Origin of the sequence: Streptomyces sp. NPDC002793 (assembly GCF_040295485.1) — a bacterium.
Lineage (GTDB): Bacteria > Actinomycetota > Actinomycetes > Streptomycetales > Streptomycetaceae > Streptomyces.
In genome coordinates, this window is the sequence record NZ_JBEOVL010000042.1 from 1 (window position 1) to 57,671 (window position 57,671).

At 68.2% G+C, this 57,671-nt stretch carries 42 protein-coding genes and 7 pseudogenes (1 of these 49 running past the window's edge); 29 read left to right on the forward strand and 20 right to left on the reverse strand.

Going from position 1 to position 57,671, the window contains the following annotated elements; translation table 11 throughout:
- On the forward strand, positions 1 to 214 hold a 214-nt coding region (locus ABT001_RS29405; RefSeq protein ID WP_502967544.1), incomplete at its 5' end, for a hypothetical protein.
- Positions 215 to 419: 205 nt separating this feature from the next.
- Here ABT001_RS29405 and ABT001_RS29410 read toward each other — a convergent pair.
- Positions 420 to 959 (reverse strand): TetR/AcrR family transcriptional regulator, encoded by a 540-nt coding sequence (locus tag ABT001_RS29410; protein ID WP_351283650.1) that lies wholly within the window; start codon positions 957 to 959, stop codon positions 420 to 422.
- An 87-nt stretch (positions 960 to 1,046) separates the two neighbouring features.
- Between ABT001_RS29410 and ABT001_RS29415 the strand changes: the two genes are divergently transcribed.
- Both ABT001_RS29415 and ABT001_RS36145 read left to right on the forward strand, forming a co-directional pair.
- Positions 1,047 to 2,312, forward strand: a complete 1,266-nt coding sequence (locus ABT001_RS29415) for an MFS transporter (protein ID WP_351283652.1) — start codon at positions 1,047 to 1,049, stop codon at positions 2,310 to 2,312.
- A 45-nt stretch (positions 2,313 to 2,357) separates the two neighbouring features.
- A pseudogene (locus ABT001_RS36145) lies at positions 2,358 to 2,600 on the forward strand (asparagine synthase (glutamine-hydrolyzing)); the annotation flags it as partial.
- Positions 2,601 to 2,880: 280 nt separating this feature from the next.
- Here the strand turns inward: ABT001_RS36145 and ABT001_RS29425 are convergent.
- Positions 2,881 to 3,054, reverse strand: a pseudogene (locus tag ABT001_RS29425) (3-hydroxyacyl-CoA dehydrogenase NAD-binding domain-containing protein); the annotation flags it as partial.
- A 413-nt stretch (positions 3,055 to 3,467) separates the two neighbouring features.
- Here ABT001_RS29425 and ABT001_RS29430 point away from each other — a divergent pair.
- On the forward strand, positions 3,468 to 3,938 hold the full coding sequence (locus tag ABT001_RS29430; RefSeq protein WP_351283655.1) for a hypothetical protein: 471 nt from the start codon (positions 3,468 to 3,470) through the stop codon (positions 3,936 to 3,938).
- A gap of 219 nt (positions 3,939 to 4,157) precedes the next feature.
- Here ABT001_RS29430 and ABT001_RS29435 read toward each other — a convergent pair.
- Positions 4,158 to 4,451, reverse strand: a pseudogene (locus ABT001_RS29435) (winged helix-turn-helix domain-containing protein); the annotation flags it as partial.
- Positions 4,452 to 4,767: 316 nt separating this feature from the next.
- On the opposite strand from ABT001_RS29435, the gene ABT001_RS29440 reads away from it, so the two are divergent.
- Both ABT001_RS29440 and ABT001_RS29445 read left to right on the forward strand, forming a co-directional pair.
- Entirely contained in the window at positions 4,768 to 10,989 is a 6,222-nt protein-coding gene (locus tag ABT001_RS29440; protein WP_351283658.1) for a DNRLRE domain-containing protein, read from the forward strand.
- A gap of 111 nt (positions 10,990 to 11,100) precedes the next feature.
- Positions 11,101 to 11,565 carry a hypothetical protein gene (locus ABT001_RS29445; protein ID WP_351283661.1) on the forward strand — a complete coding sequence of 155 codons (465 nt, stop codon included), beginning with the start codon at positions 11,101 to 11,103 and terminating at the stop codon, positions 11,563 to 11,565.
- A gap of 67 nt (positions 11,566 to 11,632) precedes the next feature.
- On the opposite strand, the gene ABT001_RS29450 is transcribed toward ABT001_RS29445, so the two are convergent.
- The 9 genes and pseudogenes from ABT001_RS29450 to ABT001_RS29490 all read right to left on the reverse strand — a co-directional run bounded on the left by ABT001_RS29450 (position 11,633) and on the right by ABT001_RS29490 (position 25,883).
- Entirely contained in the window at positions 11,633 to 11,845 is a 213-nt protein-coding gene (locus tag ABT001_RS29450) for a 3-hydroxyacyl-CoA dehydrogenase family protein (RefSeq protein WP_351283664.1), read from the reverse strand.
- On the reverse strand, positions 11,845 to 13,116 hold the full coding sequence (locus ABT001_RS29455) for a tyrosine-type recombinase/integrase (RefSeq protein WP_351283667.1): 1,272 nt from the start codon (positions 13,114 to 13,116) through the stop codon (positions 11,845 to 11,847). The genes ABT001_RS29450 and ABT001_RS29455 overlap by 1 nt, the downstream gene beginning before the upstream one ends.
- A 139-nt stretch (positions 13,117 to 13,255) precedes the next feature.
- A complete protein-coding gene (locus tag ABT001_RS29460; protein ID WP_351283670.1) occupies positions 13,256 to 13,516 on the reverse strand; it encodes a helix-turn-helix transcriptional regulator in 261 nt (86 codons plus the stop codon).
- Between the two features lie 283 nt (positions 13,517 to 13,799).
- Positions 13,800 to 14,027, reverse strand: a pseudogene (locus ABT001_RS29465) (haloacid dehalogenase); the annotation flags it as partial.
- Positions 14,028 to 14,176: 149 nt separating this feature from the next.
- Positions 14,177 to 17,443 (reverse strand): hypothetical protein, encoded by a 3,267-nt coding sequence (locus ABT001_RS29470; RefSeq protein ID WP_351283673.1) that lies wholly within the window; start codon positions 17,441 to 17,443, stop codon positions 14,177 to 14,179.
- A gap of 143 nt (positions 17,444 to 17,586) precedes the next feature.
- Positions 17,587 to 20,859 carry a type I restriction endonuclease subunit R gene (locus ABT001_RS29475; RefSeq protein WP_351283676.1) on the reverse strand — a complete coding sequence of 1,091 codons (3,273 nt, stop codon included), beginning with the start codon at positions 20,857 to 20,859 and terminating at the stop codon, positions 17,587 to 17,589.
- Entirely contained in the window at positions 20,856 to 22,091 is a 1,236-nt protein-coding gene (locus tag ABT001_RS29480; RefSeq protein WP_351283680.1) for a restriction endonuclease subunit S, read from the reverse strand. Before ABT001_RS29480 ends, ABT001_RS29475 begins: the two co-directional genes overlap by 4 nt.
- Complete coding sequence (locus ABT001_RS29485; RefSeq protein ID WP_351283683.1) at positions 22,084 to 23,709, reverse strand: class I SAM-dependent DNA methyltransferase; 1,626 nt, start codon at positions 23,707 to 23,709, stop codon at positions 22,084 to 22,086. Before ABT001_RS29485 ends, ABT001_RS29480 begins: the two co-directional genes overlap by 8 nt.
- Before the next feature lie 26 nt (positions 23,710 to 23,735).
- Complete coding sequence (locus tag ABT001_RS29490; RefSeq protein WP_351283685.1) at positions 23,736 to 25,883, reverse strand: DNA methyltransferase family protein; 2,148 nt, start codon at positions 25,881 to 25,883, stop codon at positions 23,736 to 23,738.
- Positions 25,884 to 26,129: 246 nt separating this feature from the next.
- On the opposite strand from ABT001_RS29490, the gene ABT001_RS29495 reads away from it, so the two are divergent.
- The 5 genes from ABT001_RS29495 (at position 26,130) to ABT001_RS29515 (ending at position 33,641) form a co-directional block, all read left to right on the forward strand.
- Positions 26,130 to 26,693, forward strand: a complete 564-nt coding sequence (locus tag ABT001_RS29495; protein ID WP_351283687.1) for an Rv1352/Rv1906c domain-containing protein — start codon at positions 26,130 to 26,132, stop codon at positions 26,691 to 26,693.
- A 245-nt stretch (positions 26,694 to 26,938) separates the two neighbouring features.
- Entirely contained in the window at positions 26,939 to 28,576 is a 1,638-nt protein-coding gene (locus tag ABT001_RS29500; RefSeq protein WP_351283690.1) for an RNase H family protein, read from the forward strand.
- Between the two features lie 102 nt (positions 28,577 to 28,678).
- The gene (locus ABT001_RS29505) at positions 28,679 to 30,370 is read left to right on the forward strand and encodes a TIGR04141 family sporadically distributed protein (RefSeq protein WP_351283693.1); all 1,692 of its coding nucleotides are present in this window, start codon (positions 28,679 to 28,681) and stop codon (positions 30,368 to 30,370) included.
- Positions 30,371 to 30,614: 244 nt separating this feature from the next.
- Positions 30,615 to 30,839 (forward strand): hypothetical protein, encoded by a 225-nt coding sequence (locus ABT001_RS29510; protein WP_351283695.1) that lies wholly within the window; start codon positions 30,615 to 30,617, stop codon positions 30,837 to 30,839.
- A gap of 222 nt (positions 30,840 to 31,061) precedes the next feature.
- Positions 31,062 to 33,641, forward strand: a complete 2,580-nt coding sequence (locus tag ABT001_RS29515) for a GmrSD restriction endonuclease domain-containing protein (protein ID WP_351283697.1) — start codon at positions 31,062 to 31,064, stop codon at positions 33,639 to 33,641.
- Positions 33,642 to 33,828: 187 nt separating this feature from the next.
- Here ABT001_RS29515 and ABT001_RS29520 read toward each other — a convergent pair.
- The 4 genes and pseudogenes from ABT001_RS29520 to ABT001_RS29535 all read right to left on the reverse strand — a co-directional run.
- Positions 33,829 to 34,041, reverse strand: a pseudogene (locus ABT001_RS29520) (helix-turn-helix domain-containing protein); the annotation flags it as partial.
- Positions 34,042 to 34,100: 59 nt separating this feature from the next.
- Positions 34,101 to 35,287 (reverse strand): annotated as a pseudogene (locus ABT001_RS29525) (dihydrofolate reductase family protein).
- Positions 35,288 to 35,316: 29 nt separating this feature from the next.
- Positions 35,317 to 36,390 (reverse strand): NsdA family TPR-like regulatory protein, encoded by a 1,074-nt coding sequence (locus ABT001_RS29530; protein WP_351283751.1) that lies wholly within the window; start codon positions 36,388 to 36,390, stop codon positions 35,317 to 35,319.
- Between the two features lie 135 nt (positions 36,391 to 36,525).
- Positions 36,526 to 36,744: pseudogene (locus tag ABT001_RS29535) on the reverse strand (helix-turn-helix domain-containing protein); the annotation flags it as partial.
- Between the two features lie 290 nt (positions 36,745 to 37,034).
- Here ABT001_RS29535 and ABT001_RS29540 point away from each other — a divergent pair.
- From ABT001_RS29540 to ABT001_RS29585, 10 genes are all read left to right on the forward strand, one after another.
- Complete coding sequence (locus ABT001_RS29540) at positions 37,035 to 37,643, forward strand: hypothetical protein (RefSeq protein WP_351283699.1); 609 nt, start codon at positions 37,035 to 37,037, stop codon at positions 37,641 to 37,643.
- A gap of 301 nt (positions 37,644 to 37,944) precedes the next feature.
- The gene (locus ABT001_RS29545) at positions 37,945 to 38,106 is read left to right on the forward strand and encodes a DUF6302 family protein (RefSeq protein WP_351283702.1); all 162 of its coding nucleotides are present in this window, start codon (positions 37,945 to 37,947) and stop codon (positions 38,104 to 38,106) included.
- A 44-nt stretch (positions 38,107 to 38,150) separates the two neighbouring features.
- Positions 38,151 to 38,354 (forward strand): DUF5999 family protein, encoded by a 204-nt coding sequence (locus ABT001_RS29550; protein WP_037830893.1) that lies wholly within the window; start codon positions 38,151 to 38,153, stop codon positions 38,352 to 38,354.
- Positions 38,351 to 39,004: a hypothetical protein gene (locus tag ABT001_RS29555; protein ID WP_351283704.1), complete on the forward strand. Its 654-nt coding sequence runs from the start codon at positions 38,351 to 38,353 to the stop codon at positions 39,002 to 39,004. The genes ABT001_RS29550 and ABT001_RS29555 overlap by 4 nt, the downstream gene beginning before the upstream one ends.
- A 188-nt stretch (positions 39,005 to 39,192) precedes the next feature.
- Positions 39,193 to 39,372: an FxLD family lanthipeptide gene (locus ABT001_RS29560; RefSeq protein ID WP_028444064.1), complete on the forward strand. Its 180-nt coding sequence runs from the start codon at positions 39,193 to 39,195 to the stop codon at positions 39,370 to 39,372.
- A gap of 110 nt (positions 39,373 to 39,482) precedes the next feature.
- Positions 39,483 to 42,578 (forward strand): lantibiotic dehydratase, encoded by a 3,096-nt coding sequence (locus ABT001_RS29565; RefSeq protein ID WP_351283707.1) that lies wholly within the window; start codon positions 39,483 to 39,485, stop codon positions 42,576 to 42,578.
- Positions 42,575 to 43,840: a lanthionine synthetase C family protein gene (locus ABT001_RS29570; protein WP_351283709.1), complete on the forward strand. Its 1,266-nt coding sequence runs from the start codon at positions 42,575 to 42,577 to the stop codon at positions 43,838 to 43,840. The genes ABT001_RS29565 and ABT001_RS29570 overlap by 4 nt, the downstream gene beginning before the upstream one ends.
- A gap of 22 nt (positions 43,841 to 43,862) precedes the next feature.
- Entirely contained in the window at positions 43,863 to 45,932 is a 2,070-nt protein-coding gene (gene fxlM, locus ABT001_RS29575; RefSeq protein WP_351283712.1) for a methyltransferase, FxLD system, read from the forward strand.
- 90 nt (positions 45,933 to 46,022) lie between these two features.
- Complete coding sequence (locus ABT001_RS29580) at positions 46,023 to 47,153, forward strand: hypothetical protein (protein ID WP_351283714.1); 1,131 nt, start codon at positions 46,023 to 46,025, stop codon at positions 47,151 to 47,153.
- 195 nt (positions 47,154 to 47,348) lie between these two features.
- Positions 47,349 to 47,858: a P-loop NTPase family protein gene (locus ABT001_RS29585; protein WP_351283717.1), complete on the forward strand. Its 510-nt coding sequence runs from the start codon at positions 47,349 to 47,351 to the stop codon at positions 47,856 to 47,858.
- 184 nt (positions 47,859 to 48,042) lie between these two features.
- Here ABT001_RS29585 and ABT001_RS29590 read toward each other — a convergent pair whose 3' ends face one another.
- From ABT001_RS29590 to ABT001_RS29600, 3 genes are read right to left on the reverse strand one after another with little or no spacing between them, the layout of a single operon-like run.
- A complete protein-coding gene (locus tag ABT001_RS29590) occupies positions 48,043 to 49,221 on the reverse strand; it encodes a cytochrome P450 family protein (protein ID WP_351283719.1) in 1,179 nt (392 codons plus the stop codon).
- A gap of 4 nt (positions 49,222 to 49,225) precedes the next feature.
- Complete coding sequence (locus ABT001_RS29595; RefSeq protein WP_351283722.1) at positions 49,226 to 50,410, reverse strand: MAB_1171c family putative transporter; 1,185 nt, start codon at positions 50,408 to 50,410, stop codon at positions 49,226 to 49,228.
- On the reverse strand, positions 50,407 to 50,856 hold the full coding sequence (locus ABT001_RS29600) for a regulator component (RefSeq protein WP_238441908.1): 450 nt from the start codon (positions 50,854 to 50,856) through the stop codon (positions 50,407 to 50,409). The genes ABT001_RS29595 and ABT001_RS29600 overlap by 4 nt, the downstream gene beginning before the upstream one ends.
- 440 nt (positions 50,857 to 51,296) lie before the next feature.
- Here ABT001_RS29600 and ABT001_RS29605 point away from each other — a divergent pair, with 440 nt between their 5' ends.
- Positions 51,297 to 52,142, forward strand: coding sequence for a helix-turn-helix domain-containing protein (locus ABT001_RS29605; RefSeq protein WP_351283725.1), 846 nt, complete (start codon positions 51,297 to 51,299; stop codon positions 52,140 to 52,142).
- 42 nt (positions 52,143 to 52,184) lie between these two features.
- On the opposite strand, the gene ABT001_RS29610 is transcribed toward ABT001_RS29605, so the two are convergent.
- Positions 52,185 to 52,631 (reverse strand): Secondary metabolite protein, encoded by a 447-nt coding sequence (locus ABT001_RS29610; protein WP_190874915.1) that lies wholly within the window; start codon positions 52,629 to 52,631, stop codon positions 52,185 to 52,187.
- Between the two features lie 426 nt (positions 52,632 to 53,057).
- Between ABT001_RS29610 and ABT001_RS29615 the strand changes: the two genes are divergently transcribed.
- From ABT001_RS29615 to ABT001_RS29645, 7 genes are all read left to right on the forward strand, one after another.
- Positions 53,058 to 53,384, forward strand: coding sequence for a transcriptional regulator (locus tag ABT001_RS29615; protein WP_351283728.1), 327 nt, complete (start codon positions 53,058 to 53,060; stop codon positions 53,382 to 53,384).
- Position 53,385: 1 nt separating this feature from the next.
- Complete coding sequence (locus ABT001_RS29620; RefSeq protein WP_351283730.1) at positions 53,386 to 54,405, forward strand: hypothetical protein; 1,020 nt, start codon at positions 53,386 to 53,388, stop codon at positions 54,403 to 54,405.
- Positions 54,405 to 55,112, forward strand: coding sequence for an ATP-binding protein (locus ABT001_RS29625; protein ID WP_351283733.1), 708 nt, complete (start codon positions 54,405 to 54,407; stop codon positions 55,110 to 55,112). The genes ABT001_RS29620 and ABT001_RS29625 overlap by 1 nt, the downstream gene beginning before the upstream one ends.
- A gap of 117 nt (positions 55,113 to 55,229) precedes the next feature.
- Positions 55,230 to 55,796 (forward strand): WhiB family transcriptional regulator, encoded by a 567-nt coding sequence (locus ABT001_RS29630; RefSeq protein ID WP_351283735.1) that lies wholly within the window; start codon positions 55,230 to 55,232, stop codon positions 55,794 to 55,796.
- Positions 55,793 to 56,860 (forward strand): DUF2637 domain-containing protein, encoded by a 1,068-nt coding sequence (locus tag ABT001_RS29635; RefSeq protein WP_351283738.1) that lies wholly within the window; start codon positions 55,793 to 55,795, stop codon positions 56,858 to 56,860. Before ABT001_RS29630 ends, ABT001_RS29635 begins: the two co-directional genes overlap by 4 nt.
- A gap of 102 nt (positions 56,861 to 56,962) precedes the next feature.
- Positions 56,963 to 57,187 carry a hypothetical protein gene (locus ABT001_RS29640; protein WP_003972986.1) on the forward strand — a complete coding sequence of 75 codons (225 nt, stop codon included), beginning with the start codon at positions 56,963 to 56,965 and terminating at the stop codon, positions 57,185 to 57,187.
- Between the two features lie 14 nt (positions 57,188 to 57,201).
- Positions 57,202 to 57,671: the 5' portion of a plasmid mobilization protein gene (locus ABT001_RS29645; RefSeq protein WP_502967545.1), read on the forward strand. Its footprint extends 178 nt past the window's final position; only the first 470 of its 648 coding nucleotides appear in the window; its start codon is at positions 57,202 to 57,204; its stop codon lies off the right edge, out of view.

Genomic DNA, 57,671 nt, shown 5'->3' on the forward strand with positions numbered 1-57,671 from the left:
CTCGCCCCAACACGCACCTCACACTTCGCAGCACTCCGCCCCACCGGATAAATCCGATGGGGCGGAACGAAGGGGCATTCGCCAACAGCATCCGGCCACCGGGTACGCCCCTTCTGCCGAGCCGGAGGAGGCGCTCCAGCCCATCCGCGCACGCCTCGCCGAACTGGAGGAGCAGAACGCGACCCTGCCGGCCGAGGCCGCTGCGCGCCGCTGAGGAGAACAGGGAACCCCCTCCGGCCGGCTCCCGCCGTGCGGGGGAGCGGTGCGGGCGAGGTGTTGCCGTGCGGTGCGTGGTCCCTCTGGCCGCCAACGGTCAGGCCGGTTCCGGGCGTTGCGCCCCTGCGTCGTCTTCCTCAGTGTCTGGGTGGGCCAGGGAGGCCGCTACCGCTCGGGTGGCGGCATACCGGGTCGACCACTCGTCAGGCGAGCAGTAGTTCAGCGATCTTCCGGGCACGCCGGGCCGGATCGCCGGTCTGTTCACGCATCGCTGTGACAATCGCACCGTCCACGAGAAGCGCGAACTGTTCGGCGAGTTCCTGGTGTCGGGGGTGGCCCGCCTCTTCGATCAGATGGTTGAGGAAGCCGACGACTCTGCTCTTGTGCTCCGTGGCGAGCCGGTAAACGTCGCTGTGGGGGGAAGCCGTCTCGGCCATGGCGTTGATGAAGGCGCAGCCGCGGAACCCGGGATCGTCCGCACCCTCGGCCAGGGCGTCGAACACAGCCAGTGGTCCGCCCCCGTGGGCGGTCACGGCGCCCTCCAGCCATGCCCGCCAGTGTTCGTCCCGGCGCCGGAGCACCGCGCTCACCAGGGAATCCTTGCCGGCGAAGTGCCGGTAGAACGAGGCACGCCCCACACCGGAGGTGGCCAGGAGGCGTTCCACGCCGACGGCTTGTATCCCTTCGGCGTAGAAGAGGTCCTCGGCGGCTTGTAGCAACCGGTCACGTGCACAGGTCGGCATTTCTCCAGAGTAACTGATCTTGACGCCAAACGGTACCGATCGGTACCATGAAAAACGGAACCGATCGGTACCAACATGGGGGAGTTCATGTCTCGTCCGTCCGCACCCGGCAAGAGGGCGTTATCAGCCGACGCGCCCGACCGGGCCGCCTCGACTGACGCGGTGTCGCCCAAGGCGGCCTGGCGAGGCGTCGTCATACTCGGATTCGGCACGTTCGCGATCGGCACGGACGAGTTCGTGCTGGCCGGCGTGCTGCCCGAGTTCAGTCAGTCGCTCGACGTCCCTGTCACCACGGCCGGTCAGGTGGTTACGGTGTTCGCGCTGACGTGCGCGCTGATGTCACCCACCTTGAGCACCCTGACCGCCGCTCGGCCCCGCCACGGGGTGATCAAGCTCGCCTTCGCGCTCTATCTGCTGGGCATCGTCTGTACGGGCCTGGCCCCGACGTTCGCTGTCGTCCTCGTGGCACAGGCGGTCGCTGCGGCAGGCGCGGCGCTGTACATTCCGGCGGCCACGGTCACGGCCGCCGCCCTCGTCGGCCCCGAACGCAGAGGCCGGGCCATCGCCACCGTGACCACAGGACTGACCGCGGCCACCGCGCTGGGGGCTCCGATCGGGACCGTGGTCGGCAGCGCCCTGGGCTGGCGGTCGACCATGTGGTTCATCGCGGTACTGACCGGCCTCGGCCTCGTGGGCGTCCTGGCCCTGGTGCCCCGCGTCACGGTCTCGGCGCCCGGCGGGATTCGCCAGCGCCTCGCGCCACTCGGAGACCGCCGGGTGGCAGCAGTTCTCGCGACGACCCTGGTCGCCTTCACCGCCGCCTACATCGTCTATACGTACATGGCCGAGGTGTTCCACGACGCCACCGACGGGAGCGGCACGCGCCTGGCCGTTCTCATGTTCGCCTTCGGCCTGACCGGGACCGTGGGCAACTTCTGCGCCGGAGCGCTGGCCGACCGGGTCGGTGCCCGGCTGGTGGTGGGCGGCGCCATCGCGCTGCTCGCGGTCAGCCTCGTGGTGCTCCCCCTGGCCACCGACTCATTCGCCACGGCGATCGTGATCATGGTCGTCTACGGCATCGCGGCGTGGGCCGTCACCGCGCCCCAGCAGTCCCGCCTGATCGGCCTGAAGCCGGAGTCGGCTCCCTTGCTGATCTCGCTCAACGCGGCCTTCCTCTACCTGGCCATCGCCTTCTCCGGAGTCATCGGCGCGGTGGGTATCGGTGCCATCGGGGCCGACAAGATCAGTCTCATCGGTGCGGGTCTGGCCGTACTGGCCCTCGCACTCTCCGAGTTGGGGCACCGGCTGACCAAGAGGCAGTCGGAGGCTCCGGCGGAGACCAGTACCGACTGAGCCACGAACCGCAATGCCATGCATCCTTCGATGAAAAGCATGTCCATGTGTGGGATCGCTGGATGGGTGGACTTCGGCCGTGATCTGACGGGAGAAGGTGCCGCCGCGCAGGCCATGACTGCCACCATGGCCTGCCGAGGGCCGGACGGCGATCCCCTCGTGGTCCTCAGCTACAGCGGCGAGGTCTGCAACTTCAAGGGGATCCGAGAGGAACTGGTCCCGCTGGGTCACCGGTTCCGGACCAGAAGTGACACCGAGGTGGTGCTGCGCTCCTACCTGGAGTGGGGCACCGGAGGCCGCCCGAGAGCAGCGCTGACCGGCCTCCTCGACGGCATGCGGCGCCACGACACCCAGTGGTGCCGCATGCCCGGCGTTCTGGCCAGGGCGATGGCCGCGCGGCGAGCGGCGAGCCAGGATCGCGGGCGGCCCCGACGCGCAAGGGCTCGCCCTGGTTCGAGCTTGCCGCAAGGCGTGTGCCGGAGGTCGTAGCCCGGCGGTGTGAGCGCCGGGCCCGCGGATGGCCGGTCAGTCGTCCGGGTAGAGGCCTGAACGGTCCTGGGCGTGGATGCCGTGTCACCACCTGGTCGAGGACCTGGAAGATCGCGGTCTTGACCTGCTCGTTCTCCACGACGGCCTCGATCACGAGATCGCGGTCGGCGAACTCTCCGAGGTCGGTGGTGAAGCTGAGGCGGGCGAGGGTCTCGTCGCGCTCCTCCACGGTGATCCTGCCGCCCGCGCTCGCCGGACGGCCCCGGGAACCCAGCTCGGCCGGATGTCGAAGCAGGGCGAGCGCGGCGTTGCCGAGGAGCGGGTTCCGCGCGCTCGTCCCTTTCTACGGTGCATCAGCGAGCGGGCCGGGAGAACCCGTGCGAGAGAGACGAAGGCCGTCCGACTTCATCAGCTGGATGTGTGAAGGGGGCTCCGAGGCGACGTACCATGTGCTCAACTGGTGGGTGACGCAATGTTTTTGACGTATCCGACCTATCTGGTGCCGGTGTGACTGACCGCGTATATCGGCTTTTGAACGATGTAACCGACTGCTCTCAACGGCCGACCTCGGGAGTTGACTTGACGCCTCGCAAGGGAGTCGGACGGCATGTCATTGCCCTGGTGTTGAGCCTATGGGCAACGGGAGCACTCACCGGATGCCAGTCCTTGGCCGACGCCGCTTCCGCCTCGGGCTGTGAGAGTACTGAGAGCCGGGTCGACGAGCTCAAGACTCATGGCATCCTCGACTCCCGGCCCAAGGGGGCCCTTGAACCCACAGGCTTCAAGGGCCTGGATGCCGGCTGCTGGGAAGACAGCGGTGATGTGCAACTGTTCGCCGAACGCACCTACGTCTTCCCTGGCGCCAGGGAAGACGTGGCGCGACACTATCGAGCCGCAGCGGAGCAAGGCGGCTGGACGCCTTCTCCCGCCACCCGGCGATCATCGGAGGGGCAAGCCGCGAACCTGTGCTTCACCCGTGGTGAAACGGGCAACGCCGCAATGCTGGAAGTCTACTTTCTGACCAAAGAGATCCTTGACGCGGAAGAAAGCGAGGTCGGACCCGAGTTCAGCACCGGAGTCGGGTACCGAGTGTCCGTCACTTCCTCGGCCGACGGATCTGCGACCGACTGCTCCTGACCTTGCATACGTGATGTCGTCATGATGGTTCGGGCAGCCCGGTGCCCGGTGCCCGGTGAGCCGGTCCCGTTCGGCGATGTAGCGGCGCATTCCGGCGGTGAGGTGGGTGTTCGGGTCGTCCCGGACCAGTACGATCGGGCCACCGAGCTGCCGGTGCGCTGTCTGGATTGGGTCGCGGTGGCCCTTCCAGGAGAACCTCTTGCGTCCGTCGGGCTGGGCGTCCTGGCAGGTCCAGCCGTGCCGCTCGAACAGGCGGCTCCCCCTTGCACGGTGTAGCTCTTGTGGAACCCGACGCCCGATCAGCGTCCTGATCCGCGAGAGGGTCCAGGTCTGGTCCGGCCGGCCATGTGCCACGGGTCCCTTGGCCGGTTCTCGTTCCAGCGCGGTGGACAGTTCGTCGCTGAGCAGCGGCAGGGATGCCGGCCCCTTCGAGGGCAGCTCCCGCCCCGTCCTGCAACCAGGCACTTCGCCAACGGCGTCAGCCCCAGCACGTGTCCGTCTGCACTGCATCATCACCTTCGGTGGGGGCGTCGGGAGCGGCCAGGTTTCGTGGTCGCCTGGCCGCACCGCGGACCCGGCGTCCGAGCCTCGCGCGCTCCGCAACCATGCTTACGGATATCCGCCAATCTTTGACCGGTAAATGATCACTTCTGCTCGCAACAGCTGCCAGTTGTAGGCATCGTGTGAAGATCAATGCTGCTCGCGGGAGGAACCCGCACAGTTGCAAGGAGTGAGCTTGATAGCCACGTTCCTTAGACCGGGGCGCCGACCGGACAGTCCGTCCGTGCAGCCCTTCCTTCCCACACCTCAGCGAAGACGTCTGCGCTCGGTGGCGACAGTGATAGCCCTGGCGATGGCGTTCGAGACCGTCGCGATCGCTGGAGAAGCCACCATGGCGGCGGCTGTGGGCCGTGAAGCCCCGGCTGCCGACCAAGTGGAACAGGCGAAGGATCTCGGAGCGGCGACAGCGGACTCGGTTGCCGCCGCCCGGCTGAAGGCGAAGATACAGAACCGCCGCATCGAGGCTCTGGACGCCCGGACCGAGACATCGACGGTCTATGTGAACCCGGACGGCTCGGTGACCGAGCAGGCGTACGCCGGTCCGATCCGCTTCAAGGATGACCAGGGCCGCTGGCAGGACGTCGACGTCTCGCTGCGGAACCTGTCGGACGGCTCGGTCGGTGCCCGGCAACACCCGCAAGGACTGCGCCTGGCGGGCAAGTCCAAGGCTCCCAAGGGCCTGAAGGAGGTCGGCGAGACAACCGGCTCTGCCGGTGTCCCCCTGGTGACGCTGAAGGGCCGGACAGGGCAGCAGATGCAGCTGGGCTGGTACGGAACCCTCCCCGCCCCGCAGATCGAGGGCGAGGAGAACAACGTCGCCCGCTACCGTGAAGCGCTGCCCTCGGCAGACCTCCTGATCGAGTCGACCCGCACCGGCTACGAGCAGTTCCTCGAACTGAAGGACCGCGGCGCCGTCGACGCCGGCGGGGCGATCGCGTACAGCCTGACGGCCAAGAACCTGAAGGCCAAGGCGAACAAGGACGGTTCGGTCTCCTTCGGCGATGCCAAGGGCAAGTCCGTGGGGTTCCTGCCCGCGCCGGTCATGTGGGACGCACATGTGGACGCCAGGTCCGGTGAGCACGAGCGCACCGCCGAGGTGGATGTGAAGGTTGCCCAGGACGGCGACACCGTCACCCTCACTCTGACGCCCGACGCGAAGTTCCTGGCCGACGACTCGACGAAGTTCCCGGTGACGATCGACCCGGCAGTCAACGTCGGAACCAGTTTCGACACCTTCGTCCAGGAGGGGTACACCACCGACCAGTCGGCCTCGACGGACCTCAAGCTCGGCAACAACGGCTCCTCACAGATCGCACGCTCGTTTCTGTCCTTCCCGATGAAGAACATCACGGGCAAGCAGGTCACGGCGGCCAAGCTGAACCTGTTCGCCTACCACTCCTGGTCCTGCACCGCGAAGAGCTGGGAAGTCTGGTCCTCCGGCGCTGCGAGCACTTCCTCACGCTGGACGGACCAGCCGACCTCGGGGACACGGTACGCCACCAGTACCCAGACCAAGGGATACTCGAGCGCTTGCACCGACGGCTGGGTCAGTGCCGACGTGACCGGTCTGGCCAAGTCGTGGGCGACCAACGGCAACGGCACCAATCACCTGGGCCTGCGCGCTACGGACGAGTCCGACCCCTACGGCTGGAAGCGCTTCTACTCGGGCAACGCGTCCAGCAACACTCCCTACCTGTCAGTCACGTACAACTCGGTGCCCGGCGTACCCACGCTCATCTCCCCGCTCAGCGCCGCGGCCACCAACGACACCACCCCGACGTTGTCGGCCAAAGCCCTGGACGGCGACGGCTCGCAAGTCACTCTCAACTACGAGGTGTGGGCCCCCACCGGCACGTCCGCGTTGCGCTCCGGCAGCAGCGCCGCGGTCGCCTCCGGAGCCCAGGCCAACTGGACGCCCACAGCCCTCGCGGCCGGCTCCTACAAATGGCGGGTACGGGCCGGTGACGGTTCCACCACCAGTGCCTGGTCGGCATTCCGTACCCTGACAGTGGACACCACCGCCCCTGCGGTGACCACGGTTTCCTCCGACGACTACCCGGCGGGCCAGTGGTCCGGCAGCCCGGACGGCAGCGGCGACTTCAGCGGCGGCTTCACCCTCACCCCGCCCTCGACCGACGTCAAGGAAGTCCAGTGGCAACTGGACGGCGGGGCGTGGCAGTCGATCGCCGCCACCGGCGCGGCAGTGACGGCCGAGCCCGTCTTCCGCGCGGGCAGACACACCCTGACCGCCCGAACGAAGGACGCTGCCGGCAACACTTCCAGCACGACCACCTTCACGTTCTACGCGGGCTCGGGCGCGGCGCTGCTCACGCCGGCCCAGGGGGACCGCCCGGCGCGGCGGACCGTACTGACCGGCCAGGGCAAGACCGCTGACACGGGAGTGCGCTACCAGTACCGGCGCGGCGAGACGGACACCTGGAAAGACGTCCCGGTCGCCGACGTACGCCGGAAGTCGGACAACACCGCCCTCACCGCCTGGCCGTCGCCGGTCACCAGCGGTCTGCCGGAGGCACTGGTGTGGAACATCACCGACAGCCTCGACGAGGACGGCGCGATAGAGCTCCGAGCGGTCTTCACCGACGGCTCCAGTACCGATGCCTCCCCGCCCACCTCTCTCACGGTCGACCGCAACGCGGGCGCCGCACCGACGCAGGCCGCCGGTCCGGGAGACGTGAACATGCTGACCGGCGACCATGTGCTGTCCGCGACCGACGCCTCGGCTTTCGGTCTGACGGCGAGCCGCACCGCCTCGTCCCGCCGCCCTGGGGACGGCGCGCAGCAAGAGGGACAGGCCGCCATCTTCGGGCCGCAGTGGACCGCGGGCACTGCGGCGGAACTGTCCGACTCCGAGGCGCTCTACATACGCCAGACGTCGAGCACTTCTGTCGCGCTGGTGGACATCGAGGGCGGAGAGACCGGGTTCACCGCGCTGAGTGGCGGTGGATGGAAACCCGAAGAGGGCGCCGAGACACTGACCCTGACCGGCAGCCTGGCCACCGCCTTCACCCTGAAGGACACCGAAGGCACGACTTCCCGGTTCGCCAAGATCGACGCGTCTGCGACGACCTGGCAGCTCACGCAGACCTCACTCTCCACGGAGAACTCGACCACGTCGCTGGTCGCCGAGAAGGTCACTGTGGGCGGCAAGGTCCTGTCGCGCCCGAAGTACGCGATCGCCCCCACCTCGGCGGTTGCCAACAACACCTGTGCGAACACCCCTTCCACCAAGGGCTGCAGGATCCTGGAGTACCAGTACGCCACCGCCACCACGGCAACCGGCAGCACACTGGGTGACTACGCCGGTCAAGTCTCACGTATCCGCCTGTGGTCCACCGATCCCGGCGCGGCCAACGCCACAGCCACCGTGGTGTCCACATACGCCTACGATGCCTCGGGTCGGCTGCGTGAGCAGTGGGACCCACGGGTCTCCCCGGCGTTGAAGACGGCCCACACCTACGACAGCGCGGGCCGTGTGGTCACCCAGACGCCGCCGGGCGAGCTGCCGTGGACCTTCGCATACGGCAAGGCCGGCGCAAGCTCGGTGGCCGGCGACGGCATGCTGCTGTCCGTCTCACGGCCCACCCTGAAGCCCGGCAGCGGGGACGAGACCGACGGCGGCAAGGCGGCGGTCTCCCTCGTCTACGACGTCCCGCTCTCCGGCTCCACGGCACCCAACCAGGTGACCGCGGCCGACGCCCGGACGTGGGGGCAGACGGACGTGCCCACGGACGCCACCGCCCTCTTCCCAGCCGACCAGGTGCCCGCCTCCCACACCGGTGATGACCTCGCCGCAGGTGACTACGACAAGGCAACCACCACCTACACCAACGCCTCCGGACTCCAGGTCAACACCGGCCTGCCCGGACGCCACCTGACGACCACGCAGTACGACACGTACGGCAACGTCGTCCTCGAACTGGGAGCCACCAACCGGGAACTCGCCCTCGGCAGCTCGGACTACCAGCTCGACACGCAGAGTGAACTGGGCATCCTCGCCGACTCGGCGGCCGAACGGGCGTACAAGCTGGCCACGGTCGCGCAGTACTCCGCCGACGGCCGAAGGATGCTGGAGGAGCGGGGACCGCTGCACCTGGTCACTCTGACCAAGCAGTTGCAAGGCGATGCCGACAGCCCTGACATACCGGCCGGCACCCAGGTTCCGGCCCGGGAACACACCGTCACCCGGTACGACGAGGGCCGTCCGACCGACGGCACCGCCCAGGTCTCGGACCAGGCGACCACCAGTACCACCGGTGCGTTCATCGACGGATACCCGACCGACGGGGACGTCCGCACCACCTCCACCGCTTACGACTGGATCAAGGGCCTCCCCACCAGCACCGCCACGGACCCGGACGGGTTGAAGCTGACCCGTACCTCCTCCTACGACGCGCAGGGGCGCATCACCAAGAACTCCCAGCCCGAGTCGGACGGCGCGGATGCCGGAACGGTGGTGTCCCGGTACTGGTCCGCCACGGGCACCGGCACCTGCTCGGGACGTCCGGAGTGGGCGGACCTGCTGTGCTCCAACGGCCCGGCAGGGAAGATCACTGGCGGTGGAACGAATCCCGACGAACTGCCGACGAAGGCCCTTGAGTACGACCGCTGGGGCAACGTCACCAAGACCTCCGAAACCGCCAACGGCGTAACGCGCACCACCGTCACCACCTACGACGCCGCCGGCCGCGGCAAGCAGGTCCAGGTGAGCGGCGGAAGCGGCACCGCGGTACCGACGCAGACCATCACGTTCGACGCGTCGAACGGACAGGTGGCCACCATGTCCGACGGAACAACAACGGTCCGCCATGTCGCCGACAAGCTCGGCCGGGAAATCTCGTACGACGACGGCGCGGGCAATGTGACACGCACCGGGTACGACATCCGTGACAGGGTCACCAGGCGCTCCGACTCAGCCCCCTCGGAGATCACCTACGACTACGAGAGCCTCACCGGTCTGCCGACCCGGATACACGACTCCGTCATGGGCACCATCGGCGATGTCACGGGCTCCTACGACTCCGACGGCCGCCTCTACCAGCAGAAGCTGCCGTGGAACATGGATGTCGAGTTCAACCTCGACCCCACGGGCAGCGAGACGTCGCGCTACTGGCACTGGGAATCCGGCTGGACCGTACAGGGCGAGTCGATCAGCGAGAACATCCACGGCCAGGTCGTCTCCCGCACCACCTACACCGGCGGCGGCGCCTACCAGGCGTACACCTATGACGCGGCCGGTCGGCTCACCAAGGCCGACGACACCCAGACCGGCGTCACCACCCACCGCGCCTACGGGTTCGACGACAACACCAACCGCACGTCCTTGGCGACCACCATCGATGACGTGGACGGTGGTGACCCCACCACCACGACGGTCAACTCGTCGTATGACAGCGCCGACCGGCTGATCTCCACCGGAACCGTCTACGACGCCTTCGGCCGGACCACCTCTCAGGCCGACGGCGCTCAGAACGCCTACTACGCCAACGACCTGGTCCGCCAGATCACGGCGCGGGGCAAACGCACCACCTGGAACCTGGACGGAGCCGGCCGGCTCGCCGCGTACACGACCGAGAACCAGGACGACAGCGGCGCCTGGGCCGCCTCGGCGAGTGTCCGCAACCACTACGGGGCCGACGGAGACAGCCCCGCGTGGACCGACGAGGGTGACGGCCGGATCTCCCGGAATCTGTCGGATCTGACCGGCGGCCTGATCGCCACCACAAGTGCCGCCGGAGACGTGGTCCTCCAGCTCACCAATCTGCACGGCGACGTAGCCACTCAGATCCCCCTGGTGGACGCCACGACTCCGGTCGTCAACTCCTACGACGAATACGGCAACCTTCTCCCCGGCACGGACGAAGCCCGCTACGGCTGGCTCGGTGGGGAGCAGCGGTCCTCGGAGACGCCCAGCGCGGTCACGCTCATGGGCGTCCGACTCTACGACGCGAGCACCGGACGTTTCCTTTCCGTCGACCGCATCGTCGGAGGAAACGCCAGTTCCTATGACTACTGCTTCGCCGACCCGGTGAACTGCTACGACATCAGCGGGAACTACAGCGTCAACGGTCTCGTTCCCGAGGCCGCCATCTGTGCCCTGTTCCTGCTCTGGTGCGCGGACATGGTCTACATCACGCACTGGGCTCTCGGCGAAGCGAAGAAGAGGTACTCGAACAAGGCGAAGCAGAACGCCTACCGCCACTGCATCTGGCAGGCAATGCTGACCTGGGCGGTCGGGTCTTCCTTGGCCAAGGCGCTGGGCAACGCCCATGAGAGGAAGGCAGGCAGTTCCAAGGCGGCCAAGCGGGATTCCAAAGCAGACCAGTACAACAACAAAATCGGACGAAGCAAAGGCGCCAAGATCACGGCTTGGACGTACGGGAACGCAAAAAAGACTGCTTGCCGTCTGTGCAAGGACGCGGTCAAGAAGCACAAATTGAAGTCCAATGCCGCAGGCAAGACGTGGGTCTAGCGTAGTACGCACGCGGTATCAGGAAGGGCGGGGTGGTGTGGCGGCTTGCGTCACGCTGCCCCGCTGTATGTGAGCGAACAGACAAGTCGCGCTTCACTCCGGAGCACAGGAATGCGAAGATCTCGCCGTGACAAGCCGGCCCAGGCGGAAGAACCGCCAACCTCGGCGCTATCGATCAGCGTCAGTGAGGCAAAACACCTGATAGAGGTTCTGCGGCATGCCGGAGCGCAGATATCCGAGTTGACTCGTGGAGACGTTGATGAGGGATGGGTTGCGGAGGCCAGCGGGTCTGCTCTCATCGCGTCCTTCTACGCACGCATTGGCTTGAGCGTCACCCGAGGCTCGGACGCCGTCCCCGTGCTCACCAGAGAAATTGGCCAGTTGGAGGCGGCAGTGCTCAACCTCGAATCTTACGAAGGCCATGAAGTGATTCTCTGTCTCGGCTACGAGCTGCTGCAGAAATTGGAAAGTCGTAAAGACGCCTGCAGGGCACTGTGTCTGGTCGACGGAGTATGGGCAATTGCTGACGAAAAGGGAGAGTCTGCCAGCGGTACGGAGGCACCGTCCATGATCTGACTGCCTGACCTCGGGTGACGCGCCCCTGCGGGCCCGGCGGCGTGAGCGCCGGGCCCGGGGCGGGCGGTCAGTCGTACGGGTAGAAGCCCGACCCCGTCTTGCGGCCGAGGCGGCCCGCGTCGACCATGCGCTGGAGCAGCGGGGGAGCGGCGTACAGGGGCTCCTTGTACTCCGCGTACAACTGGTCGGCGTTGCGCGTAGCCCTGTGACCTGCTGTTTCGTCGGTTGTGTGGCGGCTTTGACGGCGCCAGGGACTTCTCGGGGACTTTCGATCCCGCATCACACGAGCCACGTATCCATCGCGGCCAGTCCGCGCTTGCCTGCGCCAGGCATGAAGTGAGCGTAGTAGTCGAGCGTGACCTTCGGGGAGGAGTGCCCCAACCAGGTCGCCACGCTCACGATGGACTCGCCGGCCTCCAACTGCACACTCGCGAAGGTATGGCGCAGGACGTGGAACATGTCCGGCCGTGAGCGCTCGTAGACGGGGTGGAGGCGGATGCGGGAACCGTAACTCTCCGCCTTCTCGCCGACCTTGCGCAGAACCCCTGCGGCTACAAGAGCGGGCTTCCAGCTGCGCTCGTTCCACGTCCCGGGATTGATCCGAAGCCCGTGGGAGGTGCTCAGCACGAGTCGCAGGGTGATCGGCTTGCGCTGACGCTCTTCCAACTCGGTCGTCGGCGTCTCAGGATTACGCCACGGCAGGGTGCACTCGACCGGCGGGAAGAGCTGGAAGTGGAGCCGAACGCGGCGGGCGAGGTTCGGCGGAAGGGGAACATCACGGGTCTTTCGGCCCTTGGGGAGGCAGAAGTACGGCCGCCCTTTCCCGTCCCAGCGGAGCTGGCGCCGTATGTGGACCACCTCCGCCCTGAAGTCGAAGTCCTCTTCCGCGAGGCCGAGCGCCTCGCCTTGGCGAACTCCGAGTGCGAGCCCGAGGTCCACGGCGATCCGGTACCGCTCCTGTAGACCCTCCCGCACCGCGTCGACTGTGGTTCGAGACCACGCCTTCGCCTTCTTGTCGACCGGCTTGGGCCGTTTGATCGATCGATGGGCAGCGATGGGACTCTTCAGCAGGCGCTTGTCATCAACAGCGGCGTTCAGGATGGTGGTGAGGTGTATCCATATGATCTCGGCGGAAGACTCCTCGACTCGAGAGAGCAAGTCGGCCCTGAACCGGCGAAGGGCCGAGGCGTCGATCTCACGCAGAGGATACGAACCGAGCAGGGGAATCAGGTGGTTCCAGATCCGGCTCCGCATGGGGCCCGCAGTTGACGGCTCATCCGTTCGACTGGGCCACCAGTGGTCGACGATGTAATCGGTGAGCAAGATGGCACCATTCCGCGGGTCGACGAATTCGCCCCTGCTGGAGTCCGTCTGAGCCTCAGCGAGCCAGCGCTTGGCGTCCTCGCTGGTGTCGAAGGACCTGTCCTGGATACCAGGAATGCCCTTGACTCGGTACCGCTTCCCCTTCCCCCAAATGGAAGTACGCTCTCGCTTGCCGGTCGCCTTGTCCGGCCTCTTTTTGAGCCAACGATCCTCGATGTAGCCCGCCATGAGGGCCTCCTACCTGTGCGAATGATGCGTTCCGGGTGCTTGACGGTGTTGGGAACGCTTCTTCGCGACAGGTCATATCCCGCTGTGGCAGCCGGAATTGATGTCGGTTTGGAGTCGATGCTCTGTGCTGCCGTGGACGTCATGATGTGCGACGCAGCGGCTTGCGGTTCAGTGGATTCAAGGCAGGATTCGATCGAGAGTCCGCCCTTTCCTGCCGGTGCACCCACTCGTCAAGCGCGGAGATCCTGTACATCACGCGTCGGCCCATCTGGAAGCTGGGCGGCCCTTGTCGGCGATGGCGCCAAACGTAAAGGGTGTTGGGAGAGATGCCGAGATAGACCGCCGCCTTGTGCAACGTGAGGAATGCCATTTCGGGCATGCAGTTCTTGCTCTCGTCCATGGTGCGCACCTGTCTGTCGAATCGACCGACTGCAAGAGTCCCTGACGAGTCGCGGTTTGGGCGTACCGTGCTTTTGTGGTAAGCGGGGGTCTCATATTTCTAGTTCGATGCGGTTCACATGCTTCGCCCAGGCGTCGAGCAAAGTCCTGCCCAGCATCGTTACGCCTGAGCCCTGGCGAACTCAGCCGTCTTCCGCGCCTTGGATCGCCGCCGGCCGCTCGGCCACGGAGGAGACCGGCGGGTCGTTCCACCCGGGCACCGACGATGTACTCGCTATATCGACGCGCACGGTCTGGTTCCCGGCGATGCCCAGCCACAGCCCGTCCGCGCGCAGGGCGGCGAGGCTGTCGCGGACGTCGGGGTACTCGGGTTGCCCTGCCGCGGCGCGCGTCTCGCGCTCGTCGTTGAGATCGAAGCCGGGCCGGAACTCCTGGAACACCTTCCGGTAGTCCAGCCCGCGCGTGATCACCGCTGTGAACGTGTGTGCCGAGGCATCCCCGGGCGTTCCTATTTGTCGGCTGAAACCTGGCCCGACACGCGGGCCGCCCCCGTGGGAGACGGCCGCCGGAACGAACTGGCGTTCAGGACGACATGCAGCATCGGGCCGCCCTGGAGCCAAGTCCGTTCCCGTGCCTGAGAGGGGAACACCCCGGCCCCGGCCTACCGATGCCGCCAGATCTGTCGGAGTTTCAGGACCTCCCGCGCCCAGTGGGCCGCCAGCTCCTCTTCGGGAATCCGCGGACGGTGGAGGCTGAACCGGACGTGCGGATACAGCCAGTGCTGCGAGATGTCCGCACTCGCCATCAGCGTGGTCAGCAACGGCTCATCCTGTGGCGTGTCCCGGTCGACCGCGACAAGGAGTTCACCCTGGTCATCGGGGTGCAGATGGGGCAGCGGCTCCTTCAGCCGCGCTCGCAGGTCCCCCCAGGTCAGAACTGCACCCCCCGTGCGAGCGGCGTCCATCAGGACCTCGCGGGCCGGAGCGGCCAGCCGCTCGACCGCCGTGAGAGCCAATCGTTCTGGCCGCGATGAGGCCTGGCCAGCGGCGGTTTCAGCGGCGGCGCCGGGACGCCGCCTGGCCGTACGGTCCGGCGCGGCTTCACGACGGGCCGTAGTTCTCTCTCTGAGCGATCGCTGCCGCAGGCGCGCTTCCCAACCCACGAGGCGCTTTTCATCCGCTGAGGGTAGGGGTGCGTCCATCTTGTGCCGCAGTTCTCGCACCGTGTCGAGTACGAGCCCGATCTCCGACACCGTCGCCGTGCTACGGGTCATGTCCAATTTCGTGAACAACTGCCTGATCGCCTTCAGCACGGGCACGGTTTCGGGGCGTGACCGGTGTGCGCCGCACCAAGCTTTGACTTCTCGCATGAACGGTGTGAACCGCTCCCGGTCCTCCGGAGCGAGTTGGCGTGCGTATAGCGGGCCAGCGAGTCTGCGCGCGGCTTCGACCGACTCGAGGTCGTCTGCCTCCCGCGCTGCCTCGATCTCGCTGACCAGCCAGATGAAATCGGCGAGTGCCGCAGTCTGATCGCTGCCGTTGTCCTTCAACCTCTCCGCTTTTACCCTCGCAGGGGCAGGTCGGGCCGATTGCTCCGCAGCCGTCTGCGCAGCGTGCAAGCGATGTTCGAGATCGCTGAAGCTGTCTGATAGGTCCTGTGTCAGCGCTTCGGAACACAGCCGGCGAAGGGCGTTCACATGCTCCAGGGCGCTCCGGAGCCGCTCCGCTTCTCTGGGATCGCCGGGGGAGGGCAAGGTCTCGAAGACTGTGCGCATGGATTCGAGCGCTTCCTCGGACTCCCGTGCCTTGATCCAGGTGCGCATCTCGTCGCTCAGGGCTCGTGCCCGCAGTTTCGTCTGCGCGGACGCCTTGCTGCCGGCGAGAGCAATCGCCTCCCGCTCGAAGCGGCGTACAGAGGTGACGTCCCCGGACGCCTTGGCTGCGATGAAGGATTCGCTCATTCGTGGCAGGAGTGATGCTGCCTGATCGGTGCTGTGCCCTGCCTCGAGATGTTCGGTCGGAGGAGACTCGGGCCGCTCCGGTGGGTGAGGGGCGGCAGGCGGTGAGGGAGTAGGAGGATGAACAGCTGAAGCCTGAAGCTCAGGGACTTGGCCGACCAAGTCTTCAAGGTTGCGCAGCAACTGCCTGCTGGTCTCGCGCCATCGGCGGAGTGCGTGGGCGTCCTTGCAGGCGTCGGTGTAGTGATGGAGATGAGTCGCCCCCGCTTTGAGGGAAGTGGTGAGGCGTGCGGTCCGATCTCCTTCCCCACGAGCTGCGATTTGGCGCACCTCCTCGATCTTCTCGCGCAGGAGCCGCATCTTCTGGTTCGCGTCTTCCCGATTGGCTTCATTCGGCGGGCGCGTGATCATGGGGGAGTCGGGGGGAGATTCCGCGTTCAGGGGCGAGGTGTTGCGTTGCTCGTAGGAGGCATGGATTCGGCGGATCGCTTCCGTACTCCATCGCTGAAGCTCGGCTTCAGACACAGGGGCATCGATACCGAGGTCCCGTAGAACGGCACCCAGGTAAGGCAACTTTTTCTGTCCCCCGGGTGCCAAGACCAGTACGCTCAAGGGCACCGCGTTCTCACTCACCGGGTGATCTGCTTCTACGAGCAGATTGCGCAGTGAGTTGTCAGAGAGATGACGCAGCCCAGGGTCGATCCGTTGGGCGAGTTGTTGCCACGTGGTCGTACCGCCCCTGCGTGCGACCATGACTAACCCCTTACGGAGAGCCGTCGCCTGCCGACTACGTACACCTCTTACTTGCGGTGCGGAGAGGGCAGGGGGCCTCCTCTCGCTGGCTTGCCGCTGCGCGGGGGCGGGTGCAGAGACGGGCGCGTCGAGCGCGACGCTCGGGCGCCACAATCCGGTGCGCTCCGCGTCCAGGCCGTTTAGTTGCGTTACCACGTCGGCTCGGATCGCCCAGTAGGCCTGCGCGGTTCCGATGGGGTCGGTGAGCAGGAGGCGCACGGCACCGGAGAGTTGGTAGACGAAGTCGTCGGAGGGAGGCGGCGTGTCGGCGGGAAGCGAGAGCAGCCCTCGGATGATCCGTTTTGCGGTGGGCTTCAAGTAACCGACGTAGAGACGGCGGCCCTTCTCCTCGAACGGTGAATCCGTCGGTTCCGCTGCCTCGCCGTCGACAGCGAAAACGATTTGAGCTCCGGTCATGGGGAGACTCGTGGGGAGCGGGGCGTTGCGCATACCGCCGACGCGTATCTTTCCGGCGGAACGCAGATTCTCCAGGGCCGGGGTCACAATGCCATCCCTGGTCATCCGGCACGTGGCGAGAGGATCCCACACGACCGGCCGGTCCGCGGTGATGGTTCCTATGAGAACCCGCCGGTCGGTGCCCTCTGTCTCACACCGAACCCGCAGCGCGTATTCCTGGCGCGCGACCATGTCGTGGGTGATCGTGTTCTCCGGTCCGAAGACCCACTCCACATGTCCTTCGCGGGCACCCAGGCTCTCAGCGGCCTTCCGCCAGCTTCGGTAGTCCTCGGGCCGGAGCTCGAAGCGCAGGTGTTGCGCCGTGGCCCGCAGCCAGAAGTCGACGGCATCGCCAGGTCCCGTACCGAGGGTGCGGAGTGATGCTTCGGCGGCGTGGCCCTGTCCGGTGAGCCAGTCCTTCACGTGCTGCTTGATGAACAGGTGATCGGCACCGTCGGCACCCTCGGAGGTCCTGTGGCACTCGGCGTTGGTGCCGTACCGGTCCGGATGGTGGGCGAAGTGGCAGACCTTGGTCTCGTACCTCTTGGTCATCAGCTTCTCGCCGCAGCCGCCCAGGAGCGTGCCACACCAGAAGTTCGTCTGGCCGTACTGACGGCGGAACTCGTCGAGGTTGTGTGCCTCCTCGGGGAGGATGACGGGGCGATCGCCGTCCTTGCCGCCCATGACCGCGGTCTGTATGAGTCGGGTGTCGATCTGGGGCACCTGCGTTCCTCCGGCGGCAGCTCGTGCGGTTCGTGGAGATCAGGGCGGCCGTTGCGAGAGCACGGGTGGCACGGCGTCGGGAAGCCCGTACCACCCGGTCCCGTCGGCGGCCTCGAACATGGACGGGCGCTTCGGCCTGGACGTCAGGCGCTGGCGTTTCCGCCGGCGGCCCACTCGTTGGCGAAGTGCTCCATCTGCTTCAGGACGAGGTCGATAGCCGCGGGGGCCTGGGCCGGCGGGTAGCCGTGCCTGGCCAGGAGGCGCTTGATGGTGCTGCGGAGCTTGGCGCGGACTGGCTCGCGGGCAATCCAGTCGGGCTTGAGATTCTTGCGGATCTGTACGACGAGATCGCGGGCGATGCCGGAGAGAACCTCGTCGCCCATCAGTTCACGCGCGGAGCCGAGGTCAGCTACGGCGTCGTAGAAGGCGAGTTCGTCGTTGCTCAGGCGAGGGTCGAACTGGTTGCCGCGCTTCGCGTCGTTCGCGATTTCCTTGGCCATCTCGACCAGCTTGGCGATGATTTCCGCACTGGTGAGCTGCTGCCGCATGTACTTGACCATGAGGTCCTGGAGGCGGTCGGAGAACGCGGTCTGCCGGACGACGTTGTGCCGGGTGACCTCGCGCATCTTCTGCTCGACGAGGCGACGCAGCGCTTCGGCGGCCAGGTGCGGCGTGTCGCTCTTCTGGAGCTGGGCGACGAGGGCGTCGTTGAGGTGGGTCAGGTCGGCCGTCTCCAGGCCGGCCTCGGCGAAGAGGTCGGTCACCCCGCCGGTCTCGACGACGGCCGAGGTCAGCTGGGCGAGGTACAGGGCGACGTCGCGGGCCACCGGCAGGCCGCGTGCCTCGCGGTCCATGGCGTCGAGCTTGGCCATGTAGGCGCGGACCTCGACGAGGAACTGGATGTCTCGCTTCCACTGCGGCTGGTCCGGGAACCGGGAGCCGATGTCGGCGGAGGAGCCGGCGAGCGCGAAGAAGCGCTCCAAGCGGTGGGCGTGCTCGCGGAAGCGGCGGCTCAGGGTCTCGTTGGGGTTGTCGAGTGTCTCCGGGTTGTTGCCGGGTGTGCGCGGGTCGCGGAGGTGGTTCGCGGTGCTGAGGGCCGCTTCGATGAACGCCCGCTGGGATGGCTTGGCGAGACGGCCACGCCAGTCCCAGCCGTGCAGGATGCCGTCGAGAATCTCGTACTCGTTGCGCAGCTCGTCCAGCGCCCGGTCGATGTCCTGACCGAGTGTCCGGTCTTCCTGGTCGGGCTCGGAGTACTCGGCGATCGCCCGCTGGAGGTTCTCGGTGAGCGGGGCGTAGCCGACGAGGAGGCCGTCCTGCTTCGAGCGGAAGCGCCGGTTGACCCTGGCCAGGGCCTGCATCAGGTTGGCGCCCTTGAGTGGACGGTCCAGATACATGGTGTGGATCGGCGGTGCGTCGAAGCCGGTCAGGAGCATGTTGTTGACGATGAGGAGTTCCAGCGTGTCGTCGGGGTCCTTGGCCCTGTTGATGACGGCCTTCCGCTGGGATCCGCGCAGGGCGTGCGTGCGCAGGCGTTCGGGGTCCTTGCGGGAGTCAGAGGAGAAGACGATCTTCATGGAGCCCTTGTCGACCTCATCGTTGTGCCATTCGGGCCGCAGCTCGCGCAGGGCGTCGTACACGCTGACGCAGATGTCACGGGTAGCACAGACAATCATCGCCTTGCCGGTCGCGCCGCCGGGCTCCTCGGACACCCCGACGAACGCCTTCATGCGCTCGCGGCGTGCCTCCCAGTGCTCGACCAGGTCGGCGGTCAGATCGCGGATACGGGCCGGTGCGCCGTACATCGCGTTCATCGTGGCGACGAGCTGCTCGACGCGCTGGCGCTCGGTGTCGTCCAGGCCGTCGGTGATGCGGTCGGCCTCGGCGTCGATGGTGGTGGGGTCGACGTCCCGGTCGAGGACGAGCTGGACGACGCGGCTCTCGTGGTAGACCTTCACGGTCGCGCCGTCGTCGGCGGCCCGCTTGAGGTCGTACACGTCGATGTAGTCGCCGAAGACATCGCGGGTGTCGCGGTCGGCCTCGGAGATCGGGGTGCCGGTGAAGGCGAGAAGCGTGGCGTGCGGCAGCGCGTCGCGCAGGTGGCGGGCGTAGCCGTCGAGGTTGTCGTAGTGGCTGCGGTGGGCCTCGTCGACGACGACGACGATGTTCCGCCGGTCGGAGAGGAGCGGGTGGTCGGTTCCCGACTCCTTCTCCTGCTTGGTCCTACCGAACTTCTGGAGCGTGGTGAAGAGGATGCCGCCGGTGCGCTTGGCGGCGAGTTCCTCGCGCAGCTCGGCGCGGGTGGCGATCTGCCGAGGTGCCTCGGGCAGGACCTCGCTCTCCAGGAAGGTGGAGTACAGCTGATCGTCGAGGTCGTTCCGGTCGGTGATGACCACGACGGTGGGGTTGTGCAGGAGGGGATCCCGGCTGACGAGGTTCGTTGTCAGCACCATCTCCTCGGACTTGCCCGAGCCCTGCGTGTGCCACACCACTCCAGCCCTGCCGTCACTGGCCGCGGCGTCGCGGACGGCGTCGGCGGCGCGGGTGACCGCGAAGTACTGGTGGGGCTTGGCGATCCGCTTCATGCGCTTGGCGGGCACGAAGTTGATGAAGGACTTCACGAGCAAGAGGAACCTGGGCTGGGCGAAGAGCCCGTGCAGCGCGAGGGATTGACCCGTCTCGGCCAGGCCGTCGCTCTCCAGCGTTTCCACGCGGGCCCCGAACTCGTCGGTGTTCCACGGAGCGAAGTGCTCGTACGGCGTGAAGGGGGTGCCGTACTTGGCGGTTATCCCGTCCGAGAGGAGGACCACTGCGTTATACCGGAATGCGGTCGGGAACTCCTCGGCATACCGGTTGATCTGCGCGTGCGCGGTCTCGAGGGTGGCGTCCTCGTCGCCGGCCCGCTTCAGCTCGATGACGGCGAGCGGCAGGCCGTTGACGTAGAGGACGAGGTCGAAGCGACGGTTCCGCTCGCCATCGATGACGGTGGCCTGGCGGACAGCGCGGTAGGTGTTGGCGTCCGCGTCGTCGAGGTCGACGATCCGTATCGTCGGGTTGTGCTCGGCTCCGAGGGCGTCGACGTACGTGACGGAGCGAATGCCGCCGGTCAGGAAGCCGTGCGCGGTCCGGTTCTCCTCGTACGCGTCCTGGGAGGCCGGCGTCGCGGCGGTCGCGACGGCGTCGCGCACGGCGTCGGGGGAGAGGGCGGGGTTCAGCCGCTCGATCGCCTCGCGGAGATCGGAGTACAGGATCAAATCGTCCCAGGACGCGCGGTGACCGGAACCGGGCGCGAGCTCGTTGCCCTCGGCCTTCGGCCAGTCGAGCTCCAGCAGTTCTTCGAGTGCGAGGAGCTCCCAGTCGATCTCCAGAGGGCGGAAGTTGTCCGTGCCGTTGACGTGCTCACCGTGGGGCGTCATGCGTGATCCTCGACAATCTTCTCGGCGTCTCTGACGCGAAGGCGGCCGGACATGAGCTGGGGGAGGAGGGTATCGCGGAGAGTAGCCAGGGTGCGGGACTCGACGTTTGACTGATGCGCGCGGAGACGAATAGCCATCACACGACCCTCAAACCGATGACGTTCTTCTGGTGAAGGCAATTCTAGTGGAGCTGCTTTGAAGCGGTCTGCTCTTACTGCCGGATAGGCACTTCCCTCCGCTACGCTTTCCAAATAGCCTTGGAAGGCTGCAGTCCGGGTGACTTCGTACAGAAATGCTGGGCCCACACTCCTGGGTGTCAAGACAGCCAAACCAGTTGAAAACACGAGATCGGGATCATCGTCGAGAACGAGTGCATGCGATCGGCGATTTGGGCGAACCGTTGACCAGATCGTGTCGCCTACTGCCGCCTTACGTCGAGCTCTACCGGGAGCATCAGCCCAGGATGTTTCTTCAGGCCAATCGTAGGAACCAATTCCGACGCTAGAAATGTCAACATACCGAAGGGTTCCCTCGCCAAAAGGCTTTACGGATGACTTATTTACGTCGGCCACCTCGGCGAGCAGAACCTGATTGATTTCCTCACTGGAGGCCAGCAATGCTTCGAACATGGATGACGCGAGCGCATCGGTCTTGGCCGCGATGCGCTCGTTGACGGCGATCTTGTTGTCCAGGGCCTCGATAAGGCCCGTAATGGCAATCCGATCGCGTTCCGGTGGCATCACGATTGGAATCGTCCGGACATCTCGCAGGTTCAGTGTCGCTTGGACGGTCGTATTCAGCCGCTGCCGCATGTAGTGCTGCGCCGTATCGGAGTCGAGGCACGCCTTCAGCCATGGCCCAGAAATATGTTCCGATAGTCGAAGAACGCCGATTGCGCGGGCGACATTCCAACCTGAAAGATCGTTGGATGCAATCGCAACTTCTCCAACAGATCCGACAAGGGTAATTAGTACTTCGCCGCCCTCCAGGCGGGTTCGAGAGTGCTTTTCTTCGACCTCGGGTGCCACTTTTAGTGGATCGCCCTGATTTACTTTTCCATTTTTGATATCTTTAACTCGAATAATCGGGATTCCCGAGGGATCTGGTGGGCCTGGCTGAACGATTCCATAAGAAATTCCAGCAGGATTCAACAATTCTTGTAGCGGCGCATACGTCCAGCCGTTGGGAAGGCGCGGGAGGCCTGATGCGGAGTTGAAGTTTTCGTTATCCATCGAGAGCCCCCAGCTGCTCGCGCACCGTCTTCGCCAGCTCGTCCGACTTGTCGAAGAGCTCGTACAACTCCTCCGTCAGCTTCGCGATCCTCTCCGTGATCGCCTCCGCACCCTCTTCCTCCACGTCGACCGCGCCTACGTACCGCCCCGGCGTCAGCACATAGTCATGCTCACGAACCGTTGCCAGGTCGGCCGAGACACAGAAGCCCGGCTCATCCGCGTACGGAAGCCCCTCCTCGCGCGCCGACTGCGTCCCGCGCCAAGCGTGATAGGAATTCGCGATCTTCGCGAGGTCGGATGCCGTCAGGTCGCGCTCCGTGCGGTCGATCATCTCGCCCATGCCACGTGCGTCGATGAAGAGGATCTCGCCGCGGCGGTCGGTCAGGCGCTTCGGGCCCTGCGGGCCCTTGTCCTTGGCCAGGAACCACAGGCAGGCCGGGATCTGGGTTGTCCGGAAGAGCTGCGACGGCAGGGCCACCATGCACGCCACCTGGTCGGCATCAACCATCGCGCGGCGGATCTCGCCCTCGCCGCTCTGCTGGCTGCTCATCGAGCCGTTCGCGAGGACGACGCCACCCGTACCGCGCTCACCGAGCTTGCTGAGGATGTGCTGGAGCCACGCGTAGTTCGCGTTGGCCTTCGGCGGGACCCCGTACTTCCAGCGCGGGTCGTTCTCGTTCCTCGACCAGTCCTTGATGTTGAACGGGGGGTTGGCCATGACGAAGTCGGCCTTGAGGTCCGGGTGCCGGTCCTGGTCGAAGGTGTCGCCCCAGCGGGTGGAGAGGTCCCCGTCGATGCCGTGGATGGCGAGGTTCATCTTGGCTAGACGCCAGGTGCGCTCGTTGAGTTCCTGACCGTAGACCGCAATGTCGGACTTGTGGCCGCGACCGCGGTGCGCCTCGATGAACTTGCCCGCTTGGACGAACATGCCGCCTGAGCCGCAGGCTGGGTCGTACACCCGGCCCTCGTACGGTTCCAGGATCTCGACGATGAGACGGACCACGCTGCTCGGCGTGTAGAACTCGCCGCCGCGCTTGCCCTCCGCGCGGGCGAAGTTGCCGAGGAAGTACTCGTAGACCTCGCCGAGCACGTCCTGGGCCGGCTTGTCATCACTGCCGCCGCCGAAGCGGGCGTCGCTGATGAGGTCGACGAGCTCGGCCAGCCGCTTCTGATCGACGTTGTCCCGGTTGAAGATCTTCGGGAGGACGGCGGTCAGCGAGGGGTTCGCCCGCATGATGATGTCCATGGCCTCGTCAAGGAGGAGGCCGACGCCCTTGCTCTTGGCGTTGGCGGCGATCCAAGACCAGCGGGCGGTCTCGGGGACCCAGAAGACGTTGTGGCCGGTGTACTCGTCCTGGTCCTCCAGGAACTCCGCGAGGCGGTCCTCGGAGATCCCGTCGTCGGCGAGCTCCTTGGCGAGCTGCTCTCGGCGCTCGTCGAAGGCGTCGGAGATGTACTTGAGGAAGATCAGGCCGAGGACGAACTCCTTGTACTGGGCGGCGTCCATGGAGCCGCGCAGTTTGTCGGCGGCCTTCCAGAGGATGGCCTGGATCTCTTTCGCGGTCGAGGCGGTGAACAGTTCCACCTGGTCGACGGGCTTCTTCTGCCGGGGGGGCATGGGGTCTCGGGTCTCCTTGAGAGAGGTCAGGAACGGAAGGATGCGGGCGGTTCGATGAGCGTAAGGGTGCCGTCGGTGAGGCCGGCGGCGGTCAGCGCGGCGAGGTCGTCCAGAGCCGCGGTCTGCTGCCGGAGCAGGGTAGTGCGGCGGCCGATCTCGGCGAGGAGGGCCTCGTACCGGTCGGCTTCCTCCTGGTCGAGGTCGGGGATGGGAAAGTCTTCTAAGCGGCGGGCCGCCCGGACCGCGCCGCCTACCCGCGCGTATTCCGCCGCAGCGGCCCGGAGCAGCGCTGCGAGCACGCGCGGCCGTACGGGGAGTTCGGCGTCGGGTCGTACCCGCAGCACGCGCGCCGGGAAGGCGACCACGGATAGGCCCTCCTCGTCCACGCACGCGCCGAACGACGGGGTGGCTGTGACCACCACGTCGCCGGGCTGGGTGAACTCGGCGTGCTCGTAGGCGGTGAGGAGCACCCCGCGATCGATACGGCGGGCTCCTCCGGCGCCGAAGCCGGTGATCTCGTCGGGGGTCAGCACGGCGTAGTGGCCGTCGACGGTCAGATGCTCGGGGGCGATGCGGTGACCGGGCAGCCGACGCAGACGTCGCTGCTTGACGAGGACCGACACACTCGTGCGCCGGAAGGGACGCTCCTCGGGACGCAGGACGGCGTGCGCCTTGAGCTCGGCCGTGAGGGAGAGTTCGAGGCGCGTCTTGTCGGCGAGCTGGGCCAGGCGCAGTTCCAGGTCCGAGATACGGGCCGGACGCTCCACGACCGCGCGCGTATAGCGACGGGCGGCCGTGCGGTGCTGGGGGGCGAAGGCGGTGCCGGGCCGGTCACGGAGTCCGGTCGCGGCGAGGATCTCGCCGTTGCGGGGCTCGTGGCGTCCATCGGCTCTCCAACCAGCGGTGCGAAAGATGTCGAGGTCCTCGACCAGGGCGTCCAGGGAGGGCGCCGTGAGCGGCTTCGAGGAGAGGTCGGCGAGCAGGATCTGACCGCGCCGCTCGTCCTTCGGCATACGGCATAGGACCCAGATCGCTGTGCGGTAGGCGGGACGGTATGGGACAGCGCCCTCGGGGAGGTTGACGGCAGCCTTGAGGAGGCCCTCGGTGAGAAAGGAGCGCCGCAGGCGGTCGGCCTCCTCCCGTGGGGGCAGCGCATGGACAAGGGCGTCGGAAGGGCCGAGGACGACGGCCGTGCAGTGGTCGGTCAGTAGATCGGTCAGGTCCTGGACCTGCTGGAGAACGGCGAGCGGGTCTCGCGCCTCGGCCGCCCCGTAGGGAAGGGCGCAGACGATGACGCGGGGATACCCCCAGTCGTCGGTCGCCAGGTGCTGACCGTCGGCCACGTCCAGTTCGTACTCCTGGACGCCGCGGACGAGCATGCGGCGCCGCGCGAGACGGGCGAGGTCGTGGGTGGGTTCGGCGGCCAGGAAGAAGGGGCGGGCCTCGGGGTCGGTCTGCGCGTGCAGGGCTATCAGGAGGTCGCCGCTGTTCGCGTAGGGAACGGCGACGATGAAGTCCTCCGCGTCCTCGTCCAGAGCGGCGATGCCGGAGAGACGGGCCAGAGTCGAGGTGACGGCGGATGCGGGCTCGTCCATGGCGAGGTCGTGGCAGCCCAGCCGGCGGCGGGCCTCCATGACCCACTCGACGGCCTCGGCGGGGGAGTAGGCCGCTTCGATGAGCTCGTCGGCGAGGCCTGCGAGAGCCGGCCCGGCCGCGTCGTCAGCGGTGAGCGCGAATACCTCCCGGCGGATGTACGTGTCCTCGAAGTCGATTTCGTCGGCCCGTTGTAGGAGCGCGTCCCAGCCGAGATTGGCCAGGGGCTCGTCCAGTTCGTGCCGCAGGTGGATCAGCGCCGTCACTCCGTCGAGCATCGTCCTGGCGGGCATTCGCCGACGCCAGGAGGACAGGGTGTGCAGAGCCAGTTCGGCCCGGAGCTGGCGAGCGTCGGTGTTGCCCCGGCCGGTGGTCAGGAGCCATCCGACGACAGCACGACCGTCGAAGACCGGACTGCCGCCCTCGTTACCTACGGGCTGCGGGAAGTCGGCGTGCCGGCGGGCCCAGGTGGTGACGACGGGCCGCTTGACCTGCGCGAGTGTTCCGATTTCCGCGTAACTGATCCGCCCGGACACAACCTCCGACAGGATGGGAGCAGCCGCTCCATGCGCACCGGTCATTTCGCTCCGCTCCCTCCTCATGGACGCTCCCGACACCCTTCGCGGATGCGGCACCTCAGAACTCTGCACACAGTACTTGCGGAATCACTCATTCAGCTTTAGAGGTCTGGTAACCCGGGTTATCGGCTTTCCAGAGCATCGTGTGCCTTGAGTTCTGCCACTTTGGTCCCTGTCAGCACGACGACATCGATCGGGACACCGGCCTCATTCGAGTCCGGCACCGAACTGGCAGACCTGGAGACCGACATGACCTTCCCCCCGCTCCCTCAGCAGCCTGGCCCGACCCAGGCCCCCGGCTTCATGGACGTGCCGGGCGCGCCGATGAAGGCGAGCCGTCGCAAGGCGTGGCTCACATACGGAGCGACAGCCCTCGTTTCGCTCCTGATCGGGGCCGGGATAGGCGGGCAGGGCGAATCGGGAGCGAAGGCTGCTCCCGGCTCCACCGGCGCCTCGCCGGTGCCCGCCGTGACGGTGACCGAGATGGCAGAGGCGGAAGCCGCTCCGGCGGTCACCGGGACCGTAGTGGAGACCGTCACCGCGGAGCCGGAGGAGACCGAGGAGGCCGGCCCCGCGACCAGCGTCAGCGGCGAAGGCGAGTACCTGGTCGGCGAGGACGTCAAGGCCGGGACGTACAAGAGCGCCGGCCCCTCCGGTGATTTCGGCTGCTACTGGGCCCGCCTCAAGGACGCCAGCGGCGAGTTCGACGCGATCATCGCCAACAACAACCTGAGCGGCCCCGGGCGGGTGACGCTCAACAAGGGCGAGTACTTCCAGACCAAGATGTGCCAGGAGTGGACGCGCGTCGGATGACGCTGCACGCCCTTTCGTAGTCCCCGTCGCCGCCGCCGTCTTCGACAGCGCTCGCTTCCGGCGAGCAGTGTGCGGCAAATGCGGATGACTTAATTCCGCTTTCTACAACCGCAGATGGCCGGGTGCCCGACTTCGCACACCCGGCCTCCGCCTGCCGGCCCCGTTCTCCGCTCTCGATTCGGACCCCGTCCTTCCGCCTGTTTCCCGCATCCCGCTGATCGCCCGACCTGAAAGGAATGTGTGCCATGGTCCGAAACAAGAGCCTCGCGCAGCACCTGGCCGACGACTTCACGGCTCTCCAAGAGGCAGTGCTGCGGCGCATGAACGGCACTGCGGACGCGGCGACTCTGGAGGCGCTGGCCGACGCCGGTCTTGCCGAGCCGATCGCCGTTGTTCTCGCCCACGCGTCCACCCGGGCCCGCGGCGCGGTACGACGGGCGGAACTCGGGCCCGGCCCGTCCGATCGTCTGCGACCGCTGCGACGGGAAGCCCGCAGGCTGGCCGCGGCCCGCGGCGAAGCCGAAGCCGTCTGCGGCCGAGTGCGCGGGCAAGTACATGCCGCGCTGAGTCACCCCCCGGAGCGACTGGGCGTCCGCGTCACCCGAGCGGTACTGCCCTCCGTTCACCAGGACTGCCTGCGGACCGCCTGCGCCGACCTCGGGCTCCCCGAATCGGTCCTCAGTGTCCCCACTGGCGCTGCTGGCGCGTGGGCCCGCGAGCACGGTGTCCTCACCGGCGAAGTCCCGGCCCCGGTACGAGAACTGGTCGAGTGCGACGACACGGTCTTCGTTGCCGCCCTGCTGCGGGACGCGCGGGAGGAGGAGGACAGCAGGCTCGCTCACGACGCGGTCGTCGAACGATGGCACCGACTCGCCTCCGCGGCCCTCGCCTGGGGCTGCTACGCGATCGCGCAGGCAGAGCTCCGCGCCCTCGCCCGCCCGCCCCACGCGCGCCACGGGACACTCGACGCCCTGGAGGACGCGTACGAGGACCTGGCCGTGCTGGCCTGCCGAGCACGAGAGGCCAAGTACCTGGCCTTCCGGCTCTCCTGGCGGATCCGGCGCCTGGCGTCGATCGGTGACCTCAGCGCCAAGATCACCGCAGCGCACGCCGCGGCGTACGCGCTGATGGCCGACCTCCGGCCCGAGGTGATATGGGCGGTACAGGAGGCGGTCCAAGCCCATCAGGTTGGATGCGCGGACCGCCCCGCGAACTGCCCGCGATGCCACACCGCACTCGCCGGCACGCTGGTTTTGGCGGACCCGCCGAAGGAGGCAGGGCAGGAGAACGTTCCGCCTGTGGCGGAGGACACGGACACGGCTTCGCCCCTTCCCGAAGCCGATGACCGGTACGCGCTCCTCACCGACCTGCCGCCCGGTGTCCGCGTCGTGGTCGCCGACGCCGCTCTCGGAGACGACTCCGCCGTGTGCGGATACGGCTGGGCCGCCGAGGACGGCACCACCGGCCTCGGCATCTCCATGGCCGCCAGCAGCGGCGAAGCCGAGATCATTGGCATCTGTGAAGCGGCGCTTTCGGCCCTGCGCGCGGACGACGACGCGCAGGTCGTTGTCCTGTGCGACAGCAAGCAGGCCGTCACGTGCCTCCACACGGCCCTCGCCGAGGGATCGCCCGACCCCGCACACCGGGCCCTGCTCTTCCCCGAAAGCCGCAGCCTTCTCGAACGGCTCCTCCCGCACGCCGGACGCGTCGACGTCCGCTGGCTCAAGGGCCACATAGGCCACGAACTCAACGAGACCGCCGACGCCCTCGCCAACCTCGCCCTGCGCCGGGCGACCGGCCGCATCGCCGAGCGCACCGCCTGGCGCGCCATCGACGACGCCGTCAAGAAGCTGCCCCACGCCCCGACCGTCACCGCGGCCTGAACCCACCCCCGGCCGTCTCCTTCCACCGCGTTCTCCTCGTAAGGCCCGATCTCTTGTCCACCGCCTGCGTTTCACGCGCCCTCAACACTCCGGAGGCCCCTCATGGCACCCACCACCGTCTCGCGCACCCTTTACCGGCTTCACGGCGTGGCCCCCACCAGGGAAGCCATGTACGACGCCCTTGATCACGACTACCTGAGCGCACTCGGCGCGGAACTGCACACGCCGGACGGCCTCGGAGTGCCGGCGGTCTACCTCACCTGCGGCATGGAGCAGGATGAGGCCGGCTGGTGCGAGCAGATGGCCCGCACCACCGGCATCCCCGTCACCGAGGCTGTACGTCGCACCGCTGCCCTGCTGCTGCTCGCCGTCGACGGCCAGGTGTACGCCATCGGCTGTGACCAGGGGTACCGGCTCATCCCCGAGCAGCTCAAGGACAAGCGGTTCGGCCTGTCCTTCGCGATCCGGGAGATCGACCCGACCCTCGTCCGCGGTGCCGTCTCCGGAATTCTCGGTCAGGCTCGCACGGACATCTCCCTTGTTCCCAACGGTGCTCCCGTGCCCGCGCTCGGCCTCAGCGATCACACCCGGATCGTGCGCAGTCTCGGCGGCTACCTCAACGACGCTCCGCTCACGCGGACCCTCAAGGGCAGGGCCGGAGGATTCACCGTGCTGGGCGGCTGCGGACTGCGCCTGCCCCTCGGAGTTGAGCCGGCGGACCTGGTCTCCGACATCCGCCAGATCGCCCGCGCCTGCACCGAACGCCTGCCGCATCAGGACCTCGAGTTCGTCGAGCACATCGTCCCGGTCAAGGACGTGACCGTCCTCACCGAGCTCGAGCGGGCGCTGGACGACCAGCTCGGCCTGCCCGCCGACGGCCGTATCGCCGAGACCGTGCCCTTCGACCACCTGCGCAACGACGCGGAGGCCGCCACCTACCGCACGCGGATCAACAGCGACGGGAGCTTCGAGTCGGACGCGTTCGACCTCGGCTACGTGCTCGGCCGCGTCCGGTATCTCCCCTCCGGGAGCCGCCTCGAAGCCCTCAAGTCCGGCACCGTCAAGCTCCTTCGGGGGCGCCGCAGGCGGAGCGCGCCGGACGACGTGATTGCCACCGTCGGAACCCTGCGCTGGATCGAGGCCACCGTCTCCCTCGGCTCCCACGTGTTCTGCCTGCTGGACGGCGAGTGGTATGAGTTCGGGGCCGCGTACCTTGCCTCCCTCCACAGCGAGGTGCAGCGGCTGTTCGCTCCGGTTCCTTCTGTCGTCCTGCCGGCCTGGCCTCGCGGAATGTCGGAGACTCCCTACAACAAGAAGACGGCCCGGACCGTCGGCTGGGAAGACTGGGTCGTGCTCGACTGCAAGACCATCCCCAACCCGGCGAAGCCCAGCGACCAGATCGAGATCTGTGACTTCCTGACCCAGGACGACACGCTCGTCCTCGTCAAGCAGGCCCGTGGCTCCGGTGCCCTCAGCCACCTCTACAACCAGGCACGGGTAGCCGTCGAGGTTCTGTACGACTCCGCCGGCGCCCGCGCGAACTTCGCCCAGCGCGTCCACAGCGCGAGCGACGGCCGGCGCACGCTGCCCTACGACTTCCTCCCCAAGCGCCTCGTCCTCGCCATCCACCTGAAGACCGGAGCCGAACTCACCCCTGATTCCCTCTTCGGTTTCTCCCAGATCACCCTCGCTCAGACCGCGAAGGCGCTGGCCGCACGCGGCGTCTCGCTTGAGGTCGTGGGCATCAGCGCAGCCGGATCGGCCGCTGACGACGGTCTTGCCGACGCCGCGTAGGTAGTGCCCCAGGGATCTGCCCAACGGCAGACCGCGCCCTGGCGGAAGGTGACAGCCCGCCGCTGCAAGAACCGTGGACCGGTCTCACGCAGCGCCCTACGCAGGCCTCGGGACCTACAGCGGAACCGTAGACCGGACGGAGCGATCGTGGCCTCGACGAGGCCCTTCACGCTCCACGTCCGTAGACCCTGAGCCCGTACTGCCCGGCATGCCGGGTGTCGGCTCAACGACAGGAAGAACGCCGATGAAGACCACAGACCAGCACGCGGTGGACACCAACAAGGACGCGGTGCTGTTCACCGCCCGACTGGCCGCCGTCGGAGTTTTGCTCCTGACCGCGCTGTACGCACCCGGCGAGACCAGCGAACGCGCATTCCGGCTGCTGGACTTGATGAAGGATAGTCCCGAGCCCCCACCACCAGCGCCCTCAGCCTCGGCCCGGCGCCGCGGCCAGCCGGGAGGGCGCTGACGGACGATCCCCCGCCCCTTCCAGCGTCCGAGCCGGGGACCGATCTACCGTGCAACCATGACGCCCGAGCCCTGCCCGTCGGCGCTCCCACGTCTCCTTGCCCGATCTCGATCGTTTTGCGGAAGAGCGTCGGTGGCACGCCCTATTGTCGGTCCTCCAGGCACCGCAGTGCGGAGCGTACGGGTGCGGGGGCGCGGGAATCCAAGGGGAGCGGGTACCACTGTGCAGGCCAAAGAGACGCTGTTCGCCGACCTCGTGCAGGGGCGGGCTCAACAGTTCCAGGTGCCGCTCTACCAGCGGACGTACTCCTGGACGGAGAAGCAGCTGGCTCAGCTGTGGAGCGACATCCTCGATCAGGTGGACCTGCTGGAGACCGGGGAGAAAGCGAGCGCGCACTTCCTCGGCTCCGTGGTGCTTGCCCCGTCCCCGCAAAACGAGGCGACGTTCCCTCGCTGGCTGGTGGTCGACGGCCAGCAGCGGCTGACCACGATCTCCCTCGCACTCGCCGCCATCCGGGACCACCTCGCCCAGAGCCGGTCGGACGAGGCCGAGCGGATTGACGAGGAATACCTGATCAACAAGCGGAAGAACGAGAACGACCGGTTCCGTCTTCTGCCCACCCAGGCCGACCGGCCGAACTACGCCGCGCACATCCGAGGCACCCACGAGGGGCAGGCGGCGGGGGACAACGTTTCTGTTGCCTACCGCTTCTTCCGCCGCAAGCTCGTCGAGGCGGAGGACCCCGCCGACCCGCAGGACGTCCTCCGGATCGAGCAGGCGATCACCTCCCGGCTCACCCTGGTCGCGGTGACCGCCGAGGCCGGTGACAACGTCCACCGCATCTTCGAGTCCCTCAACAACACCGGTCTCAAGCTCAGCCAGGCCGACCTGCTGCGCAACTACCTCTTCATGCGGCTGCCGACCCGTGGCGAACTGGTCTACGAGACGTACTGGCTGCCGCTCCAGGCAAGCCTGAGCAACAAAGAGCTCGAACAGCTCATGTGGCTGCAGCTCGTGCTTGACGGCGACGACCGGGTCCGCCGCCAGGACCTGTACGCGGCTCAGCAGCACCGTTTCGAGCAGACCGAGGTCAGGGAAGCGGACATCGAGGCGTACGTGAAAGAACTGCACCGGCGGTCCATGCACTTCCGTAAGGTGGTCCGCCCCGACGAGGAGGGCGATCCGGCTGTCCGTGCCCACCTTCGCCGACTCGACGCCTGGGAGGCCGCAGCCACGTACCCGGCGCTGATGCTGCTGCTCGACCGTCGCGAACGTGGAGAGACCGACTCGGCGGAGACGGCCCGCGCCTTGTCGTACATCGAGAGCTTTCTGGTACGCCGCACCGTGTGTCGCGTACCGCCAAACAACCTCAACCGGATCTTCCAGTCGGTTCCCGCCCAGCTTCCGCTGGACGTCCCCGTCGCCGACGGGCTGCGTCAGCTCCTCTCCGCCAGCAACCGCTACTGGCCCGACGACGACGAACTGCGCGAGAAGTTCAGGACCGCGCCCTTCTACCTGTACGGTCGGCCGGAGCAGCGCAAACTGGTCCTCCAGCGGCTGGAGGAGAGCTACGACCACCCCGAGCCTGTGGACTTCGCCGCCGCGAAACTCACCATCGAGCACGTCCTGCCGCAGTCGGCGGGCGACGACTGGCTCCAAGTTCTCGCCGAGGACGCCACCGACGGCGAGACCCCGCAGGACGTGCACGCCCGACTCCAGCACACCCTGGGTAACCTGACCCTCACCGCTCAGAACTCCGAGCTCTCCAACCACCCCTTCGACCGCAAGCAGGACCTGCTGCACAGCAGTCACCTGGAGATGAACCGCCGCATCGCCGCCACCGACCGCTGGGGCGCCCGCGAGATCGGTGCCCGTGCCGACGAGTTGGCCGAGCGGGCGCTCGCGCTGTGGCCGTCTCCGCTGCGTGGGGTGGGCCGGGCCGAGCGGAGCCGCGACTGGCAGCTCGTCCACCAGGTTCTCGCTGCCCTGCCGCACGGCACCTGGACCTCGTATGGTGACCTCGCCGCGTATATCGGCTCCGGCGCGCAGGCGGTGGGCAACCACCTTGCCCAGACCGCGGGCGTCGTGCAGGCCTACCGCGTCCTCAACGCGGAGGGCCGGATCGCCGACGGCTTTCGCTGGGCCGGCCCGCAGCCGGAGGGTGAGGACGTACGGGCGCGACTGAGCGCCGACGGCATCCACTTCACCCAGACCGGGGCCGCGGACCCCGCGCAACGCTTGACCAGCACCGACCTGGCACTGCTGCTGGCCGATCCCGACCAGGAGCAGTCTTCGGAGGGCGCGGTGGCGGCGGGGCGCGACGGAGCGGAGCCAGAGGAGGAAACCCGGGCCGAGCGGTTCTTCCGCCAGCTCGCCGCGGACGATACCCCCGAGACCGTGGGCGCGGTGCGTACTCTCCTCGCCCGGTGGGAGGAGCTGGGCGGCTGGGTCGGCTATGGGGCCGGCCAAGTCACTACCAGCGCCTTCCTGATGCTGGGTGCGGCAGGTCTCCCCGGCGCCGGGATCTGGCCGCTGGTGCTCTACCCCGGTGGTGGCCGCGGTGGTTCGGCGGAGGTGGTCTTCCAGTACCTCGCCACCCGCGAGCCCTTCACCGACCGCCTGCTGCGCGCGGAGCTCCTCGGCCGCGTCAACGGTTTGGACGGCGTCGACATCCCGGAGGGGAAGCTGGACTTGCGTCCCAATTTCCGGTTGACCTTGCTGGAGAAGGACGGGAACCGCGACGCGCTTGCTGAGACTCTGACCTGGTTCCGGGACCGCTGGATCGGCCGGGACGTGTCCTGAGCTCCGACTTCGGCACCGGGACTGGTGGGCGCGCATGTTGATGTGCCGAGTATTCAGGCTGAGATGCGGAGCTCTATCACTCAGCATTTCCTGCGTTGCCTCTCCAGGGTGAGGACGGCCTTGGCGATTGACGTCATGCGGTTGGGCCTGATTCGGAAGCTGCGGGAGACGCGCCAGGACGGATCTCGAGCAGGCCGGAGGCCTGCGCGGCCAGGAGGCCGATCACCGCGGTGGTGTAGGCGTGTGTCGTGCCGACCGAGATCTCGACGCCAGCGGCTACCTGAGTCGGGGTGTCGTGCTTACGCAGGTGCACCAGAGCGACGAGCGCGCGTTGGTGCGGCGGGAGCTTGCAGCGGCGATCACCCTCGCGGGCGACGATGAGGGCTTGCTTAACCCCGATCTCGAATGGCCGTCAAAGCAGATCAAGTCCAGACCCTGGAGGTTCCCTGAATCCGAGGATCAGAGGAGGTGCCGGTTCGGCGCCTGTGCTGCGTTTGCGTACTCAGGCAGTGCAAGAACTGTGACGCCGGCGTCTTCGAGGGTCTCGGTGCCATCGGCGCCGACGACGAACGTATCGGGTTCGCTCCATGCGGTGACGACGCGGCGGAGGCCCACGTCGCGGATGAGCTGGGCGCAGGGGCGAGGTCGGGATGCCCGTCTGGCGCAGGGCTCCAGGGAGCTGTAGATCGTCGCGGTGGCGAGCCGGGCGTCCTCGGCGGGGAGCTTGGCGAGGGCCCCTTCCTCGGCATGGTCGTGGGGGTCGCTCTCACGGGAGTAGCCGCGGGCGAGTTCGGTCCCGTCGGCCGCGACGACGACTGCCCCCACGCTGAAGGCGGTTTCCGAAGGTGGGCAGAGCGCGGCCAGCTCACAGGCGAGGATGAGCCAGTTCCGGTCTGCAGTGTTGGGCTTGCGGCCGGTGCCGGGGGCGCCGGCTGAAGAGGTGGCGTTCATCGGGGCTCCGTCGAGGTGTCCTTAGGGGCGTACGTCAGGAGTACCACGTCGCCGATCTGGCGGGTCTCCAGGAGCCGGAGGCGGGCGGCGGGGCCGCCGGGGTAGCTGGCGGGGCCGAGCATCCTTACCGCATCGGACTGGCCGACCAGGAGGGGGGCGATGACGAGTTGGAGTTCGTCGGCAAGAGCTGCCTCGAGGAGCTGTGTGTGGACGGTGCCGCCGCCTTCGACCATGAGCCGCTTGATGGCGTATTCGTCGCCGAGGATGTCGAGCGCGGCCGGCCATACGGCCTCGGCGGGGACGCTCTGAATGGTAGCCAGGTCACCGAGGTTGGCGCGAGCTTTCGCGGTGGCCTCATGGCCCACGGCCAGGACGAGCTTGTCTCCGCCGTGGTGCCAGAACTTCCAGCCGGGATCAAGGTTGCCCGTTCCTGTGATGGTGACCTTCAGCGGGTACTCCGGCTCACCGGCGGCGACCCGGGACGCCCTGCGTTCCGCCGAGTTGACGAGGAGGCGGGGGTTGTCGGCGCGGAGTGTGCCGGCGCCGACAAGGATCGCGTCGACACTGGCTCGTACGGAGTCGACGCGCTCGAAGTCCTGCTTGTTGGAGAGCAGGAGTCGGTCCTCGCCCGGGCGGGTGTCGAGGTGGCCGTCGATCGATACAGCTGCGGACAGCAGGACGTACGGGCGGGGCACGGTATCTCCAGGCGGTGTGCGCGGGTGAGTCAGGCGGGATGAAGAACGATGCGGTCGAGTGAGGCGCGGAACTCGGCGACGCCGTCCTCGCCGGTTGCGGGGGCCAGTGCCTGGTCGAGCCGGTCGAGCTGTCCGAAGATGCGGGCAGATCCGGTCTCGGCTGCGATCCCGACGGCCTGCCCACCGATTCGGGCAGCGAGGGTCACGTTGCCTGTGCCCGCATGGGCACGTGCAGCGCGAGCTAGGTAGACACCGCGGTCCCGGCGATATGCGGACGGGAGCACTGCGAGGGCGCTGTCAAAGCCTGCCGCGGCCTGCTCATACTCGCCGAGTGTGGCGAGGGAGCGAGCTCGGGCGGTGCTGACGTACGCCGCATCGAGCCAGGAACCCCAGACACCGTCGGAGCCCGCGCGCCCGAGAAGAGCAAGCGCGGTGTCGTAGGCCCTGTGGGCTTCGCTGCCTTCACCGAGTACGGCACGCGCGTGGGCCTCGTGCAGAACGGCGATGACTTCGAGGCGGCTCCCGGGTCGGGCGGTGCGTCGGGCGGCTGCGGCGAGGCCGAGAGCGTCGGCAGGATGACCGGTGTCGACAGCCAGCTGTGCCTTACGGCCGAGGATGTACGCGGTGAGATCGGTGTCGCCGGTGATGTGGGAAGCGTCCAGTGCCTTCGCGGTGTGGCCGTGGGCGGTGCGCTCGTCGCCGATGTCCTGGGCGAACCAGCCTGCCAGCTCTTCGTATCGCGTCTCCAAGGCGAGAAGCTCGATGGCGTCGGTGCCACGAGCGGATCGACGTCTTGTGGCAAGGGAGACGAGGTGTTGTTGCAGGGCGGGCAACACGTGCCGGGGGCCGATGAGGTTGTCGGTCTGGATCATGACCCGGCGGAGTTGCGCGAAGTGCTCGAAGGGAGACCCCATGTCGGCGAGTTCGGTGGCAGCCGCCGACGTCGCGGCCGGCATGGCTGTCGCAGCCAGGCCGGCGATCCCTGAGGCGAGAACAACGCGGCGGGGCACGGGCACGAAGAGGATCCTTCCGTGGATGCGGGCGGGGACGACGACCGTGTCCGTGTCGTCTCCAAGCGAGCCTGCCCGCACGACCGCGTTCATGGCCAGGGTCTCCGGGGCGCTGGCCCCATGACCCCGTGTACTGGCCCCATGAGTCGCTGTCCCGGCTCTGGACACCGGGACAGAGCAATCCTGGGGGGCCTCGCGCTCCGCGCTGTCCCAGCCACGAACCAATGCACCGGCTGCATCGAGGATGTCGTCGAGAGTGATGGCCGCATGTTTCGGGACGGGACGTTCAGCGCGCTCGAAGCGCCCGAGATGTGAACGGTCGATCAACGCCCTGCGAGCCAGAGCCTGCTGCGACAACAGACGGGCCTCGCGGAACTGGCGTAGCTCGTAACCCCAGCGGTGCCATGGGCCGGCGTCCGGAGTCAGCTCGTTCGGCTGCTGCCCCACGCTTCCTCCTCCACCGTGGACTTTCGTTCACCCGCGCTCGATGTCAGCGACAGGGGCGGCTCTCCATGGGGCCTGCGGAGCCAGCGTGTGAGGCTCCATCTAGGGCCTGCCCACCGGGGTTCCGTACCGCTTTCATCGTCGGTACGAGCTGATCACACGGTATCCGAACGGCGCCTGGCACGGACCTGATTCACGTCAGTAGCGAACGTAGTGGTCGGTCGGACCGAACGCATTGCGCAACCGTCGGATGAGCCCTGCGCGGGCTGAGCGCGATCTAGGGGAAGGCGACCATGAAGACACGTAGAAGCCGGGGCGACATGATCGCCGTCTCCAGTCCACGGATCAGCCTGATGGGATCCCGGGACCGAACGGACACCGACACTGCTCGAACCCAGGAGTGGTACCGCAAACCCGCCCCGCTGGAGCGTCCGGCGCGCAGCGGCGAGCTCATCCGGCTCCGTCAGCAGTTCCGTCGCGAGGCGACCGAAAGGTGCGACCGCCGCTCCGGTGATCGCCGTCTCCGGGTGTTGGCGTACAGCTTGGTGCTTAGCAGGAGTGCCAGCCCGGATGAGGACTGGAACACCCTCCAGACCGAGGCTGAGCAACGTGGCTACGCAATGGGAGCGAGGTTTCACGACGTAGCCGTTCCCGTGACCACGACGTGCCTCCCCGGCTCGGGTGCCGGCTGTGGCGTCTACACGCCGCCCTGGAAGCGCCCTGGCTGGGGGGAGGTCGAGCGACTGATCCGAGGCGGCTTCGCGGACGGCGTGATCGTCCTCGACCGGCACAACATCAGCTCCGATGACGACGAGTATCGCGCTGTGATCAAGGAGCTGGGTGAGCGGTACCAGGCATTCATTCACCTCGTGATCCCCGAGGAGCTGTCCGGTCCGACTTGAAGGCGACCGTTGCGGTGGATGGATGCGAAGGGCTGGGGCTGGAGACAGGCCAGCGCTCAGGTTCTCCTCGTCGTCACCGTGTTCGCAGTGCTCGTCACCGTCTACCAATCCGCCTGATCGGAGGGCCGTTTTGACGTTCGAGGGATACGCCAACCAGGCAACACATTTCCTGCCGCTCCGTGAGGTGGGACTCGACCTTTGCATCGTGCCTGCAGGTGACCCGCAAGGCGCGGCATGACCGCGATTAAAGAGACCTGCGCGTGCAGTGGTCGTCTCACCCGGATCCCTGCTTCGTTGTCGAGTGGGGGGAGAGAGACCACTCACGCTCGAGGGCGACCGCACTGCCACCACCCTGGGGCGCTTCTACGGCTACAGCGAAGCAGCCATAGCGGCCTTCATGGGGCGGTGCCACAAGTCCCCCTCTTCGGCCGTGCCCGAACCGTGTTCCCCCACGGCACCGTAGCTGGCCGAAGAGGGCCCAACTTCCCACCCGAGAGGACGAGCACCATGTGTGCGCACAACCCGCCGTGCCCCACGGCCATGGCTCCCGACAGGGAGGCCGCGCGCCCCGTCGCGCACCGCCCTGAGCAGGGCTGGAGCCTGCTGTGCAACGGAGTGCTTGTCTTCGAGGACACCGGAGAACTCCTCCCCGACGGCCGTATCGTCGCCCCCCACCGGCCGCTCGCGCTCACGGTCGGAAGCGCGGCATGACGATCACCGCAGCCGACCTGGTCGTTCCGTACATCACCGCCCGTGAAGGCGAAGAGGCGGACTCCCTCCTCAACCTGAACATACGCATCGGTCCTGACCGGCGCCCGCGGCTCGGGTACAAGGACGAGGCAGGGCCCGACCGAGATCTCCGCGGCGTGCTGTGGGCCCGGTACTCCATGTCACTCGGCTTCGCGGGACAGCCCACCGGGAACCCGAGGTGGCGGCTGGTGCACCCGCTCCGCCAGCGCATCACGATGGCGCTCCTGCGCTGCCAGGTGTGCACGGTCCCGCTGAAGCGTAGCGACGGCATCCTCTTCGTAGAGACGGCCGACGACGGCGACGACTACACCGGGCCGGTGAAGACCGCGCAGCCGCCGGTGTGTCTGGAGCACGCCCGGATGGCGGCCCGGCGGTGCCCCCGGCTCAGGAGCCAGGGCCACGTCGCCCTGCTGGCCACGCGGTTCCCGCTCTACGGCGTCATCGGCACCCCGTACCAGTACACCGCCGACGGCATCCAGCCCCTCGCCGCCTCGGACGCTCCCCTGCCCTACAACCATCCCCAGATCGACTGGTTCCTCGCCTCTCAGCTCGTACGCGAACTGCGGGACTACGAGGTCGTCAGCCTGGACGATCTTGTGCCCGCCGCATAGACGGCTGCTCGACGGTCCTGGCCAAAGGACCGGACCGTCGAGCAGCACCCCAGAGCTTCCCGGCCCGACCATCGGACCGGGATGGCCAGAACCTGAACCCATGGCGTAGCCCCGTCGCTACGCCACGGTCCTCAGTGCGCTGGCAAGCACCACCTGTCCTACACACCAACGAATCACCTGGAGTTGTTATGACGCGAATCGTCACCAAGAGCACCACCCAGGTCCAGGAGCCGACGGCCGGCGGCCAGTCGGACGGGTTCGACCTGAACGTCTCCCTCCTGGAGGTGTCCGACGCGGCCGGGCTGACCGTCCTGACCGACGACGGGTGCGGCAGCTCCTGCGGCGCCTGCGTCACCTTCACCGACTGACCCTGACCGTCTGAACCCGGTCATCAGGTCATGAACCGCGGTCGGTGCTGTCGCGCTACTTGGCGCGTCGGCTCCGACCGCCCCTCCAGACGCACGAAGGGACACGTCACGTGGCAATACCCCCAGTGTTCAAGGCGGGCACGACCGCCCTGGTGCGCGCAGCCGCTCGACCGTCGGTGACCCAGCTTCCCCTACCGGACTTCGACGACCGGTCCTTCCGAGCCGAGGAGTTGGAGGAGGTCACCACCGGACGCCTCGCCTGGATTCGCAGCATCTGGCACGACCCGGGCATCGCACAGGCCCTCCGCCATGCCAGCCCGGTTCTCGCCGCCGAAGTCGAGGTCCTGGAGAGTGCTAACTCCCCTTCTACCCGCGAAGTCCGCCGCGTTGGAGTGTCGGTGGCGCGCTACCTCCTGCGCGCGCTGCACCGGCCCACACCGTTCGGACTGTTCGCCGGAGTCACCACGGCCACCTTCGACGCCGAGCCCCACTCCCGCTGGGGCCAGAACCACGTGGTCGTGGCCCGCGCCGGTGCGGAGTGGGTGGGGAGGCTGATCGAGCAGTTAGAAAGGAGCGGAGAGCTGCTGCCGCTCCTGTCGGTCGTCGTCAATAACACCACCTTCGAACGCGACGGCAGTCTCGTCGTCCCCTACCAGGACGACGGGCCGACTGGTCAGCGGCGAGCGGTCGAGGCGTCCGTCGAGCTGTCGGCGCCGGTCCGGCTTATCCTCCGCGCGGCTGACGCGCCGATCCGGATCGGGGAACTCGCCGAGAAGCTGATGGCCGAGTTCCCGGCCGTGGCCCCGGAGCGCGTCAAGCGGCTCCTCGCCGGCCTGGTGCGGCGGCGCGTGCTGATCACCAACCTCCACGCGCCGGCGACCGAGACCGACGCGCTCGGTCACCTCGTCACCCAGCTCGACGCGGTCCGTGCCGAGGACATTCGTCTCCTGGCACCCGTCGTCCAAGAGCTGCGCGCCGTCCACGCCGGGCTGGAGCAGTGCGGCACCACAGAGGGCCGGGACGCCGTAGCGACCCGGATGCACGATCTGGTGCCGGGCCTCCGCCGTCACCCGCTCGCCCTGGACCTGTGCCTGGACGCCACCGTGGTGCTCCCCGATCTGGTCGCCCGCGAGGTCGAGCGCGCCGCCACGATCCTCACCCGTCTCTGCGCCCGCCCGTACGGTACCGAGCCGTGGAACGAGTACCACCAGCGGTTCTACGAGCGGTTCGGCGTCGGCACCATGGTGCCGCTTATGGAAGTTGTCGCAGACAGCGGCGTCGGCTACCCGGACGGGTACCCGGGCAGGCCGACCGGCGAAGGCCGCCGGCGCCTGTCGCCGCGGGACGACGTGCTGCTCCGCCTCGCCCAGGCCGCGGCGCTCGACGGCCGCGACGAGGTCGTACTGACCGACGAGATCGTGGCCGCCCTGGACCGAGGCCCGCAGGAGCCGCGGATACCGTCCCACTTGGAGGTGGGCGTGCGGCTGCACGCGGCCAGCCTCGCCGAAGTCCGCCGTGGGCGGTTCACCGTGGAGTTGACCAGCGTGTCACGCGGAGCCGGGGTTACCGTCGGACGCTTCCTTAGCGTCCTCCCGGCCACACAACGCGAGTGCCTGCGCGCGGAGTTGGCTGACCTGCCCACGGCTGACGAGGGCACGGTGGCGGCGCAGCTTTCCTTCCCCGCGCTGCTGCCCGACACCGCCCACGTCACCCGAACCCCGCGCGTGCTGCCGCTGGTGATCAGCCTGCAGGAGCACCGCGCCCCCGATGCCGCGGTGCTCACGCCGGCTGATCTGGCGGTGGCGTGCGACGGGCGCCGGATGTACCTGGCGGCTCCGGGCCGCGGGTTGCGCGTCGAGGCCGTCGGCATGCATGCACTGAACCTTGCCGAGCACACCCCGCCCCTGGCGCGGTTGATCACCGAGGTGTCCCGGGCGCAGAACGCCCAGGTCACCCGGTTCGACTGGGGCGCCGCCGTAGCAATGCCGTTCCTCCCCCGCCTGCGGTACGGCCGCATCGTGCTGGTCGCGGCCCGCTGGCGGCTGGAGGCTGGCGACCTCCCCGACCGCCACCGCCCCGGCGCGGACTGGGACGCGGCGCTGTCCCGCTGGCGGGAGCGCAGGCGCCTGCCGCAGCACCTGCACCTCGTCCAGGACGACCGGCGCCTGCCGCTCGACCTCGATGAGCCCGGCCACCGGAGCCTGCTGCGCCAGCACCTCGACCGCGCCGGTACGGCGCTGCTGACGGAAGCCGCTCCTCCCGGGGCGGACGGCTGGAGCGGGGGCCGGGCCCACGAGATCGCGGTCCCCTTCAAAGCGGTCCGGCCTCCGGCCTGGCCTGCGCTTCCCACGCCGACCACCGCCCGCGCGCTGTCCCCAGCCCAGATCCAGACCCCGGCCGCCTCCCCGGTGCTCCTCGTAGCCCTGTACGGCGACCCGCGGCGTCAAGACACCCTGCTGACTCGGCACGTGCCCGACCTGATGGGGCGCCTCGGCTCTCCTCGCTGGTGGTACGTCCGATTCCGCGACCCCCAGCAGCACCTTCGCCTGCGGATCGCACTGCCGGACCCGGAGGACTTCGCCGACACCACCCACACGGTCAGCGCCTGGGCCGACGAGCTGCGGACCGCTGGGCTGCTGGCGGACCTGCGCTACCCCACCTCCTACCGCGAGACGGGCCGGTGGGGCTCCGGACCGGCATGGGACGCGGCCGAGGCCGTGTTCCGCGCGGACTCCCTGGCCACGGTGGCGCAGCTCGCCCAGCCCGTCCGGCCCGCGCAGCGCACGCTCGTGGCCGCGCACTTCTTCGCCATCGCCTCCGCCCTCCTCGGCAGCCCGGACGCCGGCGCGCGCTGGCTGATCGACCACATCGAGCCGACCGCGCCGAACCCGGTACCCCGCTCGCAGTTCACCGACGCCGTGCGGCTGGCAGACCCGCGCGGTGACTGGGCGGCCCTGCGGTCAGCGCCCGGCGGCGCCGCGATCGTGGACGCCTGGGCCGAGCGCACCGCTGCGCTCGCCGCGTACGGGCCGTACCTGTCCGGCCCGCACGCCGACGGCATTGCCGTGGACGGCGTGCTGACCTCCCTACTGCACGTCCACTTCGTGCGGCATGTCGCGGTGGACTTCTCCGAGGAAGAGGTCTGCCTGTATCTGGCCCGCGCCGCCGCTCTGGCCTTCACCGCCCGTGCCGGGAGGCGACCGTGACCCACACCGCAGCCGCGGTGGCCGCCGCCGTCGCCGACCGGCTCGCCCACCCCGACCAGGCGCCGGCGGCGGTCACCGCCGAGGACAACCGGCAGCACCTCGCCTACGGCCCGACCGGCATCGCTCTGCTGCACATCGAGCGCGCCGCGGCCGGGCTCGCCCCCTGGCAGCGCGCCCACGACTGGCTGTCCGCCGCGGCCCGCGAACCCTTCACCAGCGGCCCAGACAGCCACCCCTTCTACGGCGCCCCGGCGCTCGCCCATGCCGTGGCGTGCGCAGCCGACCAGCTTCCGGACTCCTACCGGCGTGGCCTTGATGTGCTGGACCGGCAGGTGACGGCAGACGTCCGGCGGCGCCTTGACGCCGCGCACCGCCGGGTCGAAGCCGGGCAGCTTCCGGCACTCGCCGAGTTCGACGCCATCCGGGGCTTGAGCGGGTACGGCGCCTACCTGCTGCGCCGCGACCCTGCGGGCCCGGTGACCCGGGCCGTTCTCGACTACTGCGTGCGCCTGACCGACCCGGTCACCGACAGCGGCGAACGCCTGCCGGGCTGGTGGGTACCGACCGGGCCGTCCGGCAGGCCGGACGACCGCTTCCCCGGTGGGCACGCCAACCACGGCATGGCGCACGGCGTCGGCGCGGTCCTCGCGCTGCTGGCGCTTGCCGCCCGCCGCGGCACCACCGTCACCGGCCACCATCAGGCGATGCACACCATCCTTGCCTGGCTGGAGCAGTGGAAGGCGCCCACCGGGCGCGGCACGGCTTGGCCGTACTGGATCAGCCGCGAGGAACTGCGCAGCGGCCGGCCCGCGGCCGCGGCACCACGGCGGCCGAGCTGGTGCTACGGCACTGCGGGCCTTGCCCGCGCACAGCAGCTCGCCGCGCTCGCCCTTGGCGACAGCGGCCTTCAGTCCGAGTCCGAGGCCGTTTTGCTGAACGCGCTGAGCGACCGCGCGCAGCTTCGCGCCACCACGGACAGCGGCCTGTGCCACGGCTTCGCCGGTCTCGTCCACGTCGCGGCACGCGTTGCCGCCGACGCAGACCGTGCCACCGCCGGTCAGCTCCGCGCCACCGTCCCTGCCCTTCTCGCCGTGCTGGTCCCGCCCGGCACCGACCCGTACGACGCCGCCGCCCTGCTGCTGAAGGACGCGGCGGGCCCCGGGCTCCTCGACGGTGCCGCCGGAACCGCGCTGGGACTGATCACCGCGGCCAGCGCGGAGCCGCCCCGCACCTCCTGGGACGCCTGCCTGCTCACCGCCTGAATCCGACCCGAAGGACTTCGCAATGCGCTCCGATCGCTGGCAGCAGCACAACATCACCTTCCCCGACCGGGACACCGGACGGCGCGCCGTCACCGAACACCTCGCCCCCGTTCTGCTCGCCGCCGAGGCCGACGGGCAGCTCAGCGGCTGGTGGTTCATGAACAAGCAGCCCTGGCGCCTGCGATACGTCGCCGACCAGCCGTCACCGACCGTGCTGACTCTGCTGGACGAGTGGGTGGCGGACGGCAAGGCGCAGTCCTGCACGACCGGGATCTACGAGCCGGAGACCGAGGCGTTCGGCGGGGCGGACGCCATGACGGCCGCGCACGCCCTCTTCCACGAGGACAGCCGCCACCTCCTCACCCACCCCGTCCACAACGAGCACCTGGGGCGACGCGAGACCGCCATCCTGCTGATGAGCAGCATGATGCGCGCCGCGAACCTCGACTGGTTCGAGCAAGGCGACGTGTGGGCGAAGGTCTCCGCACTGCGCCCCGGCACCGGCACGCCTGCGTCCATGCGCCTGACCTCCGCGATGCGGACCCTGATGACCACCGAGGCCCGCAGCCTGTGCCGCGAGCACGGGCCGCTGGACGGCCACGCCGACTGGGTCGCCGCCTTCGAGCGCGTCGGCACCACGCTCGCCTACCTCGCCGCCCAGGGCGACCTGACCCGCGGACTGCGCGCCATCATCGCGCACCACGCCATCTTCCACGCCAACCGTGCCGGTCTGCCGTCCGCCGACCAGCACACCCTGTTCCACATCGCACGAGAGGCAATCATGGGTTCGAGTGAAAACACCGCGTCAGCAACAGAATCAGGCTCCGCGGCCCATAGCGTCAGCACGGTGAACACCGACACACTCACCGCCCCCGAGGCCAACGCCGAACAGCTCCGCAACGCCCTGGTCGACCAGATCAAGGCCGACGGCCACGCCCGCACCCCCGCGGTTGAAGCCGCCCTGCGCGCCGTGCCCCGGCACCTGTTCGTCCCCGACACCCCGCTGGCCGACGCCTACGACAACAGCCCGGTCAACGTGAAGTACGACCCCGAGGGCACCTCGATCTCCTGCGCCTCCCAGCCGGCCGTCGTCGCCCTCATGCTGGACCAGCTCGAAGCCCAGCCGGGCGAGCGCATCCTCGAACTCGGCGCCGGCACCGGCTACAACGCCGCCCTGATCGGCCACCTCGTCGGCCCGAGCGGACACGTCACCACCATCGACGTCGATGACGACCTGGTCGAAGGCGCCCGAGCCCACCTCGCCGCCGCCGGAGCCACCAACGTCGACGCCCTGACGCGCGACGGCGCCCTCGGCCACGCCGAAGGCGCCCCGTACGACCGGATCATCGCCACCGTCGGCGCGCACGGCATCCCCCACGCCTGGCTCGACCAACTCGCCGAAGGCGGCCGACTCGTCACCCCGCAGCGGCTCACGGGCAGCGTCTCGCGCTCCATCATCTACGTGAAGCGCGACGGCCGGTGGCAGTCGGTCGGCTCGGAGATGAACACCTTCATGCCGCTGCGCCGGGGCATCGCCGACGACGACCGCCGCGCCGTGCCGCTCAGCACGGACGGCGCCGTGCGCCTCCAGGCCCCGGCCGGACTGACGCTCGACGCCGACGCCCTTGCCGGTGTCCTTGACCAGCCGCGCGTCGAGGAGTGGACCGGGATGACGGTCCGCGCCGGGGAGTCCCCGGAGTGGATGGAGCTGTTCGTCTCCTGCGTCCTGCCATCCGGGCTGATCCGGATGCTCTTCCCCCAGACCGCCAAGGGCACGTTGCTTACCGAGGACCCCTACCCCTCGGCCACGGCCGCCGTCGAGAAGGGCGCCCTCACCTACCTCGCGCGGCGTCCCTCGGAGCAGAAGACCCCCGAGGGCGCCAAGCTCTGGGAGTTCGGCGTCATCGGCCACGGCCCCGGGAGCGATGAGCTGGCCGCCAAGGTCGCCGACGCGGTCCGCACCTGGGACCGCGAGTACCGCGGCCGGGACGCCGCCTTCGAGATCCTGCCGCTCGATGCGCCCGCGGACGAGCAGCCCGGTGTCTTCGTCCTCGACACCCCGCTGAACCGCGTCCGCGTCACCTGGCAGTAGCTGATCCGCCTGCGTGGTGCCCGCCGACCGGCCGGCGGGCACTACGCGGCCCTTCCCCGCTCCTCGTCGTCTTCATCCCCGGGGGACCTCATGGACCTGAACGGACCCATAGCCCAGCGCTTTCCGCTCATCTATCGATTCCGACCCGCGTGCCTGCCCCTGCCCCGGCGCGTGCACGGCTTGGCCGAACTCGCCGACGCCGCAGCCGCAAAGGCTGACCAGGGTCTCGCCTCGGCCGTCTACAACCAGGCCGCCCTCATCGCCTCCGACCTCGGGCTGCCCGACCTCGCGCGGAAGATGTGCCACCAGCACGCCGCCGCCTACCTCCACGCCACCCCCCTGCCCGGCATGACCGCGATCCGCGCCCTCGAACCCGTGGTGAACCTCGCCCGCCTCCAGATCCGCGCGGGCGCCGCCGACGACGGGCGTCACCGTCTGCTGCACCTCTTCGACGCCGTCACCAACGGCACCAGCGCTCAGTTCGAGGGAGTTCACGTCCCGGCCGACGTCACCCTCACCGACACCGACCGCCACGAGGTGCGCACCTGGCTGTGGAAGGTCGTTCTGGCCGACGGCACCCGCACCTTGACCACGGCCGGCCGCTGGGCGGAAGCGCTGGCTTACATCAAGGAGCACCGGGGCATCGGGCAGCGCATGCTGGATGGCCGCCAGGTCGCCGTCCTGGCCGCGCTCAGCCACACCCCCAACGACGCCGCAGCGCTCGTCAGCATGACCACACCCGGAGAGCGCTGGGAGAACGCCGTCACCGGCTGCCTCGACGTGATGTGCAAAAAGGCCCTTCGCGGCCCGGCCGTACCCCTCCTCGACACACTGGTCGAGGACTACGTCGAGCACCAACCCGACCAGGGCATGACCGTCTTCGACACGCGCCTCGGCCTGACGATCCTGGACCTGCTGGAGCCGCACCAGGAAGACGCAGCGCACCGGATGGTTGCAGAGCTCCACTGCCGGGCCGCCGCGGCGACCGACGGCTACGCCGCCCGTGAGTGCCTGGCCGACCACCGGTTCACCAGTCTCGCCGAGCCGCGCCAGGTCGAGGCGGCCCAACGGCTTGTCCATGCATGCGCGCTGGGGAGCGGCAGCCTCCCCGAGCCCTGGCTCGCAAGGATGACAGAGGCATTGCAGGGCAGCGACGAGGTGATCCGTGCCAGCGTCGAACACTCTCACCCTCAGCAGGAAGGGACTGGCGCACAGGGTTGAGGTGTAACGCTTGGGCAGCCAGAGCAGCCCACCCTGCACGGCGTCGAGCACCAGGGGAGCCAGGGCGAGTGGCGACGCTCATCGTCGGTAGAGGGCTCTCTGAGCGCCGAACTGAACAGGCAGGGGAGAGGCCAGACACAGCACGGCCCGCGAGTTGGCTCGCCGATCACCTCAACCTCTCTACGCTGGAGCACCATGAGGAAGGTCGCCATCGTCGGCTGCGGAGGCAGTGGCAAGTCCCACGTGGCCCGCGAGCTGGGCAGGGTCCTCGACGCCCCGGTGACGCACCTCGACGCCGCGTTCTACGACGACGAGTGGAACGCGTTGCCCAGGAACAAGTTCACCGACGTGCAGCGCGAGCTGGTCTCGCAGCCGCGGTGGGTGATCGACGGCAACTACAACTCGACGCTGCAGGTAAGGCTCGAAGCCTGCGACACGGTGGTCCTGATGGACGTGTCGACCGTGGCGGCCCTGTACGGGATCTTCTCCCGGCAGCTCCGGCACGGGGCCGGGCACAAGGGCAACGGAGTGCACAACCGCATCCACTGGGGCGTGATCAAGTACGTCGCCACGTACCGGCGCAAGATGCGACCCCGCGTGATGGCGAAGATCGAGGAGTTCGGCGCCGGCGCCGACGTGGTGTTGCTGGCCAACCGGCGCCAAACGCGCCGCTGGTTGCGGAAGGTGGCCGTCGAGCAGTCCTGACCGGCTCGCGCCCCCTGTCTGGGGGCGCGGGATGAACGAGCCCAATCCGTTTGTCGCGGACGATGGCATAGCGGTGGGGACTCCAGAAGATTTGGCGCGAGCCAGCATCCTGCTCGCCTCGAGGCAGAAACATGACTTCCGCGCGCACGGCGAGCAGACGGTCTGCTGAGGGCTTGGCGAGCGGCTACACCAGGACAGGGAGCGACGCGAGCCCGCGAACGAGACGGGTGTGCCGCCACGCCAGTCGATCAGACGGAACGGCAAGTCGAACCTCGGGGAACCGCGTCAGGATTATCCGAAGGGCGATCTCAGCCTCGGCCTTGGCGAGAGGAGCGCCGACGCAGCGGTGGATGCCGTGGCCGAAGCTGAGATGGGCAGCGGTGTCTCGCTCCAGGTCGAGAATGTCCGGCGAGGGGAACCGTTTCGGGTCCCGGTTGGCTGCTCCGAGAGCGACCAGCACCGGTACACCGGCCGGGATGTCCGTGCCGCCGAGCCTGACCGCTTCGGTGGTGAAGCGGAATGTGGCTGTACTGACAGGGGACTCGAACCGAAGCAGCTCGTCGAGCACAGCAGGGACGTCGTCTGGATTCTCCTGAAGACGATGCAGCTGTGCCGGGTGCTGAAGCAGCGCCAGGACGGCGTTGCCGAGGAAGTTGGTGGTGGTCTCGTGCCCGGCTACGAGCAGCAGCACCGCGAGAGAGACCAGTTCCTCCTCGCTCAGGTGATCGTCTCCGTCGCGAGCCGAGATGAGCCGGTCAAGCAAAGAGGTACCGGGGGCCAGGCGCTTGGCGGCGATAAGGCTGGTCATGTAATCGGCCATCGAATGCGAGGCCGCGTCGACGACGTCAGGTCTTCCCGCCGCGAACAGTTCTGCGGACCACCGCTGGATGTCGGACCGGTCTCCCTCCGGTACTCCGAGTAGCTCGCAGATCACCAGGACCGGTAGGGGGACCGCGAGGCCGGCCACGAAGTCGAACTGCTCGCCGACGGGCCACTGATCCAGCAGCTCCTCGGTGACCTGGGCAATGAAGGGACGGAGCTTCGTGACGGCTCCGGTCGTGAACGCCTTGGTTACCAGCTTGCGCAGACGGGTGTGCTGCGGTGGGTCGCTGGCGAGCATGGTGTGAGCCACCGCAGGGTGTAGCCGACGCTGTGTGCCCTTACCGGCGAAGAATGCGGCTGTGTCCTTCGACAGCCGAGCGTCGCCGAGGGCTTCCCGGGCTTCCGCGTAGCCGGTGACGAGGTAACTGGTACGCCCGCCGGAGCCCGCGGGCACGGGCTGTACCGGACACGTGGACCGCATAGCCGCGTACGTGGGGTAGGGGTCCTGGGTAAAGCGGGGGTCCTGCGTCGGGTCGGTCATGCTCTCAGGCTCCAACCAGTTCTGGTCGGCCATCGTCTCTGACACGCCCGACACGGTTGACGTAAGCGTCAGCTACCAGAAGGAGCCACTCCGTGGCTGCCCGCAGATCCTTCCGGGAGGCGGCACCCGCGGCTGGCGGGGCGACGTCGTCGGCGACGCGGCCTGTCTTCAAGCCGGCCAGCGCCGCCTTCACGACAGCCGCCTCGACTGCCGCAGCACGTTCCTCTGTCCCAGTGCCGAAAGCGTCCTGGGCCGCCTCCTGTACTGCACGGGGTCGGAACGCCCGAAGGGCGAGGCTGCCGTCGCTGATCTCTATGACCCGCCGCTGGAGCAGGAAGTCCGAGTCATTCGAAGAGTCCTGGGCATCGTCTGCGGCGGTCAGGACGATCTCGGGCATCGCAGCTGAGAGGTCCTGCCAGAGGGAGTCAAGCGCCTCGAAAGACTGCGCCTCCCATCGGCGGCGGCGGGCCTGGCTGAGCGGGTAGACCACAGCAGGCAGAGTGAGGCCGAGGCAGATCAGGAGGACGGCGAGCGCTGGCGAGGTCACGCTGAAGACGCACGGCATGGTCACGAGTGACGAGCATTCCGGGTGGGCGGGTATGAGGTGGAGACCCAGACCCAGATCGAGGAGCCGCGTCAGCTTGTACGCCGTGTAGACGAGCGCGGATCCGCAGCCAACCGCTGCCAACCGGAGACCGATTCGTACGCTGCTGCGGCGCGTTGACTTCGACTGGCGCACGACTTGCACCAGGAAGTCGACGACGGCGAAGCTCAGGTAGGAGATGTACAGGAGCAGGTAGAGCGCGTACGCCTGCGGAGAGCGGTGGGCCATCTGCTCGTAGGCGAACAGGATGGTCATGCCGAAGGCCGACCCAGCGAGGAGGAAGAGGCGCAGTCGGATCCGGCGCTGTGCCTCTGCGGGCTCGAGGTTGAGCTGGAAGGAGACGGCCAGGACTGCCGTGGCGGCTGCCACCGAGGCGCAGTTGCTCAGCAACCGGGCGACGTGCGGTACTGCCGTCTCGGTAGCGTCCTCGAACAGCGGTGCGTAGGAGGCGAAGGCCAAGGCGAACGAGGCGAGGAGCGCACCCATGGCCCACGTCCCGGTCGGACGTGGCGTGCCTCGCCCGAGCACCCAGTAGCCGGAAGCCGCAGCGAGCAGGGAGGCCATGCCGAGGAAGACGGTGTTCATCGTGAGCGGAACCGCCGCTTCCTGATGGGCTGGGCAAAGAGTGCGTCCCAGCTGTCCGGCCCCTTCTTCGGCCGCAGAGAGGGAGATTCACGCTCGCGGTAGATGCGCTGGCGGATGACCGTCGCCATCATCTCCGCTTCCCGTTCGTCGGCCGTCGAGTAGCTCGTGCGCCCGGACATGCGCGTCACCAGCGTGGGGTTCACACCGAGGATGCGGGCCATGTCCGTGTCGACCTCCAGACTCCCCGGGTGGTCGTAGTACACGTGGCACAGCTCGTGAGTCAGGATGTGTCTCTGGTGGTGGATAGACGTACCTTCCTCGTAGTAAAGGAGGTCGACCGTCGGGGTTTCGATCCTTATCCCACATGGCGCGTCGACTGCGCCGAGCGTATTCAGCGGCGCCATGACGATCGGCTTGCCGCGGAGATCTGCTATCGCGTCACGCAAATCACGCGTGCTGAAGCGGTGTGGCAGGGACAGTAGATCAACCTGCTCCTCACATGATGTGCGAAGTCGGCTCTCGTCGATTTCTGGCAAAGGCACGCAAGTCCCCCTCCTCGGTTTCGGCGGTGCGCCAACTCGCTAGTGAGTAACAGCGATGAGGATGCCAAGCGGAAGGCGGAACTCACACTTCCGGGAACCGAGAGTTCCGGTTACGAAGGGTGATCGTGAGGAGCGCTGGAGCTGTGGATGGCGAGTTTCCCGAGCGTGGTCCGAGCTGGATTGTGCTCGCTATCTCGGGGTGGAGGGTGCGACGTCGCGAGTAATTGAAGGATCGACTACCCGTTATGTCTGACTACGCTGAATGACTGACTCATGATCATTCGTCAGGCATTTGATGCAGGTTGTGGTGTACGTCACTCAATAGCGGCCCCTAGTCTCGCGTCATGGATTCTCGGGGCGGGCGGGGTGAAGGTGGTGAACCCGTCGGCGAGTCCCTGCCTGAGCTGTTACGGGCGTGGCGTAGACGGGCGAATCCTCGACGAATCCCGGGCTTGGTGTCTACGGGGCGCCGGGGTGACGGACTCACGCAGCGTGACGTGGCACGCCTGACGGGAGTCAGTGAGCGTTGGTATCGCGAGCTGGAGCGCGGTAATGAAGCCCAGTACTCGTCCGACTTCCTCGATCGGATCTCATCGGTGCTCGGGCTGAGCCCCGCCGAGCGTCGCGCGCTGTACTTGAGAGCCGTCGGCCGCCCTCCAGCGCTTGCTGTTGTGCCGGAGGCGGGCAGGGCTGCGGAAGTGGACGAGTTTCTACTCCAGCGGTTTTTGGACGGTCAGACTCCCAATCCGGCCTTCGCGACGGACCTCGCGTGGAACGTGATCGGCTATAACGGTCCGCTGGTGGATTGGTTCCCCTGGGTCACTTACCGGGCCAATCAGATGAGATGGGCGCTTCTGGACCCGGAGGCCCGCGAGCAACTCGTGAACTGGGAGGAGGACTGGGCGCGCCCATTTCTTGGGCAGATTCGCTATGAGCGCGCGCATCACCCGGAGAACGGGGCGCTGCGGCAACTGGAGCGCGACATTCTCGTGGAATCTCCGGCCGCACGGGAGATGTGGGAGCGTCGCGAGATGGCCGAGCATTCCCACGGTGACTTCCGCCGGCTCAGGCTTCCGTACCACCAGGGGCGGGAGGTCGCGATCCGCATCGTCGCATTGCGGCCGATGCGTAGTGATCACCTTCGGGTGGTCGTGCTGATGGAAGTCGGCGAAGGCGGTGCCGGCTCCTGAGCGCCAGGAGGGGGCATGCTCCGGAATGAAACGGAGATGTCCTCACTCGTCGTCGAGCAGCCCTGATTCGTCCGCCTCGTCCGGCATGCCCTCAAGTCGACGGGCTTGGTCGATCACGGTGTTCAGCATGTTCAGGCTGGACGCGCTGAGTCCGTTAGCGCGCAAGGCGACCCGGCGCACCCCCTGGTCGAGCATGGCGGCAACCACCTGGATCTCCGCGCGCTGCCGCTCGGCCTCCGCCTCGTCGAAGAAGTAGCCCGCACTCACCCCGAAGAACCCGGCCAGAGCCCGGATGGTCTGCATCTTCGGGTTCGTGTTGGTCCCGGTTCGAAGTTGCTGGATGGCGCTTGCGGAGATGGCCACGCCTGATGTGTCGCGGATGCCCTGAGACACCTCCGCGTACGTGTACGGGCTGCGCCCCTTCGGGTGCACCTCCCGGAACAAGTAGTCGAGCAGCTCCGCAAAGGTGCGCTCGTTCCTCTCGGTCATCTCCAGCCCTTCGTCATGCCCACCATCGTATCCACTTCAGTGGTGATCATGACCAGGGCGCCATGCGTATCGACATTGCAGTTGACGGAAGCGCGCAACTGCGGTGTACGTTGGCGCTTGGAGTCATCCAGTGCAGTGTTCAGTGCCTGGTCAGGGCATGTGGAGAGGCTGGACTTGTGTCAGGGCTCGCCATATGGTCCTGGTCCGCGCAAATGAATCACCGGTCAGGGTGAGCCAGGAGGGGAGGGGTGATGTACGCACACGGGCCATGAGCCCGCAGGGGCGAAGGAGACCGGCGCCCGGGAGCTACCAACTCCCGAGGCGTCGGGCCGACAACCCCGAGGGGCATCGATTCACATCTCGCGGGCGGCGGGGCTTTTGCACGAGAACCGCCGCACCGCGTTCCTACGAACAACGGAGTATCACATGCTCGCCACGCCGAGCGTCAACCCAGCCTGCCCGGATCCCCAACGACAGTGCCGCCTCGCTGCTCAGCTCGCAGAGATGATCCCGGGCGCGGCCACCATCCGAGTCAGCCTCACCGACCCGAGCCGGGGGTGGCCCCACCCGAGTGCCGCTATCCGGGACGAGGGCGGGAAGGCCCTCGAGGTGAGTCGGACGACGGCGACGGTCGCCGCCCGCTGGATCCTGCGGGTCTGGCCGGAGGTGGACTGGACCCGGCCGCACACCTTCGACATCCAGCGCGCCGCCCTCACTTGCAGCGACCTGGTCGCCGCTGGTCGGAGCCGCTGACATGGCCCGGATACGCACCATCAAGCCAGAGGCGTTCTTCTCCGAGTCGCTCGCCGAAGTGAGCGTCGAGGCCGAGCGGACCTTCTTCGGCCTTCTCACCCAGGCCGACGACCACGGACGGCACCGCGACAACGCCGCGATCATCGCTGGGCTCCTGTGGCCCCTGCGCGCCGAGCACACCTCGGTCCACGTCGAGGACGATCTCCACCAGCTCGCGAGCGCCGGCCTGATCTGCCGGTACACCGGCTGCGACGGCCGCCGCTACCTCCACATCGTGACCTGGTCCGAGCACCAGAAGATCGACAAGCCGAGTCAGTCCCGCCTGCCCTCGTGCCCGCAGCACCAGGCTGCCGGCCGGTGCGGCCCCTGCAAGGGCAACTGCACAAAGCAGACCGGGGGCTCGCCCACCGCTCCCGGAGGACTCGCCGAGACCTCGCCGAACGCGCCCCGACCCCTCGATCTGCCCGCCCAGGCCACCTCGACGTCTCCCGGGCACGCGATTATGTCCCCGGCCGACCGGCAGGCAGCCACCGATCACCTGGTCGACGTCCCTGGCGGCTCCCGATCGGAAACCCCAGGTCAGGAGGCGTTCTCCGACGACTCCTCGAACCTTCCCCGAGGCCTGCCCGAAGGCTCGGCGCCTGGATCTAGGATCTTGGATCCTGGATCTCTTGTGCCTACGGGGCGCACAGCGCCCGCAGCCGGCATCTCCGCCAAGGACCTCGTCGGCGAGTACGTAGCCGGGTGCGACCAGCGCCCCCCGAGCGACGTGATCGGGCACCTCGGACGGATCATCAAGAAGCTCTTGGACGAGGGCATCGCTCCGGTGCACATCCGGGCCGGGCTGGCGAATTTCACCGCCAACCCCAAGCACCCGAGCGTCCTGACCAGCATGGTCAACGAGGCGATGAACGCTCGCCCCGGAGGTTTGGCGCGGCCGGGAATCCGGCCTAACGTGCCCGCCCACCAGGCGTGGACCAACCCGGCCAACGCTTCCGCCGCCTACGCCGAGGAGCTGTGATGCACACCCGTCGCCGCGAACCGCAGCTCCTCGGCAACGAAGGCACCCTGGAGCGCATGGCCCGGATCCTGGCCGCCCGCAACATCGACCCGTCCGACGCCGCCGCGCTCCCGGACGACCCCGAGCCGTTCTCCCCGCTCGACGCCCTCCTGGCCGGGATGCCCCCGCGCTACCAGTCGGCGGTCGCCGACCACCCGATGGTCCTGGACTGGGTCCGTAAGGTCACCGAGGCGGCCGTCGCCCCCAGCCGGGGAGCCCGGCGGCAGGTCATCACCGGGCCCAGCCTCCTGATGGCCGGAGTCGTCGGCGCGGGCAAGACACACCAGGCGTACGGCGCGGTCCGAGCGCTCGTAGAGAGCGGGGTCGGCGTGCGCTGGCGCGCGACCACCGCCGCCGACCTCTACGCCGATCTCCGCCCCCGGCCCGGGGTCGACAGCGAGCGGGAGCTGGCGGCCGTCAGCCGCTGCCCGCTGCTGATCATTGACGACCTCGGCGCGGCCAAGGCCAGCGAGTGGGTCGAGGAAGTGACGTACCGGCTGATCAACCGGCGGTACAACTACGAACTCCCCACGCTGATCACGACCAACCTGGCGATCAAGGACCTGCGCTCGTACCTCGGGGATCGCGTCGCCAGCAGGCTCGCGCAAATGACCGCCCGAGTCGAGTTCGAGGCCGTCGACCGCAGACGCCACAGCGCCGCCGCCTGACTCCCCACAGGCCACCCCGCCGGACCGCGCCCCCGCAGCGCCGTCCGAGGGGGGCCTACCGCCAGCGCACCTCTCCGCCGACGCCCCTGCGCGCGGAGAGCGATCGGAGCACCCCGCATGACCAGCACGATGAACGGCCCCGCCCACCACCGTCAGCTCGGCGACCAGACCTGGCAGGCCGATGCCATCTGCCAGAGCACCGAGTACAACCCGGTGGACCCCGAAGTCTTCTTCCCCGAACCCGACGAGACCGCCAAGATTGCCACGGCCAAGGCCCTGTGCGGCCAGTGCCCGGTCCGCCGCACCTGCCTGGACGCCGCTCTCGAAGGGGGTGACACCGACGGGATCCGTGGCGGCCTGACGGAAGAGGAACGCGGGCCGCTGCACGACAAGCTCGTCAGCCGCCTCGACTACAGCCGCGTCAACGCCACCATCGCCGGGCGCGACGTGCACCTCACACATACGGAGCGCCGCGCGGTCGAGTACGCGGCCTACCGCCACGGGGTGAGCGAGCAGCGCCTGGCCTGGCTTCTGAAGGTCACCGAGGAGCACGCCAAGAAGCGATACCGCGAGATCCGCCGGGCCGAGCGCAACCGAACCCTGAACCAGCCCAAGACGAACACCCCACCCACCGAGACCAGCGGCGAGCGCCTGGTCCGCGACGACTTCGGGACGGCGGCATGAACATCGCGAGCGCGCCGAAGACGGCGCACATATCCGGGTGGGACCGCGCGGCTGTCGTGGCCCTCGGTGGCGCGGGATGCGCCCTGTCGTACGACGCCCTGCAGCAGATGGCCGTCGCCATCCACATCCGAGGCTTCCTCACCTACCTGTTCCCCCTGGTGATCGACGGTTTCATCGCCTACGGCATCCGAGCCCTCCTGGTCCTGCGGGACGCACCGCTGCGCGCCCGGCTCTACGTCTGGGCCCTCTTCGGCACGGCCACCGCCGCCAGCATCTGGGCGAACGCGCTCCACGCGGTCCGCATCAACCAGGACACGGTCGCCGGCACCGGCCTCCGGCTCGGCGACGCGGTGGTCGCGGTGCTCTCCACCATCGCCCCGCTGGCCTTGGCCGGAGCGGTCCACCTCTACATCCTCATCGCCCGGGGCCCGGTCACGGACGCTGACCGACAGAACCTCGGTGAGCCCGGTCGCCTCGGTCAGACTGACCGGGGCGAGGCCATCGAGGTCACCCGGACCGACCGGGCCGGGCAGCAGCGGTCAGCGGTCGGTCAGGTCGAGCCCGGTCAGTCGGTCACCGCTCTGACCGACCGGCTGCCGCTGTCCCCGACCAACGAGGACACCGCCACCCGGTCAGTGACCGGAGACTCGACCCCGGCGGCCAGCGGCCAGTCGGTCACCGACCACCCCAACCGGAGCCACGGTGCCCCTGACCTGCCGGGACAGGTGGACAAGGGGCGGACGGGCACTGACCGCCCCGACGGCGCTGCCCCGGTCGGTGACGGCCAGAGCAGCCTGGCGGCGGTCAGTGCCCCGCCGGTCACCTCGCCGCCGGTCACTGACCGGGCTGCTCAGCCGACTGGTGACCGGCGTCCTGACCCGGACACCGAGGAGCTGCTGAAGATCGCCCGGTCGGCGGTCAGGGCCGAGGACAAACTCACCCGCAAGGTGGTCGCCCAGGCGATCCGAGGTCAACAGATCCCGCTGTCCAGCGACACCCTGACCGCCCTGATGGCCCAGCTGCGCGAGCAGCACCGCCAGCCGGTCACCTCCTCCCGGCCCTGACCGAACCTCCACGGAGTGGGTGACCGAGTCGGTCACCCCGGACGGTCACCCGCTCCGCACGTCTCCGAGACATCCCGCCACAGCAGAAGCGGAGAGCACCCGATGCGCACTCACCCGGCCACGCCCGCCGAAGTCGACTCCTGGCTGACAGTCCTGCACCAGCACGGACACCTCCACCGCGCCCAGTCCGGCCCCGACACCACCTGGATCGTGCAACGCGAGCAGCACGACCGGCCCTGGACCCTGCACCACCCCGTCCTGGCCATGGACTGGATCGAGGAACTCGTCCGCGAGATCCAGCAACAGGACCCGGAGACGAGCCGGTGAACACCAACGACCCGGTGGCCACTTCCGCTGGACAGCAGCGTGACCCCACCACGGCTCCTGGCGGAGCAAGCTATCGCGTACGACGGTCCTACGGCCCGTCGTACGCACTTGCCCCCGCCCGAGAGGGCGGGGGAAGCCCGGCTGGTCCCCGAGCGAGGGCGCTCGGGGACCAGCCGGGCAACCGGCACCAGGGGGCGCCGGTCACCGGGGGAGAAGCAGACGACCCTGCCCACCCCGAGCAGCCGAGCCCGAGCACGCCCGCCTTCCCCGAACGCACCCCGCGCCGCCGCAGCCGCAACCCGAGCGAGCGAGCCCGCAAGACGACCACCCGCCTCTCCGACACCGAGCAATCCGAGATCACCGACGCCGCCACCCAGCGCGGCGTCACCGTCGCCCGCTTCCTCGCCACCGCCGGCCTGAGCGCCGCCCGCGGACACGCCGTCGTGCACAGCAACGACCAGCTCGACGCCGCCATCGACGAACT

Bases quoted from the DNA above. Each gene is read 5' to 3' on its own strand.
- ABT001_RS29410 (WP_351283650.1), bottom strand. From the start codon at position 959: ATGCCGACCTGTGCACGTGACCGGTTGCTACAAGCCGCCGAGGACCTC.
- ABT001_RS29415 (WP_351283652.1), top strand. From the start codon at position 1,047: ATGTCTCGTCCGTCCGCACCCGGCAAGAGGGCGTTATCAGCCGACGCG.
- ABT001_RS29445 (WP_351283661.1), top strand. From the start codon at position 11,101: ATGCGAAGATCTCGCCGTGACAAGCCGGCCCAGGCGGAAGAACCGCCA.
- ABT001_RS29450 (WP_351283664.1), bottom strand. From the start codon at position 11,845: ATGCGGGATCGAAAGTCCCCGAGAAGTCCCTGGCGCCGTCAAAGCCGC.
- ABT001_RS29455 (WP_351283667.1), bottom strand. From the start codon at position 13,116: ATGGCGGGCTACATCGAGGATCGTTGGCTCAAAAAGAGGCCGGACAAG.
- ABT001_RS29460 (WP_351283670.1), bottom strand. From the start codon at position 13,516: ATGGACGAGAGCAAGAACTGCATGCCCGAAATGGCATTCCTCACGTTG.
- ABT001_RS29475 (WP_351283676.1), bottom strand. From the start codon at position 20,859: ATGACGCCCCACGGTGAGCACGTCAACGGCACGGACAACTTCCGCCCT.
- ABT001_RS29480 (WP_351283680.1), bottom strand. From the start codon at position 22,091: ATGGATAACGAAAACTTCAACTCCGCATCAGGCCTCCCGCGCCTTCCC.
- ABT001_RS29485 (WP_351283683.1), bottom strand. From the start codon at position 23,709: ATGCCCCCCCGGCAGAAGAAGCCCGTCGACCAGGTGGAACTGTTCACC.
- ABT001_RS29490 (WP_351283685.1), bottom strand. From the start codon at position 25,883: ATGACCGGTGCGCATGGAGCGGCTGCTCCCATCCTGTCGGAGGTTGTG.
- ABT001_RS29495 (WP_351283687.1), top strand. From the start codon at position 26,130: ATGACCTTCCCCCCGCTCCCTCAGCAGCCTGGCCCGACCCAGGCCCCC.
- ABT001_RS29500 (WP_351283690.1), top strand. From the start codon at position 26,939: ATGGTCCGAAACAAGAGCCTCGCGCAGCACCTGGCCGACGACTTCACG.
- ABT001_RS29505 (WP_351283693.1), top strand. From the start codon at position 28,679: ATGGCACCCACCACCGTCTCGCGCACCCTTTACCGGCTTCACGGCGTG.
- ABT001_RS29510 (WP_351283695.1), top strand. From the start codon at position 30,615: ATGAAGACCACAGACCAGCACGCGGTGGACACCAACAAGGACGCGGTG.
- ABT001_RS29530 (WP_351283751.1), bottom strand. From the start codon at position 36,390: ATGAACGCGGTCGTGCGGGCAGGCTCGCTTGGAGACGACACGGACACG.
- ABT001_RS29540 (WP_351283699.1), top strand. From the start codon at position 37,035: ATGAAGACACGTAGAAGCCGGGGCGACATGATCGCCGTCTCCAGTCCA.
- ABT001_RS29550 (WP_037830893.1), top strand. From the start codon at position 38,151: ATGTGTGCGCACAACCCGCCGTGCCCCACGGCCATGGCTCCCGACAGG.
- ABT001_RS29555 (WP_351283704.1), top strand. From the start codon at position 38,351: ATGACGATCACCGCAGCCGACCTGGTCGTTCCGTACATCACCGCCCGT.
- ABT001_RS29560 (WP_028444064.1), top strand. From the start codon at position 39,193: ATGACGCGAATCGTCACCAAGAGCACCACCCAGGTCCAGGAGCCGACG.
- fxlM (WP_351283712.1), top strand. From the start codon at position 43,863: ATGCGCTCCGATCGCTGGCAGCAGCACAACATCACCTTCCCCGACCGG.
- ABT001_RS29580 (WP_351283714.1), top strand. From the start codon at position 46,023: ATGGACCTGAACGGACCCATAGCCCAGCGCTTTCCGCTCATCTATCGA.
- ABT001_RS29585 (WP_351283717.1), top strand. From the start codon at position 47,349: ATGAGGAAGGTCGCCATCGTCGGCTGCGGAGGCAGTGGCAAGTCCCAC.
- ABT001_RS29590 (WP_351283719.1), bottom strand. From the start codon at position 49,221: ATGACCGACCCGACGCAGGACCCCCGCTTTACCCAGGACCCCTACCCC.
- ABT001_RS29595 (WP_351283722.1), bottom strand. From the start codon at position 50,410: ATGAACACCGTCTTCCTCGGCATGGCCTCCCTGCTCGCTGCGGCTTCC.
- ABT001_RS29605 (WP_351283725.1), top strand. From the start codon at position 51,297: ATGGATTCTCGGGGCGGGCGGGGTGAAGGTGGTGAACCCGTCGGCGAG.
- ABT001_RS29610 (WP_190874915.1), bottom strand. From the start codon at position 52,631: ATGACCGAGAGGAACGAGCGCACCTTTGCGGAGCTGCTCGACTACTTG.
- ABT001_RS29615 (WP_351283728.1), top strand. From the start codon at position 53,058: ATGCTCGCCACGCCGAGCGTCAACCCAGCCTGCCCGGATCCCCAACGA.
- ABT001_RS29620 (WP_351283730.1), top strand. From the start codon at position 53,386: ATGGCCCGGATACGCACCATCAAGCCAGAGGCGTTCTTCTCCGAGTCG.
- ABT001_RS29625 (WP_351283733.1), top strand. From the start codon at position 54,405: ATGCACACCCGTCGCCGCGAACCGCAGCTCCTCGGCAACGAAGGCACC.
- ABT001_RS29630 (WP_351283735.1), top strand. From the start codon at position 55,230: ATGACCAGCACGATGAACGGCCCCGCCCACCACCGTCAGCTCGGCGAC.
- ABT001_RS29635 (WP_351283738.1), top strand. From the start codon at position 55,793: ATGAACATCGCGAGCGCGCCGAAGACGGCGCACATATCCGGGTGGGAC.
- ABT001_RS29640 (WP_003972986.1), top strand. From the start codon at position 56,963: ATGCGCACTCACCCGGCCACGCCCGCCGAAGTCGACTCCTGGCTGACA.